55 protein-coding genes (1 of these 55 running past the window's edge) are annotated in these 57,671 nt (G+C 46.9%); 28 read left to right on the top strand and 27 right to left on the bottom strand.

Features of this window, described 5'->3' with window-relative positions; genetic code table 11:
- Positions 1–267: 267 nt before the first annotated feature.
- On the bottom strand, positions 268–1,137 hold the full coding sequence (locus DVG79_RS11160) for a nucleotidyltransferase-like protein (RefSeq protein WP_114596789.1): 870 nt from the start codon (positions 1,135–1,137) through the stop codon (positions 268–270).
- 134 nt (positions 1,138–1,271) lie between these two features.
- Here DVG79_RS11160 and DVG79_RS11165 point away from each other — a divergent pair, with 134 nt between their 5' ends.
- On the top strand, positions 1,272–1,634 hold the full coding sequence (locus DVG79_RS11165) for a DUF2614 family zinc ribbon-containing protein (RefSeq protein ID WP_012369565.1): 363 nt from the start codon (positions 1,272–1,274) through the stop codon (positions 1,632–1,634).
- Positions 1,635–1,648: 14 nt separating this feature from the next.
- Here the strand turns inward: DVG79_RS11165 and perR are convergent, their stop codons facing one another.
- Positions 1,649–2,071, bottom strand: a complete 423-nt coding sequence (gene perR / locus DVG79_RS11170; protein WP_251138800.1) for a peroxide-responsive transcriptional repressor PerR — start codon at positions 2,069–2,071, stop codon at positions 1,649–1,651.
- 174 nt (positions 2,072–2,245) lie between these two features.
- Between perR and DVG79_RS11175 the strand changes: the two genes are divergently transcribed.
- Positions 2,246–3,544 carry a glutamate-1-semialdehyde 2,1-aminomutase gene (locus DVG79_RS11175; RefSeq protein ID WP_114596790.1) on the top strand — a complete coding sequence of 433 codons (1,299 nt, stop codon included), beginning with the start codon at positions 2,246–2,248 and terminating at the stop codon, positions 3,542–3,544.
- Positions 3,545–3,596: 52 nt separating this feature from the next.
- On the opposite strand, the gene DVG79_RS11180 is transcribed toward DVG79_RS11175, so the two are convergent.
- The 4 genes from DVG79_RS11180 to mutY all read right to left on the bottom strand — a co-directional run bounded on the left by DVG79_RS11180 (position 3,597) and on the right by mutY (position 7,531).
- Positions 3,597–5,387 carry an ABC transporter ATP-binding protein gene (locus tag DVG79_RS11180; RefSeq protein WP_114596791.1) on the bottom strand — a complete coding sequence of 597 codons (1,791 nt, stop codon included), beginning with the start codon at positions 5,385–5,387 and terminating at the stop codon, positions 3,597–3,599.
- A 42-nt stretch (positions 5,388–5,429) separates the two neighbouring features.
- Positions 5,430–5,972: a nucleoside tri-diphosphate phosphatase gene (gene ntdP / locus DVG79_RS11185; protein WP_012369561.1), complete on the bottom strand. Its 543-nt coding sequence runs from the start codon at positions 5,970–5,972 to the stop codon at positions 5,430–5,432.
- A gap of 117 nt (positions 5,973–6,089) precedes the next feature.
- Positions 6,090–6,515: an SRPBCC family protein gene (locus DVG79_RS11190; RefSeq protein ID WP_114596792.1), complete on the bottom strand. Its 426-nt coding sequence runs from the start codon at positions 6,513–6,515 to the stop codon at positions 6,090–6,092.
- On the bottom strand, positions 6,515–7,531 hold the full coding sequence (mutY, locus tag DVG79_RS11195; protein WP_114596793.1) for an A/G-specific adenine glycosylase: 1,017 nt from the start codon (positions 7,529–7,531) through the stop codon (positions 6,515–6,517). The genes DVG79_RS11190 and mutY overlap by 1 nt, the downstream gene beginning before the upstream one ends.
- A gap of 105 nt (positions 7,532–7,636) precedes the next feature.
- Between mutY and DVG79_RS11200 the strand changes: the two genes are divergently transcribed.
- Positions 7,637–8,620, top strand: coding sequence for a metal-dependent hydrolase (locus DVG79_RS11200; RefSeq protein ID WP_114596794.1), 984 nt, complete (start codon positions 7,637–7,639; stop codon positions 8,618–8,620).
- 53 nt (positions 8,621–8,673) lie between these two features.
- Here DVG79_RS11200 and DVG79_RS11205 read toward each other — a convergent pair whose 3' ends face one another.
- The 5 genes from DVG79_RS11205 to DVG79_RS11225 all read right to left on the bottom strand — a co-directional run bounded on the left by DVG79_RS11205 (position 8,674) and on the right by DVG79_RS11225 (position 14,308).
- Complete coding sequence (locus DVG79_RS11205) at positions 8,674–8,958, bottom strand: YfhJ family protein (protein WP_114596795.1); 285 nt, start codon at positions 8,956–8,958, stop codon at positions 8,674–8,676.
- Between the two features lie 2 nt (positions 8,959–8,960).
- Positions 8,961–9,275, bottom strand: coding sequence for a DUF1811 family protein (locus tag DVG79_RS11210; RefSeq protein ID WP_114596796.1), 315 nt, complete (start codon positions 9,273–9,275; stop codon positions 8,961–8,963).
- 59 nt (positions 9,276–9,334) lie between these two features.
- The gene (locus DVG79_RS11215; protein ID WP_114596797.1) at positions 9,335–11,395 is read right to left on the bottom strand and encodes an ABC transporter ATP-binding protein; all 2,061 of its coding nucleotides are present in this window, start codon (positions 11,393–11,395) and stop codon (positions 9,335–9,337) included.
- Between the two features lie 17 nt (positions 11,396–11,412).
- Positions 11,413–13,140, bottom strand: a complete 1,728-nt coding sequence (locus DVG79_RS11220; RefSeq protein WP_114596798.1) for an ABC transporter ATP-binding protein — start codon at positions 13,138–13,140, stop codon at positions 11,413–11,415.
- Positions 13,141–13,486: 346 nt separating this feature from the next.
- Positions 13,487–14,308 carry a RecX family transcriptional regulator gene (locus DVG79_RS11225; RefSeq protein ID WP_114596799.1) on the bottom strand — a complete coding sequence of 274 codons (822 nt, stop codon included), beginning with the start codon at positions 14,306–14,308 and terminating at the stop codon, positions 13,487–13,489.
- A 124-nt stretch (positions 14,309–14,432) separates the two neighbouring features.
- On the opposite strand from DVG79_RS11225, the gene DVG79_RS11230 reads away from it, so the two are divergent.
- From DVG79_RS11230 to DVG79_RS11260, 7 genes are all read left to right on the top strand, one after another.
- Positions 14,433–15,341 (top strand): TIGR01777 family oxidoreductase, encoded by a 909-nt coding sequence (locus DVG79_RS11230; protein WP_114596800.1) that lies wholly within the window; start codon positions 14,433–14,435, stop codon positions 15,339–15,341.
- A gap of 15 nt (positions 15,342–15,356) precedes the next feature.
- Positions 15,357–16,502: an amidohydrolase gene (locus DVG79_RS11235; protein WP_114596801.1), complete on the top strand. Its 1,146-nt coding sequence runs from the start codon at positions 15,357–15,359 to the stop codon at positions 16,500–16,502.
- Between the two features lie 259 nt (positions 16,503–16,761).
- Entirely contained in the window at positions 16,762–17,319 is a 558-nt protein-coding gene (locus DVG79_RS11240) for a GNAT family N-acetyltransferase (protein ID WP_114596802.1), read from the top strand.
- A 135-nt stretch (positions 17,320–17,454) separates the two neighbouring features.
- Positions 17,455–18,141 (top strand): response regulator transcription factor, encoded by a 687-nt coding sequence (locus tag DVG79_RS11245; protein ID WP_114596803.1) that lies wholly within the window; start codon positions 17,455–17,457, stop codon positions 18,139–18,141.
- On the top strand, positions 18,138–19,532 hold the full coding sequence (locus DVG79_RS11250; protein WP_114596804.1) for a sensor histidine kinase: 1,395 nt from the start codon (positions 18,138–18,140) through the stop codon (positions 19,530–19,532). Before DVG79_RS11245 ends, DVG79_RS11250 begins: the two co-directional genes overlap by 4 nt.
- A 33-nt stretch (positions 19,533–19,565) precedes the next feature.
- A complete protein-coding gene (locus tag DVG79_RS11255) occupies positions 19,566–20,171 on the top strand; it encodes a TVP38/TMEM64 family protein (protein WP_233494592.1) in 606 nt (201 codons plus the stop codon).
- Positions 20,172–20,224: 53 nt separating this feature from the next.
- Positions 20,225–21,106 carry an aldo/keto reductase gene (locus DVG79_RS11260; protein ID WP_114596805.1) on the top strand — a complete coding sequence of 294 codons (882 nt, stop codon included), beginning with the start codon at positions 20,225–20,227 and terminating at the stop codon, positions 21,104–21,106.
- Positions 21,107–21,200: 94 nt separating this feature from the next.
- Here the strand turns inward: DVG79_RS11260 and rlmD are convergent, their stop codons facing one another.
- Positions 21,201–22,586, bottom strand: a complete 1,386-nt coding sequence (gene rlmD, locus DVG79_RS11265; protein ID WP_114596806.1) for a 23S rRNA (uracil(1939)-C(5))-methyltransferase RlmD — start codon at positions 22,584–22,586, stop codon at positions 21,201–21,203.
- 37 nt (positions 22,587–22,623) lie between these two features.
- A complete protein-coding gene (locus DVG79_RS11270) occupies positions 22,624–22,836 on the bottom strand; it encodes an SE1561 family protein (RefSeq protein WP_012369544.1) in 213 nt (70 codons plus the stop codon).
- An 86-nt stretch (positions 22,837–22,922) separates the two neighbouring features.
- On the opposite strand from DVG79_RS11270, the gene yfkAB reads away from it, so the two are divergent.
- The 3 genes from yfkAB (at position 22,923) to DVG79_RS11285 (ending at position 25,532) form a co-directional block, all read left to right on the top strand.
- On the top strand, positions 22,923–24,035 hold the full coding sequence (gene yfkAB / locus DVG79_RS11275) for a radical SAM/CxCxxxxC motif protein YfkAB (RefSeq protein WP_114596807.1): 1,113 nt from the start codon (positions 22,923–22,925) through the stop codon (positions 24,033–24,035).
- 80 nt (positions 24,036–24,115) lie between these two features.
- Positions 24,116–24,307, top strand: coding sequence for a hypothetical protein (locus DVG79_RS11280; RefSeq protein ID WP_114596808.1), 192 nt, complete (start codon positions 24,116–24,118; stop codon positions 24,305–24,307).
- Positions 24,308–24,377: 70 nt separating this feature from the next.
- Positions 24,378–25,532, top strand: coding sequence for an MFS transporter (locus tag DVG79_RS11285; protein ID WP_114596809.1), 1,155 nt, complete (start codon positions 24,378–24,380; stop codon positions 25,530–25,532).
- A gap of 40 nt (positions 25,533–25,572) precedes the next feature.
- Here the strand turns inward: DVG79_RS11285 and DVG79_RS11290 are convergent, their stop codons facing one another.
- Positions 25,573–25,860, bottom strand: coding sequence for a hypothetical protein (locus DVG79_RS11290; RefSeq protein ID WP_114596810.1), 288 nt, complete (start codon positions 25,858–25,860; stop codon positions 25,573–25,575).
- Positions 25,861–26,022: 162 nt separating this feature from the next.
- Entirely contained in the window at positions 26,023–26,952 is a 930-nt protein-coding gene (locus DVG79_RS11295) for a DMT family transporter (protein ID WP_114596811.1), read from the bottom strand.
- 187 nt (positions 26,953–27,139) lie between these two features.
- Here DVG79_RS11295 and DVG79_RS11300 point away from each other — a divergent pair, with 187 nt between their 5' ends.
- A complete protein-coding gene (locus tag DVG79_RS11300; protein ID WP_114596812.1) occupies positions 27,140–29,089 on the top strand; it encodes a heavy metal translocating P-type ATPase in 1,950 nt (649 codons plus the stop codon).
- Positions 29,090–29,172: 83 nt separating this feature from the next.
- Here the strand turns inward: DVG79_RS11300 and DVG79_RS11305 are convergent, their stop codons facing one another.
- From DVG79_RS11305 to DVG79_RS11320, 4 genes are all read right to left on the bottom strand, one after another.
- On the bottom strand, positions 29,173–30,081 hold the full coding sequence (locus DVG79_RS11305) for a YihY/virulence factor BrkB family protein (protein WP_114596813.1): 909 nt from the start codon (positions 30,079–30,081) through the stop codon (positions 29,173–29,175).
- An 87-nt stretch (positions 30,082–30,168) separates the two neighbouring features.
- A complete protein-coding gene (locus DVG79_RS11310; RefSeq protein WP_114596814.1) occupies positions 30,169–30,594 on the bottom strand; it encodes an NUDIX hydrolase in 426 nt (141 codons plus the stop codon).
- Positions 30,595–30,625: 31 nt separating this feature from the next.
- A complete protein-coding gene (locus DVG79_RS11315; RefSeq protein WP_114596815.1) occupies positions 30,626–31,537 on the bottom strand; it encodes a guanosine-inosine kinase in 912 nt (303 codons plus the stop codon).
- Between the two features lie 199 nt (positions 31,538–31,736).
- A complete protein-coding gene (locus DVG79_RS11320; RefSeq protein WP_114596816.1) occupies positions 31,737–32,630 on the bottom strand; it encodes a 1,4-dihydroxy-2-naphthoate polyprenyltransferase in 894 nt (297 codons plus the stop codon).
- 160 nt (positions 32,631–32,790) lie between these two features.
- Between DVG79_RS11320 and DVG79_RS11325 the strand changes: the two genes are divergently transcribed.
- The 6 genes from DVG79_RS11325 (at position 32,791) to menC (ending at position 39,944) form a co-directional block, all read left to right on the top strand.
- Positions 32,791–34,170: an isochorismate synthase gene (locus DVG79_RS11325; protein WP_114596817.1), complete on the top strand. Its 1,380-nt coding sequence runs from the start codon at positions 32,791–32,793 to the stop codon at positions 34,168–34,170.
- On the top strand, positions 34,160–35,806 hold the full coding sequence (gene menD, locus DVG79_RS11330; protein WP_114596818.1) for a 2-succinyl-5-enolpyruvyl-6-hydroxy-3-cyclohexene-1-carboxylic-acid synthase: 1,647 nt from the start codon (positions 34,160–34,162) through the stop codon (positions 35,804–35,806). The genes DVG79_RS11325 and menD overlap by 11 nt, the downstream gene beginning before the upstream one ends.
- Entirely contained in the window at positions 35,803–36,582 is a 780-nt protein-coding gene (gene menH, locus DVG79_RS11335) for a 2-succinyl-6-hydroxy-2,4-cyclohexadiene-1-carboxylate synthase (protein WP_114596819.1), read from the top strand. The genes menD and menH overlap by 4 nt, the downstream gene beginning before the upstream one ends.
- A 14-nt stretch (positions 36,583–36,596) precedes the next feature.
- Complete coding sequence (gene menB, locus DVG79_RS11340) at positions 36,597–37,421, top strand: 1,4-dihydroxy-2-naphthoyl-CoA synthase (protein WP_114596820.1); 825 nt, start codon at positions 36,597–36,599, stop codon at positions 37,419–37,421.
- 73 nt (positions 37,422–37,494) lie between these two features.
- Positions 37,495–38,868 carry an o-succinylbenzoate--CoA ligase gene (gene menE, locus DVG79_RS11345; RefSeq protein ID WP_114596821.1) on the top strand — a complete coding sequence of 458 codons (1,374 nt, stop codon included), beginning with the start codon at positions 37,495–37,497 and terminating at the stop codon, positions 38,866–38,868.
- Positions 38,865–39,944 carry an o-succinylbenzoate synthase gene (menC, locus tag DVG79_RS11350; RefSeq protein ID WP_114596822.1) on the top strand — a complete coding sequence of 360 codons (1,080 nt, stop codon included), beginning with the start codon at positions 38,865–38,867 and terminating at the stop codon, positions 39,942–39,944. The genes menE and menC overlap by 4 nt, the downstream gene beginning before the upstream one ends.
- A 79-nt stretch (positions 39,945–40,023) precedes the next feature.
- Here the strand turns inward: menC and map are convergent, their stop codons facing one another.
- From map to DVG79_RS11375, 5 genes are all read right to left on the bottom strand, one after another.
- The gene (gene map, locus DVG79_RS11355; protein ID WP_199505865.1) at positions 40,024–40,770 is read right to left on the bottom strand and encodes a type I methionyl aminopeptidase; all 747 of its coding nucleotides are present in this window, start codon (positions 40,768–40,770) and stop codon (positions 40,024–40,026) included.
- 14 nt (positions 40,771–40,784) lie between these two features.
- On the bottom strand, positions 40,785–41,975 hold the full coding sequence (locus DVG79_RS11360; RefSeq protein ID WP_114596824.1) for an EAL-associated domain-containing protein: 1,191 nt from the start codon (positions 41,973–41,975) through the stop codon (positions 40,785–40,787).
- Positions 41,976–42,048: 73 nt separating this feature from the next.
- Positions 42,049–42,315, bottom strand: a complete 267-nt coding sequence (locus DVG79_RS11365; protein ID WP_012369524.1) for a hypothetical protein — start codon at positions 42,313–42,315, stop codon at positions 42,049–42,051.
- Positions 42,316–42,410: 95 nt separating this feature from the next.
- Positions 42,411–44,015: a degradosome RNA helicase CshA gene (cshA, locus tag DVG79_RS11370; RefSeq protein WP_114596825.1), complete on the bottom strand. Its 1,605-nt coding sequence runs from the start codon at positions 44,013–44,015 to the stop codon at positions 42,411–42,413.
- A 338-nt stretch (positions 44,016–44,353) separates the two neighbouring features.
- On the bottom strand, positions 44,354–45,208 hold the full coding sequence (locus DVG79_RS11375) for a S1-like domain-containing RNA-binding protein (protein WP_114596826.1): 855 nt from the start codon (positions 45,206–45,208) through the stop codon (positions 44,354–44,356).
- 504 nt (positions 45,209–45,712) lie between these two features.
- Here DVG79_RS11375 and DVG79_RS11380 point away from each other — a divergent pair.
- The 5 genes from DVG79_RS11380 to DVG79_RS11400 all read left to right on the top strand — a co-directional run bounded on the left by DVG79_RS11380 (position 45,713) and on the right by DVG79_RS11400 (position 50,926).
- Complete coding sequence (locus DVG79_RS11380; protein ID WP_114596827.1) at positions 45,713–46,018, top strand: hypothetical protein; 306 nt, start codon at positions 45,713–45,715, stop codon at positions 46,016–46,018.
- Between the two features lie 43 nt (positions 46,019–46,061).
- Positions 46,062–46,319 (top strand): hypothetical protein, encoded by a 258-nt coding sequence (locus tag DVG79_RS11385; RefSeq protein WP_012369519.1) that lies wholly within the window; start codon positions 46,062–46,064, stop codon positions 46,317–46,319.
- Positions 46,320–46,397: 78 nt separating this feature from the next.
- Positions 46,398–47,096 carry a lysophospholipid acyltransferase family protein gene (locus DVG79_RS11390; RefSeq protein ID WP_114596828.1) on the top strand — a complete coding sequence of 233 codons (699 nt, stop codon included), beginning with the start codon at positions 46,398–46,400 and terminating at the stop codon, positions 47,094–47,096.
- Position 47,097: 1 nt separating this feature from the next.
- On the top strand, positions 47,098–48,999 hold the full coding sequence (locus DVG79_RS11395) for an ABC-F family ATP-binding cassette domain-containing protein (RefSeq protein ID WP_114596829.1): 1,902 nt from the start codon (positions 47,098–47,100) through the stop codon (positions 48,997–48,999).
- 133 nt (positions 49,000–49,132) lie between these two features.
- On the top strand, positions 49,133–50,926 hold the full coding sequence (locus tag DVG79_RS11400; protein WP_114596830.1) for a GGDEF domain-containing protein: 1,794 nt from the start codon (positions 49,133–49,135) through the stop codon (positions 50,924–50,926).
- A 58-nt stretch (positions 50,927–50,984) separates the two neighbouring features.
- On the opposite strand, the gene DVG79_RS11405 is transcribed toward DVG79_RS11400, so the two are convergent.
- Genes DVG79_RS11405 through DVG79_RS11415 form a run of 3 tightly spaced genes read right to left on the bottom strand, consistent with a single transcriptional unit; the run spans position 50,985 to position 53,258 of the window.
- Complete coding sequence (locus DVG79_RS11405) at positions 50,985–51,626, bottom strand: hypothetical protein (protein WP_114596831.1); 642 nt, start codon at positions 51,624–51,626, stop codon at positions 50,985–50,987.
- A complete protein-coding gene (locus tag DVG79_RS11410) occupies positions 51,623–52,798 on the bottom strand; it encodes a DEAD/DEAH box helicase (protein WP_114596832.1) in 1,176 nt (391 codons plus the stop codon). Before DVG79_RS11410 ends, DVG79_RS11405 begins: the two co-directional genes overlap by 4 nt.
- Before the next feature lie 28 nt (positions 52,799–52,826).
- The gene (locus DVG79_RS11415; RefSeq protein ID WP_114596833.1) at positions 52,827–53,258 is read right to left on the bottom strand and encodes a hypothetical protein; all 432 of its coding nucleotides are present in this window, start codon (positions 53,256–53,258) and stop codon (positions 52,827–52,829) included.
- Positions 53,259–53,605: 347 nt separating this feature from the next.
- Between DVG79_RS11415 and pflB the strand changes: the two genes are divergently transcribed.
- The 3 genes from pflB to abc-f all read left to right on the top strand — a co-directional run.
- Positions 53,606–55,855 (top strand): formate C-acetyltransferase, encoded by a 2,250-nt coding sequence (gene pflB / locus DVG79_RS11420; protein WP_114596834.1) that lies wholly within the window; start codon positions 53,606–53,608, stop codon positions 55,853–55,855.
- Positions 55,856–55,879: 24 nt separating this feature from the next.
- Entirely contained in the window at positions 55,880–56,602 is a 723-nt protein-coding gene (gene pflA / locus DVG79_RS11425; protein ID WP_041261815.1) for a pyruvate formate-lyase-activating protein, read from the top strand.
- A 270-nt stretch (positions 56,603–56,872) separates the two neighbouring features.
- On the top strand, positions 56,873–57,671 hold the beginning of the coding sequence (gene abc-f, locus DVG79_RS11430; protein WP_114596835.1) for a ribosomal protection-like ABC-F family protein. 884 nt of this gene lie beyond the right edge of the window; only the first 799 of its 1,683 coding nucleotides appear in the window; it begins with the start codon at positions 56,873–56,875; the stop codon falls past the right edge of the window.

Here is a 57,671-nt window from a genome sequence, read left to right on the forward strand (position 1 = left end):
AAGATACGTTTTTTGCCTCATCGTTCAGTTTTCAAAGTTCGTCGTGTCGTTTTCAGCGACTTTAATAAGATATCACGGAATAACTTATGCGTCAACCGTTTTTTTCTCGTTTTTTTCATCGCGTCAATGGCGTGTGCCTGTCGACATGTATTAATATACTATCTCGAGATAATAACGTCAATGCTTTTTCATCATTTTTCTTGTTATTATTTTTTTCTTCTATATATGCTTACTCTATTTAATTTAAAAAAACAAAAAACCGGTCTGTCAAACGACCGGTTCATATGTCACGAGTTCAACGCCAAGTCCTTTCGTGCGTTGGTACGAAATCCGGACCAACCCTTTCCGGATGAAGAAATCAATCAAACTACCTAAATCAACTTTCAATTCTGTCAAACGGCTTTCTTCCATCAATTCTTGCATCGTCCAAGGATGGTCGTGCTCTCGCATGACTTCGAATAAGTATCTGCCACCGGACAATACTTTCGATTGCAGTAAATGCTCTAGTCCGATCAGCGCTAAATGAATCCGTTGTTCCAAGGTTTCTTCACTTAACAGAAGTTGTTCATATAATTTGTAGACATCCGGATCGTCCAGTCGCGCCTGCTCCCAAACGACGACTTCCGGATGCGCACCTTTTTCCAACACCGACAACCGGGCCAAATGATGCAGTGCATGATGAACATGCGTATAGGCATCATAATAATTCCCGCGACTGAACAGATTTCTTCCGTCCTGAAAACGGCGCAGTAGTTTTGCGAATGATAGCGACATCTGTAAACAGCGTTCCGTTTCCGGAAAATTGAGCAGTTGTTTTTTTAAATCCGTCAAATAATCATTCCGTTCAAAAACGATGGTCCCTTCCGACACCCAATGGACAGCGCGGCGATTCGCATTTAAAATCAACCAACGGGAAAGGACTTGTTCATGCACAAGATGTAATGAAACCCGAAGTGTATCCAAACGATAATGTTTCACTGTCCACTCGATAGAAGGATCTCGGGTAATTACTAAGAGTAAAACATCAAATTGATCGGTCAAAGAGTCTCTCGGTTGCCTTTTTTCAACAGAGATAATTCCTTGTGTCTCCGGATAAGCCGCATATTCTGAATAAATCGTTCGTGTTGCTTGTTCCATTTCCTTCTCACCCTTCTCTACTCCATACTCGTTACTCTGATCATTCGTCCGTTACCATTTTCGACAAAAAATCAATCGTTCCTGCTTCTGACTCGATCCAACAATATGCTAGACTGACTATAGGGGGAATTCATGTGAAAAAACAACGCAAGAATAAAATAAACCGCGCCCGCAACTTGGCAATGTTCCTTGTCTTTGGTGGAATGCTTGTCATGTATGGCGGTCTTTTGTTAAAACAATTCGAAATCATCATGGTCATCCTCATGCTTGTCGGGTTCGTCATGGTCCTTGCCAGTACGGCGCTCTATTTCTTGATCGGGCTCACTTCGACGAAAGCAGCCGTCGTCACCTGCCCAAACTGCGGCAAGGAGACGAAAGTCCTCGGGCGAGTCGATTTATGTATGCACTGCGACGAACCTCTGACGATGGACCGTAACCTGGAAGGAAAAGAATTTGATGAAAAGTACAATAAACACAGTAAACGAGCTCCCCGTTAAGGAAGCTCGTTTTTTTAATGCACGTTTGATTGGCACTCCGGACAAGTCCCGTAAACCTCAAGACGATGACGATCTACTTTAAAACCTGTTAAATGCGCCGCAACCGTCTCGACGTCATCTAAAACAGGATAGTTGAAATCAACGATTTTCCCGCATCCTTCGCAAATCATATGGTAATGACGCGTCGTAACGAAATCAAAACGGCTTGAAGCATCTCCATAATTCATCTCTTCTACGATCCCTTTTTCTCTAAAGACCCGTAGATTATTATAAACTGTCGCCACACTCATATTTGGAAAACGATGTTCGAGCGCACGATAAATTTCATCTGCTGTCGGATGTGTATGTCCCGTCGTTAAATATTCCAAAATCGCATGACGTTGTGGTGTCATCCGAACGCCTGATTCACGTAAAGAGCGTACTGCATCATCTAGCATTTCGTTCGCCACGTCATCCCCTCATTTCTATCTTTCATTGATTATTAGATTGTAATCTTTATAATTAGTCTACCTACATTATCTCTTTCCGTCAACGGCTCTGCTCCACGTTTGACGGACATGATACAATCATATCGTGATATTTTTCACGTATCAATGATTGGAGGAATCATCATGTCAACTCATGCAAATCGCCCGACTTCCGAAGCATTATATGAAGTAGCACAACAATGTATCGTCGGAGGTGTGAACAGCCCATCCCGCTCTTATAAAGCAGTCGGAGGTGGTGCTCCCGTTTATATGGAGCGTGGAGAAGGAGCTTACTTTTATGATGTCGACGGCAATCGTTACATCGATTACTTAGCAGCTTACGGCCCGATTATCACCGGTCACGGTCATCGACATATTACGGAAGCAATCACGAACGCTTCGCGCAACGGTTTGTTATACGGAACACCCCATCGTCTCGAAATCGACTTTGCGCACAAACTCCAACAAGCGATTCCTTCTTTGGAAAAGGTCCGTTTTACGAACTCCGGAACAGAGGCCGTCATGACGACGATCCGCGTCGCCCGCGCCTATACAGGACGTGAACTTGTCGTTAAATTCAGCGGTTGCTACCATGGTCACTCGGACTTAATGCTGATCGCAGCCGGTAGCGGTCCTGCCACACTCGGTTCACCTGATTCGGCCGGTGTCACAAAAGCGACAGCCAAAGAAGTCATTACGACACCGTTCAACGATATCGAGTCTTACCGTCAAATCATGGCAGAATGGGGCGATCAAGTCGCCTGTGTACTTGTCGAACCGATTGTCGGAAACTTCGGAATCGTGGAGCCGCAACCCGGTTTCCTCGAAGCAATCAACGACATCACCCATGAACACGGTGCTCTTGTCATCTATGATGAGGTCATCACGGCTTTCCGTTTCATGTACGGCAGCGCGCAAGAACTCTTGAACATCCGCCCAGACATGACAGCGCTCGGAAAAATCATCGGCGGCGGTCTGCCGATCGGTGCGTATGGCGGACGCCAAGATATCATGGAACATGTTGCGCCGCTTGGTCCTGCCTATCAAGCAGGTACGATGGCCGGAAATCCAGCTTCGATGGCAGCTGGAATCGCCTGCCTCGAGTTGCTCGAACAGCCCGGTGTATACGAAGAGTTCGACCGTCTCGGTGCAAAACTCGAACAAGGAATACTAGAGGCTGCTGACACGCATGACGTCACGGTTACGATCAACCGTCTTAAAGGTGCATTGACGGTTTACTTCACGGACGAAACGGTCATCGACTATTTGGGTGCCGAACGTGCCGACAGTGAAATGTTCGGCCGTTTCTTCAAGTTAATGCTCGAACAAGGCGTCAACCTTGCTCCTTCGAAATACGAAGCCTGGTTTTTGACGACAGCGCACACGGACGCAGACATCGACGAAACAATCGTTGCTGTCAACCGTGCTTTCGCCCAACTTTAAATCAATTCTTCATACAAAAAGGCTGTTCCGTTTTTCGCGGAACAGCCTTTTTTCATTCAACTAGCTCTAGGTTTTGAATTGCATACAGTTCAAAGTAGGCGCCACGTTTTCGCATCAATTCTTCATGACGTCCCATTTCCGTGATCTGACCGTTTTCAATGACAACAATTTTATCGGCATCGGTGATGGTCGAAAGACGGTGGGCGACGGTAAACGTCGTCCGTCCTTTCGCGAGACGGGCAAGCGAATCCTGAATCATCGATTCACTTTCCAAATCCAGTGCACTCGTCGCTTCATCCAAAATCAAAATCGGTGGATTTTTGAGGAATACCCGGGCAATTGCCAGACGTTGTTTTTGGCCGCCTGACAATTTGACACCCCGTTCGCCGACCGGTGTTTTATAACCGTCCGCCAAACGTTCGATGAATTCATGGGCATTTGCCGCTTTTGCTGCCGCAACGACCTCTTCATCCGTTGCCTCGGGATTTCCCATCTTAATGTTCATTTCGACCGATTCACTGAACAGAATCGATTCCTGCATGACCATACCGATTTGATCGCGAAGACCACGTAACTTCAAATCACGAATGTCGACGCCGTCAAGCGTGATTCGCCCGGAGGACACGTCGTAAAAACGGGGAATCAGACTGACCAGTGTTGATTTCCCGCCGCCCGACATCCCGACGAAAGCAATCCGTTCTCCCGCCTGTACATCGAGCGTCAACCGGTCAATCGCCCGTTCGCCGCCTTCTTCGTAAGAGAAACTGATATTTTCAAACTGAACGTTCCCTTTGACAGCTACCGGATTTTTCGCATTGGCTTTTTCCGTAATGTCATACGGCTCATCCAGGAATTCAAACATCCGGTCCATCGAGGCAATCGACTGGGTCAGTGTCGTCGATGAGTTGACGAGACGACCGAGCGGTGCATACAGACGATCGATGTAGGCAATAAAGGCGACCATCGTCCCAAGTGATTCCTGTCCGTTCAGAACGAGGAAGGCCGCTGCACCGAAAATCAAAATCGGTGCAAAATCGGTAATCGTCGAGACGACGACGTACGTCCGGGCATTCCAGTTCGTTTGGCGTAAGGCCGCCGTCAAGAAACCATCGTTTTGTTTCTTGAACGCCTGATTTTCATGGGGCTCAAGCGCAAAGCTGCGGATGACTGCCATTCCGTTGACCCGTTCCGTCAAGTGTCCTTGCAGTTCAGCGAGCGCTGCAGACCGGTCCCGTGTCAGACTGCGGAGCCGTCCGTAAAAGAACTTAACCGCGAGTGCGTAAAATGGCAACGGAATGATGGCGACGAGCGTCAGTTTCGGATCAATTGTCCACATGATGGCGATGGCAATCAAAATCGTAATCATATCAAGCCATAAATTCATCAGTCCGGTGACGACAAAATCTTTTGTTTGTTCGACATCATTGATGATCCGGGAGATGACTTCACCTGTTTTCGTATTTGAATAAAAGCGGAGTGACAATTTCTGAACATGATCAAACAGACGATTCCGGACATCAAATAAAATTTTTGACGCCGACCACTGGGCCAGATACTGCCGGATGTATTCAAGCGGCGGTTTGATGACAAGGAAGACGAAGAATCCGGCCCCGATCAAATAGGCCAGCTCTTTACTGCGCTCCGCGAGGGGAACCGTCGTCGATTCATCCAGGAGATTGTCAATGATGTACTTGTAGAGCAGCGGCAATCCTAACGGAATCGAAAACTTGATGATCCCGACGAACACCGTTAAGAGAATTTGTTTTTTATACGGTTTGACGAATTCCATGTACCGCCGGATGGAACCCTTCTCTTTTAACTGTTTTTGTTTTGCTTTACCCATGTATTTCCCTTCTTTCCACTAAAAAAAGACGATGGCGAACCATCATCTCCGATATCTTGTTTCGTATTCACGATACCACGTTTCCACGAAAGCTGGATTGAATGGACCCTTGCGACTGCGAATCCATTGAATCAAAATCTGAACGTTGTCTTTCAGAATACGATCAATCGCTTTCGGATAGTTCATCTCCCGGCGATGTTTTTCGTACTCGTCCTCATCCAAAATCATGTAAGACATGTCCGGATAGACTTTGATATCTAAATCATAATCAATGTACTTGACTGCTCGATCCTTTTCATCAAACGTCGAAGGTGACCCTAAGTTGCAGTAATAGTAGATTCCGTCTTCACGAATCATACAGATTACATTAAACCAGAGTTCTGTCGAAAAATAACAAATCGCGGGTTCTCGTGTCCGCCACTGACGACCATCCGATTCACTGACCATAATCCGGTCATTGAATCCAATCAATTCTTCTTCCGTCGATTTAAGCACGAGCGTTTCTTCCCAAACTCTGTGTAAGCTGCCGTTATGTTTGAAACTTTGAATCTCAATCTTGCTACTTTCTTTTGGGAATCGACTCATGTGCTACTCCTTTCTGAAGCTTTTTATTCAGTTTTTTCTATACCCTCGTGCTTATTATACCCATTTTCAGAACACATGAAAAACGAAAGGCTACTTTTTCAGGAAAATGACTGGTATTTAACTTGAAAAATGATGTAATATTGCCTGTTTTCGCTGTTGAAACATCGGTTTCAGAATAAAACCATCGACCAACCATTTTGGTAAATACGATTTATACACCAAGTCATCAATCATATAGACGCCGTCCGGTCGTTCCTCCACACGGTGAATATGACACCAGGCCGTAAAGGGAAACGGAACTTTGATTCCGACATCGACGAATAAATCGTTCCCGACCAACGGAATGATTGAGTCCCATTTCACGAAAATCGGTGGAAGGCCGACCTTCAGCTGAATCGTATTGCCGGCATATGTCCGTGTATCCCCGTTCGTCTGTACTTTCGGGAACGTCGTCATCCCGGTCAGGGCTTTGGCATCACTTAAAAAGGACCAGGCTTGTTCCTTCGTCGCCGGTACTTTCGTTTCTGTATAAAAATGATCCATTAGAGCTCCTCCTTTAACAAACGGTCAATTTTCATCTGGGCAACGGAAATCGGTTGTTTTTCATATGTCGGTTCATCCATTAACACGGTCCCTTCCGGTTGTGTCGCAACACGGTACACCGTGATGTCCCAAATCCGGTGCGAAAAGATATGTTTAACACTGCCGACGCGGATTCCCGGCTGTTCTTCCGTCGATTCAATCAAAGGGTACTGCCACATACCGGCCAAGAGTCCTGTATCCGGGCGTCGCATGACTGCGACTTGTCCATTTTCCTCATAGACAAGGGCATCATACCGGATCGTCTGTGTTTTGCCTTTTTTCGTTTTGACGGGAAGTTCTGCCTGAACGGACCGGTCGTAAGCAAAACAGACATCATTGACCGGACAAAGTCCGCACATCGGTGATTTTGGTGTACAGACCATCGCACCAAGTTCCATCAATCCTTGATTAAAGCTCGACGGGTCCGCATGATCAATCAATTCATGAACAGCCGCTTCAAAGACTTTCCGTGTTTTCGGCACCGCAATATCGTCATAAATCCCGAGAACCCGGGATAATACACGCATGACGTTCCCGTCAACAGCCGGTTCCGGATGACCGTAAGCAATCGAAAGAACAGCACCGGTCGTATAGGGACCGACCCCCCGTAAACTTTCAAACCGTTCTTTTTCGTCCGGTACGATTCCATCATATTTTTCAACAACTTCCTGAACGGCGATTTGAAGGTTCTTAACCCGGGAATAGTACCCTAAGCCTTCCCAATATTTTAAGACTTCACTTTGGTCGGCTGCCGCTAAATCATGAGGGGTTGGAAAACGTTCCGTGAACCGGTGGTAATAAGGGATTACCGTATCGACCCTTGTCTGTTGCAGCATGATCTCACTGATCCAGATATGATAGGGATTTTTCGTTTCACGCCACGGCAACTGTCGTTGTTCGCGCAAAAACCACTGGACTAATTCCGTTGTAAAATGCCGTTTATTAAAGTTTGTGAAATATTCTGTAACAAGAGTCAAAATATTACCTCTTTTCTATTTGATACGTTATAGTAAGTTCAATTAACCTTAAAATCAATTTACTGTTTTATGATCCTGAATACTTTGATAAGGAGCGAATTCGCATTGGATACTGGGACGCATATCGGAATGGGACTTTGCCTCGCCGCCATTTCCACACTTGAACCGGATGTCGCCGCAAGCGCTACGCTGTTTGCGGCTGTCACGACGACGGCGTTGGTCGGTTCCCATGCTCCAGACTTTGATACTGTATTTAAATTTAAAGGCAATAGTGCCTACCTGAGACAACACCGTGGTAAGTCCCACGGCTTAATTGCTTTAATTGCCTGGCCGTTACTGCTGTCGATTGTCATCGGCGCCCTGTTCGGCGTTCCACCTACTTCATTATGGCTGATGGCACAGATTGCTGTCGCCCTTCATGTCTTCGTCGATCTGTTTAATGCTTACGGCACGCAGGCGCTTCATCCTTTTAAGAAAACCTGGATTGGGTGGGGTGTCATCAATACGTTTGACCCCTATCTGTTTACGATGTATTACGGCGCGTTCGGCATTTGGTTATTGACCCGTGCAACAATCGTCATTTTCCCAATTCTGATTGCGATCGTCATCATTTATTACGCGGTGCAGTTCAAATTGCGAAACGATGCCCTGGCAACGGCAGCCCGTTATTATGGCGGTGCTCACAAGCTGTTCATCTCACCCGGCATGAAATGGGATGAATGGCATGTCGCAGCACGTCTCCGGAATGAATATGCAGTTGTTAAAATCAATTCCGGTACCGTCGTCGAATGCGGCAATTTCCGGATCAAAAATGAACCGCATGGTGATGAACTGTATGAGATTGTTAAAGAGAACGCCGATTTACAAGCTTTTCTTGAGTTCTCGAAAATTCATACGTATACCGTTTCCCGAAAAGACGGAATCGTTGAATACCGATTTACGAATTTGCGGTACTTTACGAAAGAAGTTTATCCGTTCGTTGCTGTCGTCCGGATTGATGCAGCTTCACGCCAAATCGTCAGCTCCTACACGGGATGGGTCTTCAGTGAGCGTACGTTGCAGAAAAAATTAATCGTGCCTGCTTTATGAATAAAGGACTCGCCATGCTCGGAAGATATCATTCCGAACCGCGAGTCCTTTTTTTAATTGAATGACTGATCGTCGCGTCCAATCATCAAATGCTTGAACTTCTCATTTGTCGTATTGAAACGATGAAGCATCGGACCATGTTGTTTGATTTGCTGCTGAACGAAACGAACGGCAACCGCTTCACCTTGATATTTTTCTCCCGCCCGTGCGAGCGTCGCTTCGAAATCTTCCCATAAGACTTCGACCCACGTCAAGGCTTCGAGCGGCGTCAGCGTCTCATTGACTTCCTGTAATTCTTCCGCCAATTCGTTTAATGCTTCTGTACGATTTTGATCCATTGTCATTCCTCCTCTTCTTGAATCAACGCGAGCGGAATCGCCACTTCGTTGACTGTCCCTTCAAAATGCCCCCAACCCATCACACCGTTGACGAAATGCAGTTCGAATCGCGCCTCTTCCCCAGCAATCCGGTAAAAACGCCCTGTCTCAAACCGGCTGGCGTCGACTAAATAACTTTGGGCGATCGCAATCTTACGGATAATCACCTCGACTTCACTCATGTTGCCGTGTTGCTCGGCTTTACGTTTCTGCTCATTCAATTTCGTCACGAGCATCTCTAACTCGTATTTTGATAACTGACTCATACGTGTCTCCATAAAAAAACTCCCCCTCTTCGTCATTAGTATATACGAAAAGGAGAAGAAAAATGATGGAGTTAACTTGATTTCAGCTCGAGATTGCGTTTACTTTGCAGTGCATACATCTTGGCATAGATTTTTTGTTTTTTGAGTAACTCATCATGCGTACCGCGTTCGGCAATCCGTCCCTGATCGAGAACGATGATTTCGTCGGCATCTTTGATTGTTGACAAACGGTGGGCAATGATGAATGTCGTGCGCCCTTTCGTCAACGTCAACAATGCTTCTTGAATCATCGCTTCCGTCTCGGAATCGACACTCGCCGTCGCCTCATCGAGGACTAAAATGGCAGGATCAAATGCCAGTGCCCGGGCAAAGCTGATCAACTGCCGTTCACCGGCAGATAAGGTCGCCCCTTTTTCGATGACAGGTTCGTCCAGTCCCTCAGGAAGCCGGTCAATGAACCGGTCTGCTCCAACGGCGACGATCGCTTCCCGGATCCGTTCTTCAGAAATTGCCGGGTTCCCGAGCGTGATATTCGACCGGATCGTTCCGGTGAACAAAAATGGATCCTGCAGGACGATGCCCATGTGATCGCGAACCGCCTGTTTCGGCAGTGACGTGACATCTTGTCCGTCAATCAACAAGTGACCGGATGACGGATCATAAAAACGCATCAGTAAATTCATAATTGAACTTTTCCCGCTGCCGGTATGGCCGACGAGAGCGATTGTCGCGCCGGGACGGGCGTCAATCTCGATTTCCTGTAAGACAGGATGACCCGGATCATAGCTGAAACCGACCTGCTTGAACTCGACACGACCGGCGAAACGGGGTAAACGTCCTTTTCCGACATCCTCCCCCTTTTCGTCAAGCAATTGGAACATCCGGTCTGCTGAAACGAGTGCTTGCTGCAGCGGTGACAGTTGATTCATGATTTGCGTCACCGGTTCAAAGAGACGGGAGACATAATCGATGTAGGCATATAAAATACCGAGCGATAAAAACGTTCCGTCGGTCAGACTTTTTCCGGCCACCACCCAAATTAACAAGGCAAGCGTCAGGTTTTTTAAGAAATACGATAAGTTATGCGACATTAAAGCATCGAGCCGCAATAACTTGGAGCGGGTTTGATAGTTCTCTTCATTTTTCTGCTCAAATTCCGCCAACACTTCTTTTTCCCGCGCGTACGCTTGAATGATCGGCATCGTTTGGATATTCTCATTCAATTGACCGTTCATATCCGCGACAAGCGACCGGACTTTGAAGTTATTTTCCGTTGCGAGTTTCTGGAATAACTGGATCCAGAAGTAGACAATCGGAATAATCAGCAACGAAACGAGTCCGAGACGGACATCAAGGAAAAACATCGCCACTAAGATTCCGGCCATCGTAATCAGTCCTGAAAAGACCCGTGCGAGCACACCCAAGTACAAATCGCGGATCGTTTCCGTATCGTTCGTTACGCGACTGACAATCTTTCCGATCGGTGTCTGGTCAAAATAGCGGACCGGCAACCGTTGTAAATGTGTAAAAACATCAAGCCGCATCCGTTTAACGATTTTATGCGCCGACCGCTGAAGCAGGATTTGTTGCACCCAGTTCAGACCGGCTGCGATTAACAGCAGGATGATATACATCAAGGACAGCCAGCCGACCGCTTTTAAGTCGGAAGCATAAAAATCATATACTTGTCCTTGTGTGAGCTTCGCGACGTTTGCGTAACGAAATACCTCATCGCCCCGCGTGACGGTCAACGTCCCATCCTCGACACTGCGTTCGCCACCGCTCACGACCTGTTTCGGTACAAAATAATAACCATCTTTTGACTGGACAATCGAAATGGATTGAATGACGGCAGAGGACGGGACGTCCTGCTTCTTCGCAAACTGACGCCCGTCATACTCGACCCGTCCTCCATCTTTTACTTCCACCCAGTCCTTTTCAATCGCGACGATATGCTCATCGATGATGACCTTCGCAATATAAGGTCCGGTCAGTTCTGCTCCGACTGCTAAAATCAATAGAAATAATCCGAGGAAAATCGCTTGTTTTTCATACATCGCATAACGGACCAGCGATCGAATCGTCGTTTTCCGACGAACGGGATCTAATAAATACAATTCTTCTTCCTTCACGTTCGACACCTCCTACCTTACGTTTCTTCACTTTGCCGTTCGAACTGTTCGGCATACCATCCTCTATGGTTCATCAGTTGTTCGTGCGTGCCCCGTTCGGTCACCTGACCATCCTGCAGGACAAGGATTTCGTCCGCATGGGCAACAGCAGACAGACGGTGCGCGACAATCAATGTCGTTGCCTGCTCGCGGTTGGTTCGAATCGCTTCAATGATGTGCGATTCGGTTTTCGCATCGACCGCGGATAACGAATCGTCAAGCAGTAATAATTTTGGTTTTTTCAACATCGCCCGGGCAATCGACAGCCGTTGTTTCTGACCCCCGGATAACGTGACGCCCCGTTCCCCGACCAATGTCTCAAGACCTTGATCGAGCATCGTAATATCCGTCGTAAACGATGCCAGACGAATCGCTTCCTGCAATTCAGCTTCCGTTGCCGTTCCGGCACCGAACAAAATATTGTCCCGTACTGTTTTCGAGAATAAGAGATGTTCCTGCGAGACATAACCGGTCCAGCCGCGGACCGTTTCCAAGGCGACGTCCTCATACGGAATCCCGTTGACCTGCAACATCTCGCGCCCCAGCGGATATTCGCGTAAAAACTGCCGCAACAATGTGGTTTTTCCGGCGCCGGTCGGACCGACAATCCCGATTGTCTTTCCTTGTTCAATCGTCACATTGATCTTGTTTAAGGCGGGCTGTTTTGTTCCCGGATACGTAAACGTCAAATCAGATAACACGATTGTTTCCGGAACATCCACATCCGTGACCGGTGTTGACGTAATCAACGGTTTTACCCGCATCGTCGCTTGCAGACGATCAAGACTCGCTGTTCCGCGCTGAATGACGTTAATCAATTCCCCGAACGCATACATCGGCCAAATCAACATCCCGAGATAAATATTAAAGGCGACGAGTTGCCCAAGCGTGATATCGTTCGTAAAGACAAGATACGTCCCGAACGATAAGCCGATCAGATAACTGATTCCGACGAGTAATTTGATAATCGGCTCGAATAAGACATCAATTTTTGCGACGTGCATGTTTTTATCAAATACATCACTCGTAACAGCATCAAATTTTTTGACATCGATGTCTTCCTGAACGAATGAACGAATGACCCGCAGACCGGAAATCGATTCCACGACCTGATCGTTCATCGTGCCAAAAGCATCCTGCGCCGTCATGAACCGTCCATGAATCTGGCTGCCGAGTTTATTCATCGCGTAAGCGAGAATCGGCATCGGCAATAAGGCGGCAAGCGTCAGTTTCCAATCGATTGCCACTCCCATGACGACAAGTGTAATCGCCGTCATGTTTAACGAGTCGACGAGCGTCAGGACACCAAAGCCGGCTGTCCGTTCTACTGCCTTCAAGTCATTGGTCGCAAGCGCCATTAAATCCCCTGTGCGGTTACGTTGGTAAAAAGTTGGCGTCAGCTTTAATAAATGCGTAAAGAATTGGCTGCGCAACGTCCGTTCGAGTAAAAAGGCTGTCCCGAATAATTTCGCAAGCCACAAGTACGTCAGAATAAAAGACGTGATGGAAATAACGGTCAGACCTACCACATACTGAATCAGTGTCGTCCGGTCCATTGATCCGGAACGTAGTCCGTCAATCACTTTTCCGATCAACCACGGTGGTGTCAAGTCGATGAAGCCGGTCACGATCAGTAGTAACACGGCAATCAAATACGATTTTTTATGTTCTTTCAGAAACCAACTGAGTTGGCGAAATAATCGCACGATGGCTCCCCCCTTTGTCGTTCATAATGGTGTTACACGTTTCCAAGCACGCAAAAAAGGCAGACGGATTTCCGGAGCAGTCCGAGAATCCATCTGCCTTTCTGAAGACGATGTGAATCGACGATATGGTCTGCGTGCTCGGGGAACGGATTCCCTGTCAATCGCACACTGAAAGTAGTGTTTATACGAGTTCGAGAGTCTCCGCCATATTCAGCTGTTTAATAAATACGTTTACAATTGGCTGTTTCATTTGACGGTTCCTCCTTTTCTTAATCTGAGCGTAGAATAGCATAATTATCGAACAATTGTCAATTTTGTGTCTAATCTTTTAAAATGAAGTGAAAACTTATATTTCGTCCGCTTCTTCCTGCTTCACCTGTTCAATCACTTCCGAAACGAGTGCATACGGAAATCCTTTCCGAACCAATGCTTGTTGTGTTTTTTGAACCCGGGCGAACGGTTCCAGATTCCGATACTTCGGATAATATTTTCGTGCCTGGTACAAAGCGGCCGATTCTTCTGTGTCCGCTTCCACCTCTTCGAATACTTGTTGAATCCCGAGCTTCGAGACCTCCGATGAAAATCCGCGTTGCATCAGGGTTTGTTGCAGTTTCTGCTTCAGTTCCCGAACCGATCGGCGGGCCAGTTCTTTTTGTTTTTGCCGAAGAAACTTCAACACCTTTTCCAGCTCTTCTTCTTCCGTGAATGCTGTCAATGCCTGATCAATATACGTCTTTTGAATCTTCAGCATTTCTAAGTCCCGGCGGATTTTACCCGGTCCTTGCGGTGTCGTCGCTTTTTTTGTCGCGGTATATGCTTCCGCAAATTGTTGATCATTCAAATATTTTTGGTCAGTCAATCGTTTGATGGCATGCTTGATGGCGTGTTCCGGCGTCTCTTTCTCAATCAAGTACGACTCCACTTCACTCGTCGCCCGCATCCGGTATGACAGATGGTTGAGCGATAAGCGGTACGCTTTTTGTTGTTCCTCCGCCGTCAGCACTTCCTTGACGAAATCATCGTCCAGCTCTTTATCCCGTTGCAGATTGTATTTGATTAGGATATCGGCATCAACGGCAAACGCATATTCTTCCTTCCCTTCGCGCTCGATGTAGATATTGAAACGTTCCGTATTTTTCTTTTGGGTTGAGATCCGTGTGATTTTCAAGTCGGTTCCTCCTTTTTCATCTTCTCCTGCAACGATAACATGTTGAATGAGGTTTGAGTGAAATGGACAAACGGGAACATATGTACAAGTATTCATATAGATTGAACGAGAGGATGACTTATGTATGAAAATCGCGATTACAGGCGGAACCGGAATGATTGGACAGGCATTAACAAAACGACTACTTAACGAAGGCCACCAGATTGTCATTTTAACCCGTTCACCGAAGGCAACAGAAGGTGCTGTCTCTTACGTTGAATGGCTGACGGATACAGCAACACCCGAACAGCACTTAAACGATGTAAATGCCTTTATCCATTTAGCAGGCGCTTCCATCAATGAAGGGCGCTGGACAGAGGAACGTAAACGCGTCATCTTGGAGAGCCGGATTGATTCAACGAAAGAGCTTGTCCGGATTGTTCAGGCCCTTGACTCAAAACCTGACGTCGTCTTATCGGCTTCTGCCGTCGGAATTTACGGTCAGGACCGTCATCAAACGTTTACGGAAGAAATGCCTCTCCCTCCGACTGCCGACTTCCTCAGCCATGTCTGCGTTGCATGGGAAAATCTCGCTCAACCGATTGCAGACAGCGGTGTGCGTCTCGTTCATCCGCGAATCGGTGTTGTTCTCAGTACAGAAGGTGGTGCCTACCCATTGATGCGCCTGCCTTATACGTTATTCGGCGGCGGTACAATGGGCGACGGGAAACAATGGGTCTCCTGGGTCCATATCGACGACCTTGTCGAACTGTTCCTGTTCGCACTGACGACACCATCCGTCAACGGTCCGCTCAACATTACAGCTCCTCATCCGGAAACGATGCGCCGGTTTGGTCAAACGATTGGTAAAGTGTTGCACCGTCCGCACTGGTTACCGGCTCCACGCTTTGCCCTCGAGCTCGCTCTCGGAGAAAAAAGTGTCATCGTTCTCGAAGGTGCCCGTGTCATTCCAAAAAAAGCTCTCGAAAACGGCTACAAGTTTCGGTATGCTGAACTAAAGGATGCACTTCAGAATCTCGAGCACACAAACTAATACAGGGGTTGAAAAATGTTGGATGTTTTAATACGTAATGCACATATCTTTCCCATCACATCAGATAATTTTTATGGCGATATCCGGATTAAAGATGGAAAAATTCATGAAATCAATGAATTGCTGGATGCCGAAGAGAACGAACGTGTCATCGAAGCAGAAGGCCGCTTCCTGCTTCCCGGTTTCATCGATGCCCACACCCACCTCGGTTTGTACGATGAAGGAACCGGTACAGTCGGAAATGATGCCAATGAGACGATTTTCGCGATGACGCCCCACCTGCGGGCAATCGACGGCGTATATCCGCTCGACGAAGGGTTCAAAGAAGCGATCGAACATGGTGTCACGACGGTTCAGGTCATGCCGGGCAGCATGAATATCATCGGTGGTGTCACAAGCGTCATCAAGACACATGGCCGGTTCATCGATGATATGATTTTACGGAAGTATGCCGGACTAAAAATTGCGCTCGGTGAAAATCCAAAACGTGTCCATAGTGCCGGTCGTGCCGGCGAATTGACACGAATGGGAATCATGGGTATGTTGCGGGAAGCGTTTCTTGAAGTGAAGATGCAACGGACCGCAGATACATTTGCGCACCGGATGATTGAACGGGTCCTCAAAAAAGAAATGCCGCTCCGTGTCCACGCCCACCGCGCCGATGATATTTTATCAGCGATTCGTTTTGCAGAAGAGTTTGAGCTTGATGTCCGAATCGAACATTGTACAGAAGGTCATCTCGTTGCCAAAGAACTGCAACAATTACCCATTGAACATGTCACCGTTGGTCCGACCTTTACACGAAAGTCAAAAATCGAACTCAAAAACAAAACGTGGGAAACGTACCGTGTTCTCCATGAACATGGTCTTGAAGTATCAATCACGACGGATCATCCGTACACACCGGTTCAATATTTAAATTTATGTGCCGGTCTTGCCGCCCGTGAAGGACTGCCGGTTGATATCGCGCTTCGTGCCATCACGATTAATCCGGCCCGTTCGATTGGCGTTGCGGATCGTGTCGGTTCCATTGAAGTTGGAAAAGATGCCGACCTTGTTCTTTGGAGTCACTTCCCGCTCGATTATCTGGCGAAGCCGCTCATGACGATGATTGACGGAAAAGTTATTTTTGAACATACCCATCTGACATCGATGTCTTAAGAAAAAGCCTACGATTTTAACGGAAATCCGTTGAAAATCATAGGCTTTTTTTGTTATGAAAGTGAGGCTTTTTCGTTTGCAAGAAATGTCTTGTTTTCGTATGTTTTTTCACAAAAATTATTTGCTTGCTTTTTTAAAAAAAGAAGGTAATATTATCTTATCCGACAACTGAAGAAGGCATACCATGCGCGGTTCAAACGAGTCAGACAGGTAGCTTTCGACAATCATTCTAGCGGTCTTAAGAAGGAGGAATGGAAGTATGCTCAAGCAACGGGAGCTGAGCGACTGCGCTGATTTGTTCGAACTGATGCAGCATCAAGACGTATATCCGTACGTCCGCCAAAAAACACGGTACTTTGATGAATTTCTGTTTACTACAAAGCAGGCAATCGAAGAGGAAGAACGCGGTGAGCTGGTCTCACGCACAATCCTAGACGAATTTGACCAACCAATCGGTACAATCAGTTTACTCGATATCGAAGGACAGTATGGGTTTCTCGGTACATGGTTAGGTAAACCGTATCATGGGAAAGGTTATAACAATCTTGCAAAGGAAGCATTCTTTGCAGAACTATTTTTTGACCTCGAGTTTGAAAGTGTCTTTATGAAAATCCGGAAGACTAACATCCGTTCACAAAAAGCAGCGGAAAAACTGCCTTATGCTTTTTGTGCCGATGAATTACGACCAGCGTTACTCGAACAGCTGAACACCGGGGAAACTCAATTCACGCTGTACGAAGTCTCAAAATCAAGTTTTCAAATGTATATCCATGGCCGCGAATTCGAAACGGTCTACGAACAACAACTCGAAGCATGAGAGGCACCCGCCTCTTGTGCTTTTTTGTTCGTACATTTGATGCGGATCGAAAGCTTCAAATGGTATGATAATAAGGAAAATTCACCTGTCGGAAGAAGCCATCACCTCTTCCTATATGAAATGGAGTGATTACTGATGCCAGAACAATCCTTTAAAATACTTGTCGTAGATGACGAAGCACAAATGCGTGATTTGCTTGTCTCGAATCTTCAAAAAGAAAACTATCAGACGACGACGGCCTCGAACGGTCAAGAAGCGCTCGATCAAATGCAACGCGATACATTCCATCTTGTCCTGTTGGATGTCATGATGCCGGAAATGGATGGTTTAACGGCCTGCATGCGCATTCGTGAATTCTCGAATGTCCCGATTATCATGTTGACGGCTCGTTCTGACGAACTCGACCGGATCCACGGTCTGAAAATCGGTGCTGATGACTATATCACGAAACCGTTCAGCCCACGTGAACTGTTGGCCCGTATCGAAGCGACACTGCGTCGATCGCATCGCTTCACGGTCGATCAGTCGGCGACATTGACGATTGGTAAACTCGAACTCGATACAGAAAGCCGCAGTGTCCATGTCAGCGGAAAACCAATCAGCTTAACACGCAAGGAATTCGATTTACTTCATTTGTTCGTCCAAAACAACGACAAAGTCTTTTCCCGCGAACAATTGCTTGATCAGATTTGGGGAGCAGACTACATCGGAAACTTGCGGACGGTCGATACTCACATTAAAACACTTCGCCTGAAACTCGGTGAAGCCGGCGGCTCGATCCAGACGGTTTGGGGCATCGGATATAAATTCGAGGAAGTATGATTAAGCGGTATACCATTCGCCGCCGGATTTGGATTACGATTTGGTTCACAAGCGTTTTTTCTGCCGTCTTATTCGTCTTATTAACCTTTTATCTGTATGACCGGTTTTACCTTCAAACGCAGGAAGACCTGTTGCTCAACCGGGGTGAAAAACTGATTAATATTTATGAATCAGAAGGATTGTCCGGTGCTTTTTACGATGGGATGACCTACACGAATGAACTGACCGAATCCAAAGTCTTTTTCATCGACTTCCTGAAGAAAAATCCGGCCGGTCTCCGGTTCCTGACAAATGCGGATATCGAACAATTGCGCAATGGTGAAACCGTCGTCTCAAGCCGGACCCATCCGATCGAAGGAACAGATATCTTAATGACCGGTTTCCCGATCATTGAGAACAACCGACTTGTCGGGACACTGATTTTATATTTGGAACTCGGTCAAATCAGTGAACCGTTCCGCCCGCTTCGTCTGATGATCTTCTTTATGATTGGATTGATTGTGCTGAATCTTGTGATTTTCGGCCGTCAAATCATCGATACAATCATTCGTCCGCTGATTGATATGAAACGGGCTTCCACCGTCTATGCTCAAGGGGACTTTGCTTACCGGATTCCGATCCAATCGGATGATGAGATCGGCGAACTGGCAGAAACCTTAAATAAGATGGCGGAATCTCTCGGTGAAGTGGATGAACAGCGGAAGGAATTTTTAGCGAACGTCAGTCATGAATTACGGACACCACTATCCTATATCCGCGGTTATACGGAAATGATGCAAGACAAAGCATTGGATGAAAAAACGCGGGATCAATATTATCAGATCATCGAGCGGGAAACGGAACGGTTGCAACGCCTCGTCAATGACTTGCTTGATCTCGCACAACTGGAACGAGACTCGTATCCGATGACGAAGCAACCGCTTGTTTTCAGCCAAGTTCTGGAAGATGTCGTTTACCGGATGGAACCGATTGCGAAAGCAAAAGGCGTGTCCATCGTTACCGATTTTGATCCAAGTCAAATCGTTCTCGGTGACAATGACCGTTTGGAACAAGTCATCGGAAACCTGTTGGACAATGCTTTACGCTACACCCCTGCTTCAAGGCATATCTATCTGTCGACGAAAACAGAAGGTGACCATACCGTCTGTACAATCCGGGACGAAGGAGAAGGCATTCCGCCGGAACACTTGGAGCGCTTGACGAAGCGATTTTACCGGGTCGATAAATCACGGACACGAAAAGATGGCGGAACAGGTCTTGGACTTGCCATCACGAAACACATCATTGACCGGCACGACGGAACCATTTCATTCGAATCCGCTCTCGATCAGGGAACAACCGTCCTGATCACGTTACCGTTGTTACCGGACGAGGACGACGGGTTCTCATAATATCACGGTTTTTGATTGGTTAATGGAATAGCATTGATTGCTCTACGCCTGAAAGGACGTTTTATTATCGAAGCAACACTAATTGGTTGGTTGCAGCAAGCGGATATGTTTGCTGTACCAATCAGTCTTTTAGTCAGTATCGTCATCAGTCTGTTCGGCGTTGTGCCAAGTGCCTTCGTCACGGCAGCGAATTTACTTTATTTCGGTTTTTGGGATGGACTGCTTTTATCTTTTCTTGGCGAAGCTTTAGGTGCCGGAGTGGCCTTTTACGTCTATCGTTATGGTTTCCGGCGTGTCGAACCGTTGATTCAATCCCCGTTCGTCTTGAAGTGGCTTGGCAGATTAACGAAGCAAACTGGTTGGGATGCCTTTTGGACAATTCTTTTTTTGCGGCTGTTGCCGTTCGCTCCTTCCGGACTCGTCACATTTTTAAGTGCAACAAGCGGTGTCTCGGCACTTGTCTTTTTAACGGCCAGTACGATTGGGAAAGTTCCCGCATTGGTTCTCGAAGCGTTCGCCGTCAATGAATTGATTGAACAGGATTCGATGATCCCGTGGCTGATTGTCGGACTGTTTTTGGTGTTTTATCTGATTTATCTTTATAAAAAACGGTTGCATCCATCGAGGGATATCGATTGATGCAACCGTTTTCTTCGTATAGTGTAGAGAAGTAAACAAAGGAGGAACACAGCATGGAATTACGTTCATTTGGCAACACTGACATCCAAGTCTCCCCTCTCGGATTTGGTGCCGGTCATATCGGTTCCGATGATTTATCCGATCAGCAAGCAAGCTATATCCTCCATCAAGCGTTGGATGCAGGCATCCGTCTATTTGATACCGCCCGCGGTTACGGTTTATCCGAACAACGGCTCGGTGACTTTTTGAAGCAGCACCGCCATGATGTCGTGCTGTCGACGAAGGTCGGGTATGATGTCCCGCGTACGCAAGACTGGACATTCCAAGCTGTTGCGGGCGGGATTGATCAAGCCCTTTTGACGATGAAAACAGACTTTATCGATATCGTCCATTTGCATTCCTGCAGTAAAGAGATACTCGCTCAAGATGACGTCATCGAGGCGCTCGAGCGGGCGAAACAGGCCGGAAAAGTCCGACTGATTGCGTATTCAGGCGACCGGGAAGATCTCGACTATGCCATCACGACGGGACGATTCGACAGTTTTCAAACGTCTGTTAATTTATACGATCAGCGGGCATTGAATGATTCGATCCCGCTGATTCATCAGCAACAAAAAGGTATCATCGCCAAACGTCCGATTGCCAATGCACCATGGCGGTTTGCGTCCCGACCGGCCGGGCAATATGTCGAACCTTACTGGGAACGGGCACAGCAGCTCGATTTCCCACTTGAAGAAGCGTCTTGGCTTGAAACCGCACTCCGATTTACCGTTTTTGAACCCGGTGTCACAAGTGCCATCATCGGCACGGCCAATCCGGAACATCTGGTCCAAAATATCCGCTTGTTGGAAAAAGGACCTTTACCGGCAGAACGGGTCGCTGATCTCAAACGGCGTTTTCAAGAACAGGATGAAAATTGGTTGCAGCAAACTTAAAAAAGAAATACAGACGAAACAAAAGAGGAAAACGGCTCAGGAGCCGCTTTCCTCTTTTCATATAGAAATCACTTCATATATCCGTTCGATTTGTTTAAAACTTTTTCTTTTTCTTTTTCTCTAGTACAACGATGGCTTCGACATGTGCCGTTTGCGGGAACATATCGTACGGCTGGATATAGCTGACTTTGTAGCCGGCTTTCATCAGATGATCGCAGTCACGTGCCAACGTTTGTGGATTACAGGAAACATAAATGATTTTTTTCGCTTTTGACGAAATCATGGCGTTCAACAGTTGCGTATCACATCCTGAACGAGGCGGATCGACGATGAAAACGTCTGGAATCCATCCTTCTTTCACCCAGCGCGGAATCCAAGTTTCTGCTTTCCCGACCACGTAATGCGCGTGGTTAAATCCGTATTGTTTCATGTGTGCCGTCGCATCTTCGACCGCTTCCTCGACGATTTCCATTCCACGGACTTCTTTTGCACCGTTTGCAATCCAAAGACCAATCGAGCCGACACCTGCATAAGCATCAACAACACGTTCTTCGCCCGTCAAGGCTGCCGCTTTAACAATCTCACCGTACATCCGCTCCGCTTGTTCCGGATTCAACTGGAAGAAGGCACGTGGTGACAGTTGGTACGTAAACTCGCCCATTTGTTCCTCGATTCGTTCCACACCGCGTAAAATTTCCGTTTGTTCTCCAAAAACGCGTGATGTCATCTTATCGTTAATATTCAGCGCGACGGAAATCACACCCGGAATATCATAGATATCGCGTGACAAACCTTCAAGATCCTTAAAGCCGTCTTTAAACGCGACTAACACGACTTGAATTTCACCTGTCTTGATGCCTGTCCGAACGACGATGTTCCGGATGACGCCATCTTGTTTGGCCGAATTGTAGACCGGAACGTTGTAGTCATTCAAAATTTTCGTAACGGCTTTGTTGACGCGTAGTGTCTCTTTGTTTTGAACGATACACTCGTCGATTGCAACGAGACGGTTCGAGTTCGCCGAATACAATCCACTGACGATTTGTGTGCCTTCTTTACCGACGGCAAACTGTGATTTATTCCGGTACTCCCATTCTGATGTCCCGATGGTCGGGCGGATGTCCGATTTCTCGACGTTCAATTTCGTTGATTTCGTAAAGGCATTTCGGACCATGTCTTCTTTATAACGGAGTTGTCCTTCGTAACTCATATGTTGGAGCTGGCATCCCCCGCACTGACTGTAAATCGGACATAACGGTGTCACGCGGTCCGGTGAACGGACATCACGTTTTAAGATTTTTGCATTCGCAAAATTATTATGGATTTCCGTAATCTCAATTTGAGCAGTTTCTCCGACCAGCAAACCTGGAATGAAGACGATTTGCCGTTCGAGTGTCGCGATTCCTTCTCCGTTGATTCCCATGCGTAAGCAGGTTACGGAACGAACTTCGCCTACCTGTAATTTAATTTTAGTTGTCATCTGATTCATCCTTTCCATGATCCAAATCAAAAAGCGGTCATTTCGAACCGCTTTCTGATTCCTCATGTTCCTTCATGTCTTTTGCATAACGAAGCACCTTGGCTTTCAACTGATCCAAGGAGACGGCTAAACGTTCCAAATCCTCAATATCTGATGTTTCATCCAATGAATCGATCGTATGGCATAAAAGCTGCATTCTTGATTTTAGCACATTCATCTGTCCAAGTTTATCAGTTCTTGCTTTTCCCATTATTCTGACTTCCTTTCTTGTTCTTTATTCCTGTATAGATTTAGCATACGATACATAATGGAGCACTAAAAGGAGGAACATGTATCATGTCATTTAAATCACCCATCACCATCAAAAATGATCCGTGGGAAGCGTACCGTGATATCGAACAATATGGACAAGCCCGGCTGACGAATATCGAAGTCACGACGACGACCCTTTGTAACATGCGCTGCGAACATTGTGCCGTCGGCTATATGTTGTCGAACAGCGAAACACCCACTATCCCGGTCGAACTGCTCATCAAACGATTGGATGAGATTGAACACCTGCGCGCCTTTTCGATTACAGGCGGTGAACCGATGCTGTCGATGAAATCGGTCCGGGAATATGTTGTGCCTTTACTTAAGTATGCCCACGAACGGGGAGCTAAAACCCAAATTAATTCAAATTTAACACTTCCCCTTTCCCGGTATGAGCTGATCATCCCGTATCTTGACGTCTTACATATTTCTCATAACTGGGGAACCGCAGACGATTTCATTGATGGCGGATTTGCGATGATGGAACGGAAACCGTCGCGTGAAGCCCGGACGAAACTGTTTGAACAGATGAAAGAAAATGCCCGGATTCTAAATGCACGCGGTGTCCTTGTTTCTGCCGAGACGATGCTTAACAAAAGAACACTGCCGCACCTCGAAGCCATCCACCAGGAAATCGTCGAAATGGGATGCGTCAGGCATGAAGTGCATCCAATGTACCCCGCCGATTTCGCCTCGATGATTGAAGCCGCCAGTCTGGATGAAATCCGTGACGGCATCCATCGTCTGCTTGATGTCCGGGATCCGGACGTTTGGATGCTGTTCGGGACACTGCCGTTTTATGCCTGCTCGATGAAAGAAGAAGATTTAGAACTCCACCGTCGTCTACGTCAGGAACCAAATGTTTCCGTCCGTAATGACCCTGACGGCCGATCACGCCTGAACGTCAATATCTTTGATGGTGAAATCATCGTAACGGATTTCGGGGATGAATTGGCCTCACTCGGAACGATTCAGGACACTTCTTTCAACGAGGCGTATGCGATGTGGCAACAAACAGAGCTCAATCAAAGTTTATCCTGTCACTGCCCTGCCGTTCAGTGCCTCGGTCCAAATGCGCTCGTCAAAAATGCCTACTATCCGGAAGTGGATTTCCTACAGCAATCCAGCCGTCTCTGACCAGGTTTGAGTCTCTTTCAAAACGGGAAAAGTCTGTCACAAAGTTGACACACTTTCCTTGTTCGAAGGGGGTTTCAAAAATGGAATGGCTCGTCGGGATTGTCGCGATTATCGGAATGTTCAGTATGGTACTTGGAATCATGATGATTGGCATTCGGGCGTCTCACAGTATCGAACACGATGAAGTGTTCGACCAAACGGATTGGGACGAACATCTTTTGCATATGCCACGTCCAACACGGTTTGAACCAACCGAACAAAAAGAACAATAAGAATGAACATGCCCCGGCGTACAAGCGTACTGCCGGGGCATGTTATGCTTAAAGAAAAAAGGAAAGGCAGTTGTTTGTTTTGTCGCGTCGCTTTGCTTTGATTCTTTCGATTGTATTCATTTCTGGTTTCACCCAAGGACTACTCATTCCGCTGCTTTCGATTTTGCTCGAACGTCAAGGAACACCCGCTTACATAAATGGACTGAGTGCTGCTGTATTGTATATCGGCGTCATTGTCGCAGCTCCTTTAATGGAAAAACCGTTGCGGCGTCATGGTTATGTCCCGGTCATCTCGTTCGGTCTTGCGTTAGTGGCAGTTGCCGTCTTCGCCTTCCCGCTGATTCCAAGTGTTCTTGCTTGGATGGTACTGCGATTCGCCGTCGGCTTCGGAGATCAGACTCTCCATTACGGTTCTCAAGTTTGGGTCACATCGATTACACCGAACCATAAACTCGGTCGGACGATGTCTTTGTACGGCATGGCATTCGGACTCGGTTTTGCCCTTGGGCCACTTGCGGCACCACTCGTCGACTGGATCAGCTGGCTGCCGTTCGTCTTGACCGGAACACTGACTGTCCTCGTCCTGATTGCCTTACGACGAGTACCGAACGAGAAACCGTCTGATGTCATGCCGGAAGAGCTTCAGTCTGCGGCTTCCCGTTATCGTCTTGTCCTGACGAGTGCCTGGTTTACGTTGTTGCCCGGCTTCACATACGGCTTTTTAGAAGCGACATTGAATGCCAGCTTTCCGGTATTCGCGACACGAAACGGCTATGAACTATCTCAAACGAGCAGTTTGATTACGACATTCGTCGTCAGCTCTTTATTGATGCAGTTACCCCTCGGACGTCTCGCCGATCATTTTGGAAAACGGCGGACGCTGATCACTGTCCTCAGCATCGGAGCTTTTGCGTTTTTAACAGCCTGTTTTTTATTTCAAAGCTACGGCGCATTGTTTACGATTTTTGCAATCAGCGGTATGGCGCTCGGTTCGACATATTCCTTAGGCGTCGCTTATATGACAGAACAGCTGCCAAATCATCTCCTGCCGACCGGGAATCTGCTTGCCGGAATTTCATTTAGTCTCGGTTCGATTCTCGGCCCGATTTCTGGTAGTTTGTTCGTCATGTTACCGCCGGGATTCTACTTTATTTTGTTCGTCCTCGTTCTCGCGACACTCGCTTACCTTCTTTTTCGCTCAAAACCTGTATCCCGGTTGCTGTAAACAAGCAAAGACGGTCGTCCCATGCGGAACGACCGTCTTTTTATTTTACGATTCCTTCTTGCCGAAAACTGTGCCAGAGCTTATCGTCGATTGCATACGGTTGTTCTTTTGCGCGTTTCAATTCTTCCGTTTCCAGCAAGACGACGACCTCTCGACCGTTGATTGACCAAACGGAGTCGTACCCTCTTTCCGCCTCAACGATTTCCACACCGACATCTCCGTGCGTCTCCTTTAATTGTTGACTGACACAAGTGACGACAAAGCGGGCAAACTCATCCCGCGGACGACGGTTGGCAATGATCTTTCGAACGATCTCATTCCGTTCCACTTCTCTCATCTCCTCTCGTTTTTTAGTTGCACTAGCCTTTGCAGCAAGGCCGAATCGGTGGTTTTATGACCGTACAGAAAAAGCCGAACGAGTCGGCTTAGCAACGAACGATTAAAAATAACAGATTGATTGAGACCATTTTTGCACGATTCAGAACCTTCGTCAACTCCGCTTTTGAAACCAAATCGGAAGATACGTTGATACAAGAATTCCTGCAACGACAAACAGCAGACCGATAAAGGCTTGCGGCGGAATGGATTCCCCGAGAATGAGCGCAGATAACGTCACACCGTAAATCGGTACAAAAAACATGAACAATGACACACGGCTGACCGGATTGTATTTCATTAAGAGATTCCACAAGGTGAACCCTGTCGCTGACAAGAATGCTAAATAAATCAGCATCCAGACCGTCGTACTCGTGAAGCTAAACGGGAACCAGTCTCCATTCAAGACCGCTCCGACGATGAATAGGCCGATTGATCCAATGACCATGGCCCAACCTGTCATCGGTGCGACCGGATAACTGGCCGAATATTCCTTAGCGATCAAATTTCCGAATGCGCCGGAAATCATGGCGAGAATCAGTAAGACTTCACCACTCCCAAACGATACACCGGCTGACCCTTGCGGCCAGTTGGCTAAAATCACACCTGTAAATCCTAAAAACAAGGCCAGTCCTTTGAATCGATTTAACCGGTCATCTTCATACCGGAAATGGGCGAGCAACATTTGAAAAAATGAAGTCGATCCGGCAATGATCGATCCCTGAACCCCGGTCGATAAGGAAAGTCCGATATAAAAGAACACATATTGAAGAAACGTCAAAAAGAAGCCGAGCCGGCTGTACGCGAGTGTCCGCTTTTTTAATGTAATCGGTTGCTTAAAAATCAGGACGCTGACAATCAGCAATAAGACGCCGGCGATAAAAAAGCGGTAACTGGCAAACAACAGTTGTTCCCCGTATTCCGTTGAAGTGATGGCAAGCAGCTCATAACTTTTTTTGATGAAGGGAAACGCACTTCCCCAAAGGAAGGTCGTCACTAAAGCGAGTACAACCATACCAAATCGATCAGTCAAGATTTTTTTCATTTTTGCTAATTCCTTTCCTGTTCCTTTTGACATAGACATGGTATAGTAGCTTTACAGATAATAATTATTATAATCTAGCGACAATGAAACTCATTATCATTCATGAGAAACCGTTGGTAATTAACATTCTCATTGTTTTAACATAATGATTTCTTTTCTCATTTAGACTTGAAAGGAGCTTTTCCATATGACTACCTCTACTACTACTGATGTCCATCAGCGTTCCGCTCTCCGTCATGCTTGGGAGGAACATCACGAATTGATTTTAGCACTCTTTAGCGGAATATTGATTTTAATTGCCTACACACTTGAAAAGATCAACATCCCAGCCACAGGTTATGTCACGCTTTATCTCTCCGCTTATTTAATCGGAGGGTATGCAAAAGCAAAAGAAGGGTTAACGGAAACGTATCATGACAAAACCTTGAATGTAGAATTATTGATGATTTTAGCTGCCATCGGTGCAGCGGCTATCGGCTACTGGATGGAAGGTGCCATCTTGATTTTCATCTTTGCGTTATCCGGTGCCCTCGAAACCTACACGATGAATAAAAACGAACGGGCATTACAAAGTTTAATGTCCTTACAGCCGGAAGAAGCTACTCGGTTGAACTCAGACGGTAAACTGGAAGTCGTGGGTCTTGACCAATTGATCGTCGGAGAACTCGTCTACGTCCGTCCCGGTGAGCGGATTCCTGTCGACGGAACCATCATCCGCGGTCAAGCTGCGATTGAAGAGGCCTCGATTACAGGCGAATCGATTCCTGTCGAAAAACAGGTCGGCGATACCGTATACAATTCAACCGTCAATATGAATGGTGTGCTGACAATCGAGATGACAAAAGCCGCGGACGAGTCCCTGTTCCAAAAAATCATTCACATGGTTCAAAACGCTCAAAGCGAACAATCACCATCCGCACAATTCATCGAACGGTTCGAAAGCCGTTACGTTAAAATCGTCTTACTCGTCGTCGCCTTGATGATGGTCGTCCCCCATTACTTAATTGGCTGGACATTTGAAACAAGTATCTATCGGGCCATGATTTTACTCGTCGTCGCTTCTCCTTGTGCTTTGGTCGCTTCAATCACACCGGCTGCCCTAGCAGCAATCGCCGCTTCTGCTCGAAACGGTGTCTTATTTAAAGGTGGAGCACATATCGAGACACTTGGACAAGTCGATACGATCGTCTTTGATAAAACCGGGACATTAACGACCGGGAAACCTATCGTCACGGAAAGCCATTATGCTGACGGAATGGATGTCTTCGCCGTCAAACAAGCGGTCGCATCCATTGAAGCACAATCGAATCATCCACTGGCACAAGCGATTGTTACACACTTAAAAACGGATATCATTGAACCATCCGCTTTCAAAGACGTGACCGGCTACGGAATCGAAGCCACGGTTTCCGGTCAGACGTACCGGATCGGAAAATATGCGTTCCACGAAGGATTGACCGATCCTTTCCTATCGATGGAGCAAACGTTAAAAGAACAAGGAAATACCATCGTCTATGTCAGTAACGGTCAATCGATCATCGCGCTGTACGCACTACGGGATACGATTCGTCCTGAAGCCAAGACAGCGATCGCGTCATTAAACGCGCTTGGCATTACGACAATCATGTTGACAGGAGACAACCCTGTGACTGCTGCTGCGATTTCGAAGGAAGCGGGCCTGACAGACTATGTAGCCGAATGTCTTCCTGAAGACAAAGTACGGTATATCAAGCAGTATCAGACCGAAGGAAAAACCGTCGCCATGGTCGGAGACGGAATCAATGATGCTCCCGCTCTTGCACTGGCACATGTCGGTATCGCAATGGGCGAAGGAACAGATGCTGCTCTTGAAACAGCCGACGTCGTCCTGATGAAAAATGATTTAGGACGCCTCGCTTATGCTGTCAACAAAGCACGTAAGATGAATCGTGTCGTCAAACAAAACATTACACTCGCAATCGGTGTCATTCTTCTGCTGATCATTTCGAATTTGTCACAGTTCCTCATCATGCCGTTCGCAGTTGTCGGTCATGAAGGTTCGACCATTCTTGTCATTTTGAACGGATTACGCCTCTTACAAAAAGATACGCCATCCTACAAGACTCCTGCTCCGTTTTCAAAACAAGCGGCAGCATAATCCAATCAAAAAGCATCTACCGTCGATTACCGACAGTAGATGCTTTTTTTGTGTGACGTTCAAGGAATAGATGGAGCTTGAAATCAACCAAATGTATTCGTTGGAATCGAGTCCAGATCCGCCTGCTCTTTTAATCGTTTTTCTTCCATCTTTTTCGGATCTGCTTTTTTCATGAAACGTTCCCACGACGCATTCAGTTCAGAGCCGAGTAAAATGATCAATCCTGTAAAGTACAACCATAATAATACGATGACGACACTCCCAAGCGAACCGTATGTTTGATTATAGTTTGAGAAATTCGAGACATAAAATCCGAATCCAACCGATAATAATTGCCATACGATAACACCAAAGACGGCTCCGGGAATGGCTTCTTTAAACGAAATCGGTCGTTTCGGTGCAACACGGTAGAAAATCGACAAAATCAAAATCAGCAAGACAGTCGAAATGGCATATCGCAAGACCGTCAGCAGGATTTTTTGCCCCATATCAATCGGTAGGACAAAGTTGGCTAAGTAACTGATGATCGGCCCACCTAAAACGTTCAGGACAATCAACAAGAGCATTCCGATTCCAAGAACAACGGTCAGGATCAATGCGATTCCACGGGCTGCGACGAATCCACGGGGTGAAAAATCACCGTAGGCATGATTGGCTGTCGTAATCAGACGATCGACGCCTTTCGAAGCCGACCAGATCGCTAAAATCGCCCCGATTGACAAGAGACCACCTTGCGGTTCCTTGATCGCTTGGAAAATCACATCCGTAAACGTATTGACCGATCCACCCGGCGCCAAATCACGAATTTGTGATTCAAGCGTCTGTTGATCAATGTCAAAGAATGATAATACTGAAATAACAAAAATAATGCCTGGAAAAATCGATAAGAACCAATAATAAGCTAACGTTCCTGCGTAATCCGTAATGTTGTGATCGGACATGCGTTGCTTTAGATTAAGGGCTAACCCTTTAGGATCACGTGTATGCGCCATCGTCATCTCCCTTTCATAAAAAAGAGGCAGTCCAGGACCACCTCATTGTCTTACTATACTTTTTCCCTGTTTATTTCAACTAAAACCTCAATTATCTATAAGCTCGATATCATAAAAACGTTCCGTCATCTTCGTCAATTCTTGCACGAGCGATGTCGGACGAACCGGTAAATGAATCAGTTCTTCGCGTTTGATCCAGAGCGGTGTATATCCAGACGACAGATCCTCGAATTCTTCTCCGGTCCCTGTGCCAAATACACCACCGGTCATTTTTGCCCAGTAATACGGATTTTCCAATCCGTTAAAATGCACGATGGCGGCAACTCCTTCGAGCTCCACGTCCACTCCAAGCTCTTCATGCGCCTCCCGGATGGCGGTTTCTTCTAATGTCGCGCCTGCTTCCCGTCCGCCGCCCGGAAAGACATAGTAGGTCTCGCCCGGCTTGTCCCGACGAATCAAGGCAACTTCATCTGCTTCATTGATTAGAATAATGGCACTTCTTTGAATCGGCATTGATTTTCACTCCTCCTCATCATCTGAGGACTCAACGAATGGTCTCAAGCATTTCTGGAATCAATCCATTTTCCGTGGATGCAATGACTTGTGCGGCAACCTTCATTCCAAGTTTAAGTGCATCTTCTGCCCGCTTGGATTCCGTCAATTCGGAAAGCACGGCAGAAAAGAATGAATCTCCTGCACCTGTTGAGTCAACTACTTTCACTTTCTTCGTCCCGACATGACCAGAAGTCGCTGTCCGGCGGTCCACATAGACAGCACCTAACTCACTCATTGTGACAACCGTAAAGGGTGCTCCTTTTTTCGCCAGTTCGTTCGCTACATGAATGGCGTCTTCTACCGTTACAATCGATAGGTCCGATAAAATCTCAGCTTCTTCACGGCTACAGATGAAGCCCGTAAATCCTTGTAACAGGTGGCGATTACGCTCAATCACACTCAAATGTCCACAGACACCGTAAAGCGGTAACTCCATTTTGCGGCAGATATGAATCAACCGTTCGAGAACTGTCACCGATAAATCCAAATCGATTGCGACTGCATCCACTCCGTCAAGAGCATAGACAGATTGACGAAGAATGGCTTCTTCCAGGAGTTTAGCGTCTGGTTGTTTAGAAATCGACGTCTGTAAATCTCCTTCATTGTCCATGACTGCAAGCCACATCCCCATTCCATGATCTTCGAGCATCTCTACATGATCGACGTTGGCCCCGTAAGATTTTAACTCTTCGAGTACCCCGACACCAATCTGATCGTTCGTAACCGTCGAGATAAAACGAACATCATTTCCGAGAACAGCGAGATTTTGTGCTACGTTCCGTCCTGTACCACCATTCGAGAAGGTGATATCCCCGACGTTTTTCGCATCCTTATGCAAGGGTGCAAACGAAGTTCCTTTTATGTCGACGAATACTTTTCCGATTACCGCAATTTTATTCATTCCTGTTCCACCTCTAAAAAAATTTCATGAACCCGAAGGATTTTATACGCGTTCTAGGCACATTGCTTCCATTATAGTAAAATTTCAAAACTGTTACAACCAATCAGACAATTCATGATTCCACAAAAAAAAATCCCGGCGATGACAGTTTGATCTGTCGATCGTCCGGGATTCCATTCAAAAAACGCTATCGTCTCCATCAGAGATTAGCAATCGTCAAACTGATTGCAAGCAATAATCCAAAGATCGTATTGACCTTCCCTGTCTGTGCCATACCCGGCATCAATTCCTGCGGCGGCAGATCACGCCAGAACAGTTTCACGGCTTTAATCATCAGTGGAATGCTTAATAGAGCAAGCAGCGCCCACCATGTGACGTTAAAGGCCAGGACGGCAATCAAGAGCGACAGGACGGCAGCGGCAAAGAAGGCAATCAGTACATAGACTGCTTTTTGATGACCGACTAAGCAGGCAATCGTCTTTCGTCCATTGACTTTATCATTGTCTAAATCACGAATATTGTTAGCGAGCAGAATCGATCCAATTAAAATGGATACCGGAATCGAAATGGCGACCGCTTCTGTCGGAACATAACCGATTTGCAGATAAGCTGAAATCGCGATGATGACATACCCCATGAAAAAACCGGCGACAATTTCTCCAAATGGTGTATAAGCGATTGGTAATGGCCCTCCTGTGTAGATGTAACCAACGAACATCGAAACGATTCCAATCAAGAGCAACCACCATGTTGTTTCAAGGCACAAGTAGATACCAAGCAAGGCCGAGATGCCGTATAACGAGAAGGCAAACGCTAAAATCGTTCCCGGTTTAAAACCGTCGCGGACAATCGACCCTCCGATTCCCACCGATTCTTCCGTGTCGAGTCCCCGCTTGTAATCATAATATTCATTAAATAAGTTCGTCGCAATCTGAATCAGCATCGATGCGATCAACATGGCAAAAAACAGATCCATCCGTAACGATTCGATCCGTGGTGCCACGATAGCCGTTCCTACGACGACCGGCACAAAACTTGCCGTCAACGTATGCGGTCGTGTCATTCGCCAATATACAGCGATTGATTTATTCATATAATAAACCCCTTTCCTGTCTAAGTGTATCGGGTTTCGTTTTTTACTGTCAATGCTCAATCCTAGATAGCTTATTCCTTCTTTTTTTCAGATAAAAAGTTTACACTTAGAATAAGTGAAACGTATCACAGTATCTTTAGACTAGGGGGCAATGAGCGGTATGGCTTACGCTCAACATGAGCTTAAACAATGTATTGAACGTGCTGTTGGTCATGCAAATGCATATCAACGGTCTATTATCGCCTCGTATTCGTGGAATGTCGAGACGCAGGATGTCAGCACGCTGTCATTCGGAACAGAAGAACGCTTTTACTTTACGACACCTGATCGGTCCATGCGTGCTATCGGTTTTGGCATTACGCAACAACTAAAGACGGCAGGACACGATCGTTTCTTACGGATGCAGTCCATGTGGTCAAATTTGAATCGGGATCATGTCGGCACCGATTTATTTGCCTTTTGCGGCTTTTCTTTTTCCGAACTGAAGCATACTGAATATCGTTGGTCTTCTTTTGGAGAAGCGTCGATGACCATTCCGAAGTATCTTTACTTGGAACAGAATGGACGGACGACGGTAACGGTTTTTGCGTTCGTTGAACCGCAATCTAATGCAGAAAAGATTCTCAACCAGTTGGCTGTCGAATATGCAGAATTGCACAAACCGAAGTCCACTCCATTCGTGACACGGATTCGTCTGACGCGTGACGGAAATGATGCTTTTGAAGCCTCGTTTCATCAAGCGGCACAACTCTTAAAAACATCACTCAAAAAAATCGTCTTAGCCCGTGAGGTCGTCTATGAGCTCGATCAACCAATCGACTTGGCAGGACTCGTCGAGGAGCTCGAGTCTTCGCAGCCGGGCAGTTATATCTTCTTCTTTCAACCGACGACAGATGAAGCTTTCCTTGGTGCGACACCGGAACGGTTGATTTTAAAATCAGGTCTAGAGCTCAAGACTGCCGCCGTTGCAGGTTCCGCTCCTCGACACGCGATCGAGACGACAGATGCTGCACTGGGACAATCATTGTTACAGGATGACAAAAACCGTGTCGAACACGCGATTGTCGTCGATTCAATTGAAAATACACTTCAAGGACTTTCGACAGCAATTAACAAACCGGATGAACCGATGTTGCTGAAGAATCGCCATATCCAGCATCTCTATACGCCGATCAATGCAACACTTTCACCTGAAGTCAGTCTGTTTCAGCTGATCGAGAAGCTTCACCCTACACCTGCACTGGGCGGAGAACCCAAGGAGGCGGCCGTCGCTGCAATCCGCGAAATCGAGACGTTCGAACGTGGCTGGTACGGTTCTCCCGTCGGTTGGATGGACGGGCAGGAAAATGGTGAATTCATCGTCGCCATCCGGTCCGGTCTGTTTACCGACCGCTCGGCTGTTCTTTATGCGGGTTGCGGGATTGTCGAAGGGTCTGTTCTCCAAAGTGAACTGGAAGAAACCGATACAAAACTATCACCGATGTTACAGGCCTTGTCGCATCTTTGTACGATAGAAAAGGATGATATTTATGTTGACTAAATGGATGCATGCATTAATCGATAATTTAGTAAAAGGCGGAGTCCGGGATTTCGTCATCAGTCCCGGATCTCGTTCGACTCCCCTTGCCATCGCTGCTTTTCTTCACCCGTTTAGCCGTACCCACGTCCTCGTTGACGAACGGTCGGCTAGTTTTTTTGCCCTTGGTTTAACGCGGGCGGAAGATACATTGCGTCCGGTCGCCTTGATTTGTACGAGCGGAACGGCAGCCACGAATTATTATTCTGCCGTGACGGAAGCAAACATCTTCGAGTTGCCGTTAATCGTATTGACGGCGGATCGCCCCCATGAATTACGTGGAGTCGGTGCCCCCCAAGCGATTGATCAAGTCGGTCTATACGGGAAGCAGGTCCGGCACGCCTTTGACCTGCCGATACCGGAAGAAACTGCCCTACCCTATGTACAACACGTAGCAGAACGTGCTGTCCTTCTTGCGCTCGCGGAACCTGCTGGTCCGGTCCATATCAATATTCCACTTCGGGAACCATTGATTCCAGAACTGGATTTACTGCAAACGGGTCAGCCAGTCGGACAACCGCATCAACCGGCAGTAGAAAAACATACACAAAAATGGATTGAAATTTTATCAATTCCGCGTCTTTTGATTGTCATCGGACCTCAACTTTCTCTTGCGGATACACAAATCATCCTTGACTATGCCGACCGTGCGCGGATTCCGGTTTTCGCCGATCCATTGAGTCAAGGTCGCCGTTCTTCTAACGATACGGTTTTCGGCTATTACGATACCTGGTTAAAAGAAGCAGCGATTCACGATGATATCCGACCGGATCATATTTTACGATTCGGTGCGATGCCGACCTCAAAACCGTACCTTCTTTGGTCAAAAGGTATTCCGACGACAGTAATCGGGCATCCCGGAAACTGGCGTGATCCCCAGTTGCAGGCCAACTTTTTAAGTGGTCACCCGAGCCAGCTGAAGACTGTCCCCGTCATCACGCATGATGTATCTTATCTCGAGACCCTTCAACGGGCAGAGCACATCGTCCAGACCGTCTTTTCTTCTTTGGATACAGACCAGCTGACGGAATACAACGTCGTCCGGGCATTAAATGATTTAACGGAAGGCAGTCTATTTGTTTCGAACAGTATGCCGATCCGCGACCTCGATACGTTTTTACCGACACGTACGTCACTGCGCATTCTCGCCAATCGAGGAGCCAATGGCATCGACGGGATTCTTTCAAGTGCCCTCGGTGCAACATATGAAGCCGACAATCGTTACCTCCTGGTCGGTGATCTTGCGTTCTTACATGACATCAACGGATTGATGATGGCACGAACTGTCCCGATCACGATACTTTTAGTGAATAACACCGGCGGCGGTATCTTTAGTTTTCTACCGCAACAAAATCTTGATCCCGCTTTGTTTGAACCTTTGTTCGGAACGGCACAAGACGTTGATTTCAGCCACTTGGCTGCCGGCTACGGGGTAGAATATGAACGGATTTCATCGATTACGCATCTCAAGTCGACGTTGCAGCAACAAGCGACTGCGACACGTGTCTTGGAAATCGTCACCGATCGTCCGGAAAATGTCCGTCTCCACCGCTTGATTTGGGAGCAGACGAATCAGGCATTGCAGGACGCATTCCGATGAAACTGCGGCATCAGGAATACCATGTCGAAGTGACAGGAAGCGGTCCACCTTTGTTGCTGTTACACGGTTTTACCGGGAGCAGTGCCACATGGGATCTGCTCGAAAGCCGGTTGCAATCAAACTATACCGTCTATCGGATTGATTTGCTCGGACATGGTCGGACAGCCGCCGCTCCTTACCAACGGATGCGCCTGACGGAACAGGTGAAAGATTTGAAAGTCCTACTCGCGACCCGCGATGAAGACTGGTCGGTTTTAGGCTATTCCATGGGCGGTCGAATCGCCCTTCTGCTTGCTGCGACATCAAAACAGGTGAAACAGACGATTGCCGTCAGTACGACACCGGGCATCCGCTCGGCATATGAACGACGGGTGCGTCGTCAAGCCGATCGCCGTCTCGCCGATCGTTTATTGACGGATGGTCTGACAGCTTTCATTGATTACTGGGAGTCGCTCCCGCTTTTTGCAAGTCAACGTCATTTACCGGTCGAAGTACAGGAGTCGATCCGCCGTGGACGACTGGCACAATCACCGGAAGGACTGGCCGCTTCTTTAATTGCTCAAGGAACAGGCAATATGGCTCCGGTCTGGCACTTACTCGACTCTTCTACGATTGACTGGATTGTCGGTACCGAGGACAGTAAATTTAAAAAAATTGCTGTCGAAGCTGCTTTACCCGAAAAAATTCATTTAATTCAGGGTGCATCACACGCCCCACATATCGACCAACCGGAAAAGTTTGTTACAATAGTAGAGAAACTACTCTTAATTAATTAAATGGGGGAATTAAAATGAGATATGTTCCAGAATGGGCAGCTGCCCGGAGCTATGAAGACATCAAGTACGAAAAATGGAATGGAATCGCTAAAATCACGATCAACCGTCCTGAAGTCCGTAACGCTTTTCGTCCGAAGACCGTCCACGAATTGATTGACGCTTTTTCACGTGCACGTGACGATCAAAATGTCGGTGTCATCGTCTTGACTGGTGAAGGCGATCTTGCTTTCTGCTCAGGCGGCGACCAAAAAGTCCGCGGGCATGGTGGATATGTCGGTGAGGATGAAATTCCACGCTTGAACGTTCTTGATTTACAACGCCTGATCCGTGTCATTCCGAAACCGGTCATCGCAATGGTTGCAGGATATGCAATTGGCGGCGGACATGTCCTTCACCTTGTCTGTGACTTAACGATTGCAGCGGACAATGCGAAATTCGGTCAAACGGGTCCTAAAGTCGGATCATTCGATGCTGGATATGGTTCTGGTTACCTCGCCCGCGTCGTCGGTCATAAAAAAGCACGTGAAATCTGGTACCTCTGCCGTCAATACGATGCCCAACAAGCACTTGACATGGGTCTCGTCAATACGGTGGTTCCACTGGCTGATCTAGAGCAAGAAACAATTCAATGGTGTTCTGAAATCCTTCAGCATTCACCAACAGCACTTCGTTTCTTAAAAGCTGCATTTAATGCCGATTCAGACGGCCTTGCAGGTATCCAACAACTTGCCGGTGATGCAACATTACTGTATTACACAACAGACGAAGCAAAAGAAGGACGCGACGCGTTTAAAGAAAAACGTGATCCTGACTTCGGACAGTTCCCACGATTCCCATAATACAAAAAAGGTTCAATGTCGAAAGACGTTTGAACCTTTTTCTTATCATCATCGAGAAAGGAAGTGGTAATCCGTGTACCCTTGGATTTACACGCGTGCTAAAGAACAACCGGATGATCTTGCTCTCATCACGGACAGCGAACGTTTGACCTGGTCCGCACTCTACACAAAAGCGCATGAACTGGCAAGTTCCTGGGCTCCCCTGCTTTCCCGTGGTGATCGCATCGCATTATACGGTCCTTCCAGCAGCAGTTATATTATCGCCGTTCACGCCGCTCAGTTGCTTGAATTGACGATCGTTCCAATCAATATCCGCTTGAGTCAAACGGAAGTGCAGATGCAACTTAAACAAGCCAATGTCCGGTTCGTCATCTCAGACCGACCGATTGATGCACCGGTCAAACGGCTCCCGTTTCAAGTAGTCCATCCGGCGCCCGAAGTTCTCGTGCGTCATATGCCGAAACATTATATTCAGTCGATGTTATTTACGAGCGGAACGACCGGACGGCCTAAAGCGGTCGAACAAACGATGCTCAATCACTTTTCGAGCGCCATGAATGCAGCCCGTCATACCGGCTCTTATCCGGATGACCGTTTCCTTGTTGTCACACCGTTGTTTCATATGAGCGGTTTAGCTGTCGTCTACCGTTCCGTCATCTATGGTGTTCCGCTTATCCTTGAACCTCATTTTTCACCGAACAAGACCATTACATGGATCAAGACAGAACACATCACACACATTTCTCTCGTCTCAGTCATGTTGGATCGTTTGCTTGAAGCCGGACTGCGCCGGTTTGATTTGCGTGTCGTCCTGACCGGCGGCGGTCCCGTACCTTTACCGATTCTGACCCGCGCGTTAGACCGTGATATTCCCGTCATGCAAACGTACGGCATGACTGAAACTGCTTCCCAGGTCGCGACGCTCCTGCCGGAAGAAGCGATTCGAAAGATTGGTTCTGCCGGTAAAGCCATTGCTCCGACGGAAATCCGCATCAACCGTTACCAGGAAATTGAAGTCAAAGGCCCGACTGTCATGAACGGTTATTTTGCTAATCCAGAGGCGACTGCAGCCGCCTTTACAGCGGATGGCTATTTGAAGACCGGCGATCTCGGACGAATCGATGCCGATGGTTACTTGTATGTATTGGATCGTAGAAGTGATTTGATCATTTCCGGTGGTGAAAATGTTTATCCGGCCGAAGTCGAAGCTGCCCTATTATCAATCTCAGGTATTACGGAAGCCGGTGTCGTCGGACGTTTTGACCCGATCTGGGGGCAAGTGCCGGTCGCATTCATCGTCAGTACGATGCCAGAGACCGATATCCGCGAAGAAATGGGACGTTTACTGGCCAAATATAAATGTCCCGTCACTTATTTTTACCGTGATACATTACCGCGTAACGCCAACGGCAAACTGATTCGGCGTCAGCTGAAGGAGTCACTATGACGGCAATCACCCTTCGCAGCGCCGAACTATTTGATGTGGATTTGACGTTTCGTCAGCCGATGCAGACCGCCATCTCCACGTTGTCAAAACGACGGACAACGATTCTCCGGTTGACCGATCAAGAAGGTCGAATCGGCTACGGAGAAGGTGTCGCTTTTGAGACACCTTGGTATACGGCAGAAACACAAGACTCACTTCGTGCACTGTCACCGCTCCTTTACCGTTTGCTTGCGGCACAACCTTTATCGTCACCCGCTGACGTCCCTGCACGCTTTCAGCCGATCAAAGGAAATCAGATGGCGAAAGCGATGTTTGACGGGGCCGTTCATGAATTGTTTGCACAAGCGGAACATACCTCCCTTGCGACCTATTTGGGTGGTGATGCGACACTGGCAATTCCGTGCGGAAAAGCACTCGGACGTTCCTCGGCCGATCAGACAATTGAAGCTGTAGGTCAGGCATTGACTGATGGATTCGAGCGGATTAAATTGAAACTGGCTCCAACGGATACAGCTATTCTTAAACAGGTTCGAAAGACTTTTCCGGATGCTCCGTTGATGTTTGATGCCAACGGAAGTTTTGATTTGTCGGATTTACCACTCCTTCAAGAGTGGGATACGTTCTCTTTGCTGATGATGGAACAGCTGTTTCCTGCCGATGACTGGTTAGGTCATCAGCAGGCTGCCTCATTACTCACGACACCGCTTTGTCTCGATGAATCGATTCAGACGACACAGGATGCCTTTCTGATGCGGACACTGCAGGCAGCTCAAATCATCAACATCAAGCCGGCTCGCCTCGGCGGTTTGACAGCAGCGCTCGATGTCCGAAGTATGGCGCCATCGTACTGGTTAGGCGGCATGTTCGAGAGCGGGATTGGCCGACGCCAAACGTTGGCATTCGCCACTTTACCGGGACTTGCTTATCCGATTGATATGTCTGGAACCGATCAATATTTCATTGAAGATTTGCTCGAACAGGACTATATCGTCGAAAACGGATCGATCCGGTATGCGGAACATCCGGTTTCCCGCGAACGCCTTGAACGATTAGCCGTCTCAAAAAAAATGCTCTAACCAAACAGGAGTATCAATTCCCGCTCGAATCGAGGGGCTTGATACTCCTGTTTGTTGTACTCGATTGATGCATCCTGACTCAATCAACTTTTGTTAAGATTTCATATCCGTCTTTTAAGACGATGACGCTATGTTCAAATTGAGAAACCAAACTTTTATTTGGTGTGTATAATGTCCAACCGTCCTTCTCGTCTTCCATACAAAATTCGTCGCCTGTTGAGATGAACGTTTCAACGGCAATGACTTGCCCTTCTTTTAACAAGTCGTTTTCCTCACGGCTGAAGTAGTTCGAAATCGACTCCGGTTCGCCGTGCAAAGTCTTTCCTAACCCGTGGCCCGCCAAGTTCCGGATGACGGTAAATCCGCTCTTGCGTGTCTCGGCATAAATCGCTTTGCCGATTTGATTCACCTTTGTCCCGGCTTTCACTTTCTCTAATCCTTTTTCAAGGGCAGACAACGAAACTTCAACTAAGCGGACATCTTCCGGACGACGGGCTTGTCCTGCGATGACGGTTTTGCCCGTATCGGAGTAGTAACCGTTTTTCACGGCTGAAACGTCGACATTCACGATATCTCCCTCTTGGATGATATAGGCACCCGGAATACCGTGTGCTGCCACTTCGTTCACACTGATGCAAGTTGCTCCCGGAAAATCATACATGACGATCGGCGCGGATTCCGCTCCTTGTTCTTTCAGGATACGTGCCCCGATCTCGTCCAGTTCCTTTGTCGTAATCCCTGGTTTAACGGCATTTGCCATTTCATCGCGTGCAATCGCGACAATCCGTCCAATTTCACGTAGTGCATCGTAATCATAATCCAACATCATTCATTTCCTCCTCATTCACTCAATCGTTCTTGATATAAATACTCTGCTGAAATATCAGCAAATAAGAACATCCCATTATTCAGCGGCATACTGAAGGTCCGTGTCTGTTCACCTGAACTGAAGTCGACGTAACGGTCGGATAAGTAACCGGTATGCCGTCGTTCCATTGCGACCGTCGTTCGGATGAAATACGGCCGGAAACTCCAATTGTACCCTTGGTAAAACGAATACCGTTTCCAGTCCCCGCTTTTTTTACTGATATTTGATGACTGCTGGAAGCCGTTCGCGTCCGTGATATAAAAGCGGATAAACTCCGGTTCCATCTTTTTCGCAAGCATCAACAGCCAACTGTCGAGATCTTCCTCTGCTTTGATCGACTGGCAATATTCGTTAAAACGTATCGTCCAGTCCTGCTCCAGCTGAAACAGCCGGTTCATCTGTTCCCGGTCATATTTATAAAACATCGGGACCTCATGAAGAAGAATCTCCATTCCCGGACACGTCGTTACCCAGTCCGGTGTTGTTTCACCGAGTAAATTTCCCATATAGTATCGTCCGCCGTGCTGCCAGGCATAACGCAACTGACCAAGATGGCTGATATTTTTGTACAGCAACGGCGCGCCGAGTTGATCACAGAGATGTTCCATCGTCTGCAGTAAATGCGGATAACTGGCCGACACGGTCTTTTTCTCAATCATCGATGCCAAATCGACAATTAACATATCCGGTGACATCGAAAAGACTCGTTCCAGACTGGTCGCTTCTGCCCGGTCTAATGCGACCTTCAAACCGGAGTTTTGATAATAGGCGACGATCCGGCCGAGTCGATCAAAATCATCGACTTGCACATCCGTTAATGTGACATACAACCGGTCTTCCGGAAAATCGATTTGTGCATCACGCAAGATGCTTAAAAAATCTTCCCCGCCGTTCTCAAACAGCCAGGCCGGTCGGCAGCGGATTAAAACAAATGAATGCGCATCCGTCGGTACTTTTTGAAAGGCATGTCGAATGACATGACTCATCACTTCGAGTTGATACTCGATCGGTACATCGTCTTCTTGAAAAAACGGTTTTAATGGTTCCCCCCGGAAATGGGATTGAATTTCATACCCTTCCACTTTAAAAGGCGCCGCTCCGACAATCGGCTGAAACCAAGCTTCAATTTGTTCGGGATGAACAATGACATCTAAGGCATCCATTCTTCTGCCCCCCTTTTCTCTTGTTCCATCTTATCAAAAAAAGAACCCCTCTGTAATCAGAGAGGTCCTGTCTTTAAAATAAGGTCGTATCTTTTCTGACTGCGATGTACAAATAGACACCAAATGTCGCCGTTAAATAGATGATACTCAGCACGCCGTATTGAATACCGGTTGCCCCACCTTTTCCAATCGCCAAGACAAGAAAGATAATTCCGCCAAATAACAAAGTCGCCAAAGGAATATAACGGAAGTGCCCTTTCGTCGTCCGCTCACTGATCTGTTTTGTCGCGACGACTAGCACAATGAGACAAATAAATGCCAAAGCGTAGATAATATACACAAAATTCCGCCCTCTCTATATCTTTCATTGCTCATTTTATCATGACAGTTCATAAAAAAGAACCGACTTGTCTGTGACAAATCGGTTCAACCTTCTTACTTTTCAAAACGTGGTTTACGTCCGCCACGGTTACGATCACTTTCACTGCGGTTACGACCAGCGTATCCACCTTCACGACGATCTGAAGAAGAAGATGTGCTGCTGCTACGGTTTCCTTCAGAAGGACGACCGCCTTCACGGCGCTCCCCACCGCGTGGGTTACTGCCACGGTATCCGCCACTGCTACGGTTAGAAGAAGAACCAGAACCTGATCCACCTTTGTTACCATAAGGACGACGGTTACCGCCACCGTTACCACCACCGCTACCAAAACGTTTCACACGGATTGGTTCGATTGACGAAATTTGAACTGGCGTTGCATCCGGCTCTTTCGTTAATCCTTTAAGCGCTGCTGAGATTAATTCAACTGCTTCATACTCTTCAAGAAGTTCTTGAGCGAGTGTTGTATACTCTTGAGCATTTTTTGCTTCTACACGTTTGATTAACTCTTGTGCAGCAAGTTTCAGGTTACCTTCCAGGATTTCATCAAGTGTCGGTGCATGACGACGCGACATTTTTTTGTTTGTAACACGTTCAATCGTTTTGATCTGACCGAATTCACGTGGTGTAACAAAAGTAATCGCTGATCCTGTTTTACCAGCACGACCAGTACGGCCGATACGGTGAACATAGCTTTCCGGATCTTGCGGGACATCAAAGTTATAAACGTGTGTAACGCCTGTAATATCAAGACCACGTGCCGCTACGTCTGTAGCTACAAGGATATCGATTGTTCCTTTTTTGAAACGACGGATAACTTGGTCACGTTTTGCTTGTGTTAAGTCACCGTGTAAACCGTCCGCCGTGTATCCACGTTGGACAAGTCCTTCTGTCATCTCATCAACACGTTTTTTCGTACGACCGAAGATGATTGAGAGTTCCGGAGAATCCGTATCAATCAAGCGGCAAAGGACGTCGAATTTTTGGTTTTCTTTTAATTCGATGAATGATTGATCGATGTTTTCGACAGTCATTTCTTTTGCTTTTACTTTGATGTGAGTCGGAGTCGTCATGAAGCGATCTGCGATTTTACGAATCTGCGGCGGCATTGTCGCAGAGAATAAAAGTGTTTGACGAGTTGGCGGAAGTGTACCTAAGATTTTTTCGATATCTTCCACGAAGCCCATGTTCAACATTTCATCTGCCTCATCCAAGATAACTGTTTGGACGTGGTCGAGGTTTAATGTTTTACGGTTCATGTGGTCCATTAGACGACCAGGTGTAGCGACGACGATTTGTGGGTTCTTACGAAGCGCACGAATCTGACGGTCGATTTGCTGACCACCGTATACTGGTAATGCATGAACACGTTTTACTTCACCAATGCGGTTTAATTCTTCTGCAACCTGAATCGCAAGCTCACGAGTTGGTGCAAGGATCAATGCTTGGATATGGCGCGATTTTGCGTCAAGACGCTCGATCGTTGGAATACCGAATGCAGCTGTTTTCCCTGTTCCTGTTTGTGCTTGACCGATTAAGTCAACGCCGCTAAGACCGACTGGAATTGTTTCTGCTTGGATTGGAGTTGCTTCTTCAAAGCCCATTTTTAGGACACCTTTGATAAGTGCCTCACTAAGATTTAATTCACGAAATGTTGTCAATGCTAAATACTCTCCTTTGTCATATGAAAAGCGTCTGCCACTAAACAGACGCTACCGTAACGAATACAATCGACTACCTATTATAGCAGAACCTCTTCCTTAAAGATAGGGGCTATTTCTGCGTATAATAATGTTTAGGGAAGTCACCATCATAATCGTTGCCATAAGGGCGAGGGAAAGGCATGATGCCCGGACCGTACAACGCTCGAATTCGCGCCGCTTGCCCCCACTAGTGATGGGGTTTTATTTGGAAATGGTCGCCGGTAAGTACCAGCCGCAACCACCAAAATGATGAATTCCTAACTATTTATTCGAAACGTAGGCTTAAGTTGGTCAACTTATTTCGTTAACCGAATACCCGTTTCATGTTTTTCTATTTTTTTGTCTTTCAACAATCGACCTAAAGCACGTTTGAAGGCAGCCTTACTTAGGCCAAATACCTCATCAATCGTCTCAGGAGGTGTCTTATCACCATACGCCATCTGACCGTCATGTTCAAGCAGATGATTCATGATCAAATCCGCATCGATGTCGATTGCCTCGTGAGCACGTGGTCTTGCTGAAAGTAATACTGTACCATCTGGCTTCACATTTGTCACCCGTAATTTCATAACTTCTCCAAGTCGCGGCCAGCGTTCCATCTCTTGTTCATGGAGAAAACCAATCGTCTGTTCGTTGACCCAGACGTTTACACCAGGATCCCGCTGAGCAAAAACAAGACCTTCAACGTCCATGTTATTCCACTCTTCCGGTGCCGGTTTTGCCTGTAAGTTGAAATAAGCATACGGAGCCGGATCTCCGAGTAAACGAAGTTTCTGGTCATGTTTCAGACGAATGTAGAGTTGATCTCCTTCTTCCGGCCAAAATGTCCGGCGTTGCGGCAAATCATCAAGCGATACTAATACGTCTTTTTGAATCCCGATGTTTGCAAATACACCTGTATTGTAACGCGTACCGTTGATCGTCGTTTTGACATAGTCTTCAAACGATGCTTCCGGAATCGTCATCGACGAAGCGAGACGCCCTTCGTTGTCCTGATAAAGAAAGACTTCCACTTCTTCGTCAAGTTCGAGCTTTTTTGTTTGTTCATTATTATGAAGTAAGATGTCCTCTTCCCCGTTGCTCAAGAAAACACCAAACTCTGCTTCTCGTTCTACTTTTAATGTGACAACCTGTCCTGCGCGTAATGCCATGAGTGGTCATCTCCCTTCTGTTGTTTCCATCTGTTCCTGCGTATCACCTATCATACTATACTCTTTTTCCTCCCCTCTCCGACATGAAGCAAAAGTGATCAAATATGACATTTTTGTGAACGGTTCTGATTTGAGTGATTTTTTTGAAAAAAAGAGATATGATAAAACAATAGGAAAAAGAAGGTTTAGTTTAGTTAAATATGGGGGAAAAACATGTTTCATAACATTCAATCGCGTTCTTTCGCAAGACGCTTCACAAAAACATTGGTATTTGCTTTTTTCGCATTCCTGGCAACGATCGGAATCGTTTTTGCAGAAGGTTCGAACAGTACAGACCTGTCTCCGAAGACACCTGCACTTCAACATATTGACACTCCATAAAATCTACACGAAGCGTGTGGATTTTTTTATTTTTCCCGAAGTTTTACAGGGCGATACAGGAAATCATGGTTTCGTCACGAATTCCTTAAAAGATGTACATCATCTAAACAAGGAGGGCATGTCATGTGGTTTTATCTTTTCACGACGTTTACAGGTCTCATCAGTACATATTTGAGTTATACGACCGGTTATTATACAGATTCAATCGGTGTATTCGTTTTTACACTCGCCATCTGCTTATCGCTCTCTTCCTTCAGACAGCTCATTCGGACAACTCATCAGTCCTATCATGAATATGTGCAGCACCGGCGAGTCAAAAAGCAGTATGAACGCATGAAAAAGCGGGAACAATCGTATCAACTGTCTTACGGTCAAGGGGAATCACTTCCACCACTTGCATTATCGGCGACAGAACAGCATGATAAATAAAGAACCGCTTTAACTTCGTATTACTAGGAGGAACTGAGTCATTATGAATGAAATTCCCTTATCCAACGGTTGGACCCTTCGTTACTCGCCTGTCATCGACCTGTGGTTAAAAGAAGACGGCGTCCTGCTTGTCGATCACGAAGATAAGGTCCGACTGACATTGATCCTTGACGAGGAGTCGATGGAAATCAAACAGATTGATAATACTAACGCTTCTTTCTCGATTGACCCAACGACCCGTCGTTTGACGTTTGAACTTGGAGAAACCGAAGAAGAGTCGGAACCTCGTTATTGGGAATAATGACGAAGACTGGGTGCGATACCCGGTCTTTTTTTGTACAATAATCATTGAAAGCAAAAAAAGGAGTCTGATGCCACTATGTTACGCACAATCATCTGGTTCATTCATTTTGGACTGGTTCTACCCCTTACATTACCGTTTCTTCCGGGGGCAAAACGTCGAACGCACGCCGCACGCTACGCCTATACACAAAAAGTGGCTCATGCCTGGGCAAACTCATTACTCCGGCTTGCCGGAGTCAAAGTTCGGATGACGGGTCAAGAAAACATCCCGACCGATCAACCGGTCGTCTTCATCGCTAATCATCAAGGTAATTTTGATGTTCCGATTCTCCTCGGGAAAATTGATAAACCAAAAGCGTTCATCTCAAAAATCGAAGTGAATAAGATTCCCATCGTCAATGTCTGGATGAATCTGATGGGATGTGTCATGATTGACCGCACAGATCGACGACAATCGTTAAAGGCCATCCGGGCCGGAATCGACACGATCAAAGATGGTCAGTCGATGATTATTTTTCCGGAAGGCACACGTTCTAAGGGCGGTCCTGTCGCCGAGTTCAAGGCCGGTAGTTTTACACTGGCTACGTCAAGTGGTGCACTTGTCGTTCCGATTGCGATTTCGGGCAGTTATCGTGTCATGGAGGAAACCGGACGCATTCGTCCGGCGACCGTCGATGTTACGATTCTAAAACCGATTGATCCTAAATCAATGTCGCAAAAAGAATTAGTCGTTCTCGTCGAACAACAAATCAAGGAAATTGTAGAAGGAGTCTGACATGTTACTTAAAGTCGATCAACTAAAAAAAGAATTTGCCGATAAAATCGTATTCGAAGACGTGACGTTTTCCGTCAGTCCCGGTGACCGGATTGGAATTATCGGTGTCAACGGTACCGGAAAATCAACATTACTCCATATATTAGCCGGACAAGAAACACCGGACGCAGGTGAGCTTCAACATCCGAATGATTACCGGATTCGTCTGCTGTCCCAGTCAACGGATTATCCGGAAGATCAAACGGTCATGCAAGTCTTGTTATCTGGTAATACCCCTACCATCAACGCACTTCGTCATTATGAGGTCGCGCGTCTGGCGCTTGAACAAGATCCGAGCAATGAAACGTTATTGACACGGTTCATCAGTGCTCAAACAGAAATTGATGCTGCCAATGCCTGGGATACAGAATCCCGTCTCAAAATGATTTTAAACAAACTCGGTATCACGAATCTTGAAGCGACTATCGGTTCGTTGTCAGGCGGACAACGCAAGCGTGTCGGGCTGGCTGAAGCGTTGCTCGACGAAGCTGATCTCTTGCTGCTCGATGAGCCGACCAACGAACTCGATGCCGAGACGATTACCTGGCTCGAATCCCAAATCAAGGAATACCGCGGGGCAATCTTACTTATCACCCATGACCGCTATTTTTTGAACCGTGTCACGAACCACATGATGGAAATCGCGAATGGAACAGCCTACTTCTATGTCGGTAATTATGAATCGTTCCTGGAAAAGCGTGCAGAACGCCGGGAACGGACAGCCTCTATGGAAGAAAAACGCCAAAATATCCTCCGCCGGGAACTCGCCTGGTTACGACGCGGCGCAAAAGCACGGACAACGAAACAAAAAGCTCGGATCCAGCGGGTCGATGCCTTGCAGGAACTTTCGTATGAAGAGGACGAAGCCTCACTTGAAGTTCAGGTCGGCTCAACCCGACTCGGCAAAAAAGTCATCGAGGCTGTTGATGTCCGCCATCAGTTTGGCGACCGGACGCTGTTCAGCGACTTTAATTGGCTGTTCGGTCGGAAGGAACGATACGGAATCGTCGGCCGTAACGGGAGCGGCAAGTCCACTTTATTATCCATCCTCGCCAAACGTCTGGAACCGACGAGCGGTGACATCATTCACGGTGAAACCGTCAAAGTCGGATTCTACGGCCAGTTCGCAGAATTCAGTCACCCTAACCGGCGCGTCATTGAAGAAGTCGAACGGATTGCCCAAGTCATCACGACGTTAGACGGTCAAGAAATCACAGCCGGTCAGATGCTTGAACAATTTCTGTTTAAACCAGAAGCACAGTATAAACCAATCGGTAAGTTATCCGGCGGTGAAAAACGACGGTTAAAACTGCTGACCATCCTGATGGATGAACCGAATGTTCTGTTCCTTGACGAGCCGACCAACGATTTGGATACGGAAACGTTATCCGTATTGGAAGATTACCTCGATTCGTTCCCCGGAACGGTCATCACGGTCAGTCATGATCGCTATTTCCTTGATCGTGTCGTGAACCGGTTATTGGCATTCGAAAACGGCGAAATCGTATCTTATTATGGTCAATACACTGATTACTTGGAGCAACGGGAACTCCCGTCTGTGACTATCGAAACTGCGCCTGTCGTCAAAGACGCTACACCTGTTGAGACACCACCTGCCGAAGCACCTAAGAAATTGAGTTATCAAGAGCAACTCGACTGGAAAACGATTGAGTCTCAAATTGAAGAAGCCGAACTTCATGCCGAGTCTCTTGAACAACAATTGGCTTCCTCCGGGAGTGATTTAGGTCAGGTCAATGATCTCTATCAACAAATCGAACAGGCGAAAGCAAAAGTCGACCAGTTGATGGAATACTGGACGTACCTGTCCGAAAAAGTGGAAGCGTACGAAAGCTACAAAAAGTAATCCCGTCTTTTTATGAATCGTATCCTTTCGTCAACACGACGGACGGATACGATTTTTTTTGAATCACATGAACCGGACAAAAGCAGTGTATGATGAGAAAAAGATACACCAATTCATGTGAGGAGGCAGTTTCGTGCATCAATCTCCCTATTTCATAAAATGGTTTCCCCCCTTACTGATTATTTCCACGATATTGATGGTCATTGCTTCTGCAAACGAATCGATTCCAAATCTTATCGTCGAGCAAATCCTACAATACCTATCGTTGGCATTGATTGCTTTTTTTATCCTGGTCGCCTATAAAAAAGAGCAGCTCCTTATCGTTCCAAGACGAAATTTCTGGCTGCTTGCGCTTGGTTCTTTATGTTTATCCGTCATCGGATCGATCTTAGAAACGATTCATCTATTCAGTCCGCCCGAAAGTTTTTCCGGACTCTACAGCCTGGCCTTGTTTTCCTTATCCCACTACTTATTTTTATATGCTATTTTTTACCGGATTGCTTCCAAAAAAAGTTTTGGTCAACACCTCTTGGCTTTTATGGATGCCATCATTTTGGTCATTTTTTTCGCGCTAATTGCGTTTCATATTCTGAATGAACTGGTTAATCCTGCAGTCAATCCGTTTCCTTATTCACTTGTCGTCATCGTCAATACGTCACTCGGTCTGTTCGTCTTTTTTTATTTTTTCTTTATCCAAGACACGCATTGGGTATCACGAACAACTTTGCTTCTACTCTTTTTATCAATTTTCATTCGTGGAATTTACGAAATATCATCCGTCTACTTTCCGGCGTTCACGATGCAGTATCTGATTTTCTCACCGATTCTTATCCGTCTGGCCCAAAGTGCGGCCATCCTTTGGCATATTGATCACATCATTGAAGGGACCAACAAATCATCCATCGTCCAACGGGCTTGGCTACCGTTGTTATCTTTGCCGTTATTTCTTCATTATTTCCTCGACGAAGACGGACAAAAACGAGATGTCTTTGTCATCTTATTGTTATTGATTGTTCGCCAAATTTTCATCACACGGCAACATACATCCATCGTCCATCAATTGGATACCCGGAATGAGCAGTTGGCGATACGGGTTGACCGACGCACGGAACAAATTAAAGCCAGCGAACAACAAGTCATCCCATTATTCCTCGGACATCCAGACCCTATCGTTCGTTTTAATAAGCGTCAAGAACCCATTTTTGCGAATCGGGCTGCCCAACGGATTTTCGGTCTCTCCGCCATGACAATCGATCATTGGACTGATGAATTACAACATGTTCAGACTGCCTTGAAAACGAAAAAAAATCATTATCAAAATGAAGCGAATCAACAATTCGAATTGATTCCGATTCCTATCAAGATAGCCGATACTGCCGTTGGTCACTTTTTGATTCTCCATGATGTGACAGAGCGAATGGCCCGACAGCAGCAAATCGAATACCATGCCTATCATGATGGCTTGACGCACATCGGTAATCGCCGTTTTTTAGAAAAAACGTTTAATGAAAAAACATCTGCCTTGAATTATTTAGCTTTGATTGACTTGGACGGCTTCAAACAAATTAATGACACGTATGGCCACGAGACCGGAGACTACATTCTGATAGAAGTCGCGCGACGTCTTTCGACCGAATTAACCTCCGGCGAATCTGTCTACCGGCTTGGCGGGGATGAATTTGCTTTATTGACCTCTGCGAAGGATGAAGTTTCTTTAAGACGACGCTGTAAAGTCATTTTAAATCAGCTGTCGAAACCCTATCAGTATCGTGGAGAACTGTTACGCGTTTCTGCAAGTGTCGGCGTCGCACACCACGATCCGGAAACTGATTTAGAACAATGGCTCAAACAGGCCGATTTAGCCATGTATCGCGTGAAACATCAAGATAAAAACGGGATTGGAATTTATCATTCGGAGATTGAATGAATGTACCTGTCTAAAAAAAACCGACCCTTCCGTAAACATTCGGAAAGGCCGGTTTTGATTATTCTGGACGTGGTGCGATGTTTCCTTCTTCAATATCAAGTAATAAATCAATCAACTCGGCACAAAATTCGGGATACTGGCGCAGCAAGGCATCTTCCCCTACTTCGTCGACGAAATCCGCCAAAAGAATCCGGACTTCCGGAACTAATGCCTTGGCGACTTTCATATATGCAATCGCAAAACGCCATTTTCCTGAAATATAAAGAAGTTTACCGACCAGCAGATCTCCCGGCTCGACTTCAATTTCTGCTAAATCCGTCTGATAGGTCTGTTTTGACATAATGTCGACGACCCGCTCTTCCTCAACGAGAAACAACGAGGGAACCGGATCCGCCAAACCTCTTAGAGCACGGTATAAACTCGGTGACATGTCGTCCTTGACCTGTTCTAAAAAGCGGCCGTGCGGCGTTTTCCCTTGTTCATCCGTTTCATAGAAAATCGCCCAGTCGACGAATAAATCACGGAACAGTTCGGCGTCTTTCAAGTACCAACGTCCTTCTGTTGCGATTTCTTCGATGAATGCCACCCAGTCTGTACTTCTGGCCGTTGCGGCTTCTTGGTACATCGTTTTAAGTGCCGTATTCATCTCCGCTTCCGATACGGTCGTTGGAAAAGGGATTATTTTTCGCTCACTTTTCATCGTGTCGGTCCTTTCCGGTGTGGGTTCGCCGGTCGTTTGATTGTTTCCGGTTCAGTGACTTCCCGTTTCGGAATCACTTCGCCACGATAAATTTCCATTTCTTCCATTTCCACACCCATTTGTTTAGCCAGTGTCTTCAGGTGTTTCAAATCGTGATCGGTGACAAGCGCAAGGACCATACCGGATGCATTCCCGCGTCCTGTCCGTCCTGAACGGTGAACGAAATCGTCGAATGACTCGGGTAAATCATAATGAACGACATGGGTAACCGCTTCGATATCGAGTCCACGAGCTGCGAGGCCCGTCGTCACGAGCAACGGGAACTCTCCCCGTTTGTACGAACGGAGTGTCTCCATCCGTTCCCGTTTTCCTTTTTCAGCGTCCAGAATGCGGTATTTCAATGAGAACTTGCTCAGTTCACCGTTTAACGGTCCAAGGAATGAGCGGTTATTGATGAACGTCAATACTTTCGCTCCCTGCATGTTCGCCAGGCGACGCAAGTATTCCGGTTTAAGACGGCGTGACATTTCGATATAACCAAATTTCACTTGCGTACTCATGACACGTTCCACTTTAATCCGTGCAGGCTCGTTCGCAAATAACGTTTTTCCCCACTCGGCTGTTCGTTCCGGCAATGTCGCCGAGATAAAAGCCAGCTGCCGATCCCGCAGCGCACTGTTGGCAATTCGTGTTGCCGAAGCGCTCATGCCGCTCTCATAAATTTGATCGGCTTCATCTAAGACAATCAATTTTACTTTATGCATCTTCATTTTTTTAGAATCAATCAGTTCCACGAGCCGTCCCGGAGTTCCGACGATGATTTGCGGTTTTTTCTTCAGGCGTTCATGCTGGCGCTTGAGTTCGACACCACCAATGAAGGCACCTGATTTAATGCCGCTTCCTTGTGAAAACAGTTGAATGACTTGATGGATTTGCATGACCAGTTCACGTGTCGGTGCTGTAATCACGACTTGGATATGCGGTTCATTTTCATCAATCAATTCTAAGGCCGGAATGACATATGCTAATGTTTTCCCGGTTCCGGTCGGTGCTTCGACCAAAACATCTTTTCTTTCGCGTAGTAATGGGATTGCCTGTTCTTGAACCGGCATCATTTTTTCAAAGCGGGCGCGTTCCCAAGCTTCTGTAATAAAAGGTTTCATAAAGTCCATAACGTGTATTCTCCTACTCTCTTCTGCATCATTCTGTGACATATTCGAATCGATCGGTCGTTTCGTCACGCAGACCACGTAACATTTGTGTATATTCGTTCCCTGCGTCGATGAGCCGGATGTGATAGACCACTTCCTGGTCATTCTTTATTTCTTCCGTCAAAATATCAAACCCTTGAATGACCCGGTCCTGAAGTTCATCCGCCAGTTTCGGAAACTGACCGAGCACCGGGTAATGGGATCGGACATCACTCGGGCGACGAATCAGCTTCGCCAAGTATTTTTCTTTGTATCCGATGAAGTCTTCAAAATCAAAGTCATCTTCAAAACGAATCCAAAAGCCGTCTTCCTCAAACTCCGTAATCATTCCCGTTCGCGGTGTTCCTTCAGTCGATACTTTTAACGTCACCCAATCACCTGCTCTATAATCGGCACGGTCTTCCAAAATCGAAAAATCCATTTTATGCACCTCCACGGTCTATATTCCCTTTTTCATTGTCAACGATACGTCATAAAAATACAAGATAACCCGGTGTGACTTTTATCACGATTCGAACTGTCTTGTTCAGATGCGTATCAAAATAGTGATACAGATTTTAAAATATGGCTTTAATTCGCCCTTTTCCTGTTTTTTTATCATGTTCCAATCACTGGTACACATTTAACGGATTCCTTATGTACCAACGTTTTTCAAGTCCATTACGCTTTCACCGGGATGTAAAACTTTTCCCGCCTAATGTTTGTTACACTATTCACATAAGGGATGTATCTTGGACTGTTCACCTTAAAAACAAAGGAGTGTTCGTGATGTTACTTGAAAAAACACCAGCATGGCAACAATTCGAAACAGGCGCATGGAACAATCAAATTGACGTAGCTGATTTCATCCGTCGAAACCGGACAGAATACCGGGGAGACGATCAGTTTCTTGTAGGACCCACCGTGGCTACGGAAACACTGTGGCAACAAATCATGAATTTAACAAGTGAAGAACGTTCACGTGGTGGCGTCTATGCCGTCGATGCTTCGACACCTTCAACGATTCTGTCACATGGTCCAGGATACCTCAACCGCGAACTCGAACAAATCGTCGGTCTGCAAACCGACGAACCCTTCAAACGTTCCATTCATCCGAACGGCGGGATTCGAATGGTCAATGATGCTTTAGAAGCCTATGGTTTCCAAGCCGATCCTCTCGTCACAAAAACATTTAGTGAATATCGTAAAACACATAATCAAGGCGTGTTCGATGCTTATACGCCTGAAATGCGCGCTGCCCGTAAAGCGGGTATCATCACAGGTCTTCCGGATGCCTATGGACGCGGTCGGATTATCGGAGACTACCGCCGTGTTGCGCTGTACGGTACAGCCTTCTTGATCGCAGAACGGAAACAAGATTTGAAAGACCGCGGCGGCTTCTTATCCGAATCGATGATCCGGGACCGTGAAGAGATGAACGAACAAATTCGGGCGTTACAGGAACTGACCGAGCTCGGTCAACGATATGACTGCGACTTATCCCGCCCGGCTGAAACCGCCCAGGAAGCGTTCCAATGGGTGTACCTCGCTTACCTCGCTGCAATCAAAGAACAAAACGGGGCAGCGATGTCACTCGGCCGCGTCTCGACGTTCCTTGATATCTATATCGAACGTGATTTGCAGTCAGGACGTTTGACGGAACAGACTGCCCAGGAACTGGTCGATCATTTTGTCATGAAACTGCGGATCGTTAAATTCCTCCGGACCCCGGACTACAATGATTTATTCTCCGGTGATCCGACCTGGGTCACGGAATCAATCGGCGGGATGAGTGAGGACGGTCGCTCCAACGTGACAAAAAGTTCGTTCCGCTTCCTGCAGACACTTGTCAATCTAGGTCCGGCTCCAGAACCGAATCTGACGGTCCTCTGGTCCACACAACTACCGCGCGGCTTTAAAGAATTCTGTGCCAAGATGTCGATTCTCTCCAGTTCGATCCAGTATGAAAATGATGATTTGATGTTGCCGATTTACGGCGACGACTACGGCATCGCATGCTGTGTTTCCGCCATGAAAATCGGGAAACAGATGCAATTTTTCGGAGCACGGGCGAACTTAGCAAAAGCATTGCTCTATACGTTAAACGGCGGCATCGATGAAAAACTTAAAATTCAAGTTGCTCCAAAGACGAACTTGATTTTAGATGATGTCCTGGATTATGAAACGGTCATGGCTGCTTACGACCGTCAGCTTGACTGGTTGGCGGAACTCTATGTCAATACATTGAATGTCATTCACTTCATGCATGATAAATACAGTTACGAACGCATCGAAATGGCGTTGCACGACCCGGAAATCTTACGGACGATGGCTTGCGGTATCGCCGGACTGTCCGTCGTGGCCGACAGCCTGTCCGCCATTCGTTACGCTAAAGTCTCCCCGATTCGTGATGCGGATGGAATCGCGGTTGATTTTAAAATCGAAGGTGACTTCCCTAAATTCGGAAATAATGATGCCCGTGTCGATCAGATGGCGGTTGATCTCGTCAAACTGTTTATGGAAAAAATCCGGAAACATCCGACGTACCGTGATGCTTTACCGACTCAATCCGTCTTGACGATTACTTCGAATGTCGTTTACGGCAAAAAAACCGGTAATACGCCGGACGGACGACGGGCTGGTGAACCATTCGCACCGGGAGCCAATCCAATGCATGGCCGGGATACGAAGGGAGCCGTCGCCGCGTTGACTTCCGTCGGGAAATTACCGTATGAACATGCCCTTGACGGCATTTCCTACACGTTCTCCATCGTCCCGAAAGCACTCGGGAAAGATGAACCGACACGAATCCGTAATACAGTCGGACTGCTTGACGGCTACATGGGCGGAACCACTTCAAAAGGTCATCACTTAAACGTCAATGTCTTCGACCGGGAAACATTACTCGATGCGATGGAACATCCGGAACTTTATCCCCAATTGACGATCCGCGTTTCCGGTTACGCCGTCAACTTCATCAAGTTGACCCGCGAACAGCAAATTGACGTCATCAACCGGACGTTCCACGGTGCACTTTAACTGAAAGAAAGGACTGAAATGGCTATGACACACGGAACGATTCATTCTGTTGAATCCTGCGGCACGGTCGACGGACCGGGTATTCGCTTCATCGTCTTCACGCAAGGCTGTCCTTTACGTTGCCAATACTGCCACAATGCGGATACGTGGGAATTCGGATGTGGTCGTTCCGTCTCGGCAACGGAAATCATTGAAGAAGCGGAAAGTTACCGATCATTTTTCGAAGCAACAGGCGGTGGTATCACATTTTCCGGTGGAGAACCCCTTGCCCAACCGGAATTTTTGGAAGCGGCACTTCGGGAAGCAAAACAAAAAGGCATGCATACCGTCATCGATACAGCCGGTTCGGTCGTTCCTAAAAATATCGACCGGATTCTTGATTACACGGATCTCGTGTTACTCGACATTAAGCATATCGATGATGCGACCTGCCGGATTCTGACGGGGCGCAGTAATGCCAATACGCTTGCCTTTGCCAAACGCTTGGCAGAACGGAACATTCCCGTCTGGATCCGTCACGTTCTCGTGCCCGGTTTGACGATGACGGAGACGTTCCTGCGCCAGACCGGCGAATTCATCCGGACACTCGGTAATGTCGAACGGATCGAAGTACTCCCTTATCACCAGCTTGGCGTTTACAAATGGGAAGCACTCGGTCTCGACTATCCATTGGCGGATGTTCTGCCACCGAATCCGGAAGAAGCCGCTGCGGCTCAAGAATTGCTCGATTCTTACTTGTCTTGCTGACGACAAGTTGCTACACTGAACACATAGTCTATGAACAGGAGGTACAATACCGAAATGAAGCATTTACTCGCTACTGTCTAATGATGAAAGAATTCATCACTTTCGCAATGAGTTGCGGATGACTGACGCTACGAGTCTGCTCATTTTCGGTATTTCCGTCATGCGGAACATACCTTCTTTGATCTGCCCTCCTGCACACCATCCGCTCGCTTTCGGATGGTGTGTTTTCATTTCATCAATACTGAAATGAACCCAAAAGGAGCTGAACATATGCCTGCTGAAATCTTATCCTTTCATGATGTACGCTTTGATCTTCCGCAACAGACGTTGTTTCAACATGTTTCATTTTCTATCCGTCCCGGTGAACATGTCGCTTTGGTCGGTGCCAATGGTGTCGGTAAAACGACACTCTTCCAGCTGATTTTAAAACAGCTTCAGCCGACGGACGGAAACATCTTCCGCGGCTATACGAACGTTGGCCATGTCGCCCAACATCTCACTTCCAGTACACCGGCCATCCGGCTCGTCGAACAGGCTGACCGAGTACGATACGAAGCAAGGGAAGCGATTCTTCACTCATCGTCACTCGAAGTCTACCAGGCTGCGTTCGATCTCGATGCTTTTTCACTCGAGACAGACGCCGCTCGTGCGTTAAAAGAGGTGCAATTGCCGGAACACGTCTGGTCACATCCCTTTGATACACTGAGCGGTGGCGAACAAACCCGCATCCAACTGGCCTGCCTGTTGGTCCAACAACCGGATTTCATTCTGCTCGATGAGCCGACCAACCACTTGGATGCTGACACGCTCGATTGGTTGATTCACTGGATGCATCAGACGCCGCTTACCATCCTGTATGTCTCACACGAACGGGCTTTCATCGATGCGACCGCCGAGGCGGTCATTGAACTGACCCCGAGTCAGACGACACGCTACAAAGGAAATTACCAAGCGTATCGTCAGCAAAAAGAACAGGAACGTCTGACGCAGGAACACGAGTATGAAAAACAGGAAAAAACGCGCAAGGAACTCAAACGGATGATCAATCAGTACCAAAACTGGCATCAAC

This window comes from Exiguobacterium sp. RIT594, from assembly GCF_003339585.1.
GTDB lineage: Bacteria > Bacillota > Bacilli > Exiguobacteriales > Exiguobacteriaceae > Exiguobacterium_A.

What these genes read in the sequence shown, in the direction of transcription:
- DVG79_RS11405 (WP_114596831.1), bottom strand. Translation starts at nt 51,626, where the DNA reads ATGAAAAGTGAGCGAAAAATAATCCCTTTTCCAACGACCGTATCGGAA.
- DVG79_RS11360 (WP_114596824.1), bottom strand. Translation starts at nt 41,975, where the DNA reads ATGGATGCCTTAGATGTCATTGTTCATCCCGAACAAATTGAAGCTTGG.
- DVG79_RS11375 (WP_114596826.1), bottom strand. Translation starts at nt 45,208, where the DNA reads ATGGCATTACGCGCAGGACAGGTTGTCACATTAAAAGTAGAACGAGAA.
- DVG79_RS11250 (WP_114596804.1), top strand. Translation starts at nt 18,138, where the DNA reads ATGATTAAGCGGTATACCATTCGCCGCCGGATTTGGATTACGATTTGG.
- menC (WP_114596822.1), top strand. Translation starts at nt 38,865, where the DNA reads ATGACGGCAATCACCCTTCGCAGCGCCGAACTATTTGATGTGGATTTG.
- menH (WP_114596819.1), top strand. Translation starts at nt 35,803, where the DNA reads ATGAAACTGCGGCATCAGGAATACCATGTCGAAGTGACAGGAAGCGGT.
- DVG79_RS11295 (WP_114596811.1), bottom strand. Translation starts at nt 26,952, where the DNA reads ATGAAAAAAATCTTGACTGATCGATTTGGTATGGTTGTACTCGCTTTA.
- DVG79_RS11160 (WP_114596789.1), bottom strand. Translation starts at nt 1,137, where the DNA reads ATGGAACAAGCAACACGAACGATTTATTCAGAATATGCGGCTTATCCG.
- DVG79_RS11325 (WP_114596817.1), top strand. Translation starts at nt 32,791, where the DNA reads ATGGCTTACGCTCAACATGAGCTTAAACAATGTATTGAACGTGCTGTT.
- DVG79_RS11230 (WP_114596800.1), top strand. Translation starts at nt 14,433, where the DNA reads ATGAAAATCGCGATTACAGGCGGAACCGGAATGATTGGACAGGCATTA.
- perR (WP_251138800.1), bottom strand. Translation starts at nt 2,071, where the DNA reads ATGCTAGATGATGCAGTACGCTCTTTACGTGAATCAGGCGTTCGGATG.
- DVG79_RS11240 (WP_114596802.1), top strand. Translation starts at nt 16,762, where the DNA reads ATGCTCAAGCAACGGGAGCTGAGCGACTGCGCTGATTTGTTCGAACTG.
- DVG79_RS11270 (WP_012369544.1), bottom strand. Translation starts at nt 22,836, where the DNA reads ATGGGAAAAGCAAGAACTGATAAACTTGGACAGATGAATGTGCTAAAA.
- menB (WP_114596820.1), top strand. Translation starts at nt 36,597, where the DNA reads ATGAGATATGTTCCAGAATGGGCAGCTGCCCGGAGCTATGAAGACATC.
- rlmD (WP_114596806.1), bottom strand. Translation starts at nt 22,586, where the DNA reads ATGACAACTAAAATTAAATTACAGGTAGGCGAAGTTCGTTCCGTAACC.
- map (WP_199505865.1), bottom strand. Translation starts at nt 40,770, where the DNA reads ATGTTGGATTATGATTACGATGCACTACGTGAAATTGGACGGATTGTC.
- pflA (WP_041261815.1), top strand. Translation starts at nt 55,880, where the DNA reads ATGACACACGGAACGATTCATTCTGTTGAATCCTGCGGCACGGTCGAC.
- DVG79_RS11235 (WP_114596801.1), top strand. Translation starts at nt 15,357, where the DNA reads ATGTTGGATGTTTTAATACGTAATGCACATATCTTTCCCATCACATCA.
- DVG79_RS11380 (WP_114596827.1), top strand. Translation starts at nt 45,713, where the DNA reads ATGTGGTTTTATCTTTTCACGACGTTTACAGGTCTCATCAGTACATAT.
- DVG79_RS11245 (WP_114596803.1), top strand. Translation starts at nt 17,455, where the DNA reads ATGCCAGAACAATCCTTTAAAATACTTGTCGTAGATGACGAAGCACAA.
- DVG79_RS11415 (WP_114596833.1), bottom strand. Translation starts at nt 53,258, where the DNA reads ATGGATTTTTCGATTTTGGAAGACCGTGCCGATTATAGAGCAGGTGAT.
- DVG79_RS11260 (WP_114596805.1), top strand. Translation starts at nt 20,225, where the DNA reads ATGGAATTACGTTCATTTGGCAACACTGACATCCAAGTCTCCCCTCTC.
- pflB (WP_114596834.1), top strand. Translation starts at nt 53,606, where the DNA reads ATGTTACTTGAAAAAACACCAGCATGGCAACAATTCGAAACAGGCGCA.
- DVG79_RS11395 (WP_114596829.1), top strand. Translation starts at nt 47,098, where the DNA reads ATGTTACTTAAAGTCGATCAACTAAAAAAAGAATTTGCCGATAAAATC.
- menD (WP_114596818.1), top strand. Translation starts at nt 34,160, where the DNA reads ATGTTGACTAAATGGATGCATGCATTAATCGATAATTTAGTAAAAGGC.
- DVG79_RS11205 (WP_114596795.1), bottom strand. Translation starts at nt 8,958, where the DNA reads ATGGATCAAAATCGTACAGAAGCATTAAACGAATTGGCGGAAGAATTA.
- DVG79_RS11210 (WP_114596796.1), bottom strand. Translation starts at nt 9,275, where the DNA reads ATGGAGACACGTATGAGTCAGTTATCAAAATACGAGTTAGAGATGCTC.
- DVG79_RS11175 (WP_114596790.1), top strand. Translation starts at nt 2,246, where the DNA reads ATGTCAACTCATGCAAATCGCCCGACTTCCGAAGCATTATATGAAGTA.
- DVG79_RS11385 (WP_012369519.1), top strand. Translation starts at nt 46,062, where the DNA reads ATGAATGAAATTCCCTTATCCAACGGTTGGACCCTTCGTTACTCGCCT.
- DVG79_RS11190 (WP_114596792.1), bottom strand. Translation starts at nt 6,515, where the DNA reads ATGGATCATTTTTATACAGAAACGAAAGTACCGGCGACGAAGGAACAA.
- DVG79_RS11300 (WP_114596812.1), top strand. Translation starts at nt 27,140, where the DNA reads ATGACTACCTCTACTACTACTGATGTCCATCAGCGTTCCGCTCTCCGT.
- DVG79_RS11180 (WP_114596791.1), bottom strand. Translation starts at nt 5,387, where the DNA reads ATGGGTAAAGCAAAACAAAAACAGTTAAAAGAGAAGGGTTCCATCCGG.
- ntdP (WP_012369561.1), bottom strand. Translation starts at nt 5,972, where the DNA reads ATGAGTCGATTCCCAAAAGAAAGTAGCAAGATTGAGATTCAAAGTTTC.
- DVG79_RS11410 (WP_114596832.1), bottom strand. Translation starts at nt 52,798, where the DNA reads ATGGACTTTATGAAACCTTTTATTACAGAAGCTTGGGAACGCGCCCGC.
- DVG79_RS11320 (WP_114596816.1), bottom strand. Translation starts at nt 32,630, where the DNA reads ATGAATAAATCAATCGCTGTATATTGGCGAATGACACGACCGCATACG.
- yfkAB (WP_114596807.1), top strand. Translation starts at nt 22,923, where the DNA reads ATGTCATTTAAATCACCCATCACCATCAAAAATGATCCGTGGGAAGCG.
- DVG79_RS11305 (WP_114596813.1), bottom strand. Translation starts at nt 30,081, where the DNA reads ATGGCGCATACACGTGATCCTAAAGGGTTAGCCCTTAATCTAAAGCAA.
- DVG79_RS11315 (WP_114596815.1), bottom strand. Translation starts at nt 31,537, where the DNA reads ATGAATAAAATTGCGGTAATCGGAAAAGTATTCGTCGACATAAAAGGA.
- DVG79_RS11390 (WP_114596828.1), top strand. Translation starts at nt 46,398, where the DNA reads ATGTTACGCACAATCATCTGGTTCATTCATTTTGGACTGGTTCTACCC.
- DVG79_RS11280 (WP_114596808.1), top strand. Translation starts at nt 24,116, where the DNA reads ATGGAATGGCTCGTCGGGATTGTCGCGATTATCGGAATGTTCAGTATG.
- DVG79_RS11310 (WP_114596814.1), bottom strand. Translation starts at nt 30,594, where the DNA reads ATGCCGATTCAAAGAAGTGCCATTATTCTAATCAATGAAGCAGATGAA.